At 34.6% G+C, this 57671-nt stretch carries 50 protein-coding genes, 1 tRNA gene, 1 other RNA gene and 1 pseudogene (1 of these 53 running past the window's edge); 19 read left to right on the top strand and 34 right to left on the bottom strand.

What is annotated here, in order from left to right; all coding sequences use genetic code 11:
* Positions 1-821, bottom strand: partial view of a CoA activase gene (locus tag GX308_06070; protein ID NLK21639.1) — the start only. The gene continues 3484 nt to the left of window position 1, outside the view; 821 of the gene's 4305 nt are visible here — the first part of the coding sequence; its start codon is at positions 819-821; its stop codon lies off the left edge, out of view.
* A 190-nt stretch (positions 822-1011) separates the two neighbouring features.
* Between GX308_06070 and GX308_06065 the strand changes: the two genes are divergently transcribed.
* Complete coding sequence (locus GX308_06065) at positions 1012-1632, top strand: undecaprenyl diphosphate synthase family protein (GenBank protein NLK21638.1); 621 nt, start codon at positions 1012-1014, stop codon at positions 1630-1632.
* Here GX308_06065 and GX308_06060 read toward each other — a convergent pair whose 3' ends face one another.
* The gene (locus tag GX308_06060; GenBank protein ID NLK21637.1) at positions 1633-3138 is read right to left on the bottom strand and encodes a hypothetical protein; all 1506 of its coding nucleotides are present in this window, start codon (positions 3136-3138) and stop codon (positions 1633-1635) included.
* Positions 3139-3331: 193 nt separating this feature from the next.
* On the opposite strand from GX308_06060, the gene GX308_06055 reads away from it, so the two are divergent.
* A complete protein-coding gene (locus GX308_06055; protein NLK21636.1) occupies positions 3332-5656 on the top strand; it encodes an ATP-dependent Clp protease ATP-binding subunit in 2325 nt (774 codons plus the stop codon).
* Here GX308_06055 and queG read toward each other — a convergent pair.
* Complete coding sequence (gene queG / locus GX308_06050) at positions 5653-6552, bottom strand: tRNA epoxyqueuosine(34) reductase QueG (protein NLK21635.1); 900 nt, start codon at positions 6550-6552, stop codon at positions 5653-5655. The genes GX308_06055 and queG overlap by 4 nt on opposite strands.
* A gap of 110 nt (positions 6553-6662) precedes the next feature.
* Here queG and GX308_06045 point away from each other — a divergent pair, with 110 nt between their 5' ends.
* On the top strand, positions 6663-7106 hold the full coding sequence (locus tag GX308_06045) for a hypothetical protein (GenBank protein NLK21634.1): 444 nt from the start codon (positions 6663-6665) through the stop codon (positions 7104-7106).
* 59 nt (positions 7107-7165) lie between these two features.
* Here GX308_06045 and GX308_06040 read toward each other — a convergent pair whose 3' ends face one another.
* From GX308_06040 to GX308_06030, 3 genes are all read right to left on the bottom strand, one after another.
* Complete coding sequence (locus tag GX308_06040) at positions 7166-8167, bottom strand: diaminopimelate dehydrogenase (GenBank protein NLK21633.1); 1002 nt, start codon at positions 8165-8167, stop codon at positions 7166-7168.
* 134 nt (positions 8168-8301) lie between these two features.
* On the bottom strand, positions 8302-8772 hold the full coding sequence (gene msrA / locus GX308_06035; GenBank protein ID NLK21632.1) for a peptide-methionine (S)-S-oxide reductase MsrA: 471 nt from the start codon (positions 8770-8772) through the stop codon (positions 8302-8304).
* Positions 8773-8850: 78 nt separating this feature from the next.
* On the bottom strand, positions 8851-9261 hold the full coding sequence (locus GX308_06030; GenBank protein ID NLK21631.1) for a hypothetical protein: 411 nt from the start codon (positions 9259-9261) through the stop codon (positions 8851-8853).
* Between the two features lie 135 nt (positions 9262-9396).
* On the opposite strand from GX308_06030, the gene GX308_06025 reads away from it, so the two are divergent.
* From GX308_06025 to GX308_06005, 5 genes are all read left to right on the top strand, one after another.
* Positions 9397-9774 carry a hypothetical protein gene (locus GX308_06025; GenBank protein ID NLK21630.1) on the top strand — a complete coding sequence of 126 codons (378 nt, stop codon included), beginning with the start codon at positions 9397-9399 and terminating at the stop codon, positions 9772-9774.
* Positions 9775-9966: 192 nt separating this feature from the next.
* Positions 9967-10692: an ABC transporter ATP-binding protein gene (locus GX308_06020; GenBank protein ID NLK21629.1), complete on the top strand. Its 726-nt coding sequence runs from the start codon at positions 9967-9969 to the stop codon at positions 10690-10692.
* Positions 10676-13114, top strand: a complete 2439-nt coding sequence (locus GX308_06015) for a hypothetical protein (protein ID NLK21628.1) — start codon at positions 10676-10678, stop codon at positions 13112-13114. The genes GX308_06020 and GX308_06015 overlap by 17 nt, the downstream gene beginning before the upstream one ends.
* Positions 13107-14480: an ABC transporter permease gene (locus GX308_06010; GenBank protein ID NLK21627.1), complete on the top strand. Its 1374-nt coding sequence runs from the start codon at positions 13107-13109 to the stop codon at positions 14478-14480. Before GX308_06015 ends, GX308_06010 begins: the two co-directional genes overlap by 8 nt.
* A 31-nt stretch (positions 14481-14511) precedes the next feature.
* The gene (locus GX308_06005) at positions 14512-15771 is read left to right on the top strand and encodes a hypothetical protein (GenBank protein NLK21626.1); all 1260 of its coding nucleotides are present in this window, start codon (positions 14512-14514) and stop codon (positions 15769-15771) included.
* Between the two features lie 1056 nt (positions 15772-16827).
* Here the strand turns inward: GX308_06005 and GX308_06000 are convergent.
* A complete protein-coding gene (locus GX308_06000) occupies positions 16828-18732 on the bottom strand; it encodes an ABC-F family ATP-binding cassette domain-containing protein (protein ID NLK21625.1) in 1905 nt (634 codons plus the stop codon).
* A 189-nt stretch (positions 18733-18921) separates the two neighbouring features.
* The gene (locus GX308_05995; protein NLK21624.1) at positions 18922-20160 is read right to left on the bottom strand and encodes an aminopeptidase; all 1239 of its coding nucleotides are present in this window, start codon (positions 20158-20160) and stop codon (positions 18922-18924) included.
* A gap of 468 nt (positions 20161-20628) precedes the next feature.
* Here GX308_05995 and GX308_05990 point away from each other — a divergent pair, with 468 nt between their 5' ends.
* The 6 genes from GX308_05990 (at position 20629) to GX308_05965 (ending at position 24336) form a co-directional block, all read left to right on the top strand.
* Positions 20629-20841 (top strand): DUF1657 domain-containing protein, encoded by a 213-nt coding sequence (locus GX308_05990; GenBank protein NLK21623.1) that lies wholly within the window; start codon positions 20629-20631, stop codon positions 20839-20841.
* Positions 20841-21746, top strand: a complete 906-nt coding sequence (locus GX308_05985) for a DUF421 domain-containing protein (GenBank protein NLK21622.1) — start codon at positions 20841-20843, stop codon at positions 21744-21746. The genes GX308_05990 and GX308_05985 overlap by 1 nt, the downstream gene beginning before the upstream one ends.
* Positions 21747-21882: 136 nt before the next feature.
* Complete coding sequence (locus tag GX308_05980) at positions 21883-23019, top strand: sodium ion-translocating decarboxylase subunit beta (protein ID NLK21621.1); 1137 nt, start codon at positions 21883-21885, stop codon at positions 23017-23019.
* Positions 23020-23049: 30 nt separating this feature from the next.
* On the top strand, positions 23050-23181 hold the full coding sequence (locus GX308_05975) for a sodium pump decarboxylase gamma subunit (protein ID NLK21620.1): 132 nt from the start codon (positions 23050-23052) through the stop codon (positions 23179-23181).
* A gap of 49 nt (positions 23182-23230) precedes the next feature.
* Entirely contained in the window at positions 23231-23773 is a 543-nt protein-coding gene (locus tag GX308_05970) for a chromate transporter (protein NLK21619.1), read from the top strand.
* Positions 23773-24336: a chromate transporter gene (locus GX308_05965; protein NLK21618.1), complete on the top strand. Its 564-nt coding sequence runs from the start codon at positions 23773-23775 to the stop codon at positions 24334-24336. Before GX308_05970 ends, GX308_05965 begins: the two co-directional genes overlap by 1 nt.
* 48 nt (positions 24337-24384) lie before the next feature.
* On the opposite strand, the gene GX308_05960 is transcribed toward GX308_05965, so the two are convergent.
* The 8 genes and pseudogenes from GX308_05960 to smpB form a co-directional block, all read right to left on the bottom strand.
* Complete coding sequence (locus tag GX308_05960) at positions 24385-25443, bottom strand: galactose mutarotase (protein NLK21617.1); 1059 nt, start codon at positions 25441-25443, stop codon at positions 24385-24387.
* Positions 25444-25509: 66 nt separating this feature from the next.
* Positions 25510-26805: a D-alanyl-D-alanine carboxypeptidase gene (locus GX308_05955; protein ID NLK21616.1), complete on the bottom strand. Its 1296-nt coding sequence runs from the start codon at positions 26803-26805 to the stop codon at positions 25510-25512.
* 168 nt (positions 26806-26973) lie between these two features.
* On the bottom strand, positions 26974-28146 hold the full coding sequence (locus tag GX308_05950; protein NLK21615.1) for an iron-containing alcohol dehydrogenase: 1173 nt from the start codon (positions 28144-28146) through the stop codon (positions 26974-26976).
* Between the two features lie 35 nt (positions 28147-28181).
* Positions 28182-30248: a methyl-accepting chemotaxis protein gene (locus GX308_05945; GenBank protein ID NLK21614.1), complete on the bottom strand. Its 2067-nt coding sequence runs from the start codon at positions 30246-30248 to the stop codon at positions 28182-28184.
* 147 nt (positions 30249-30395) lie between these two features.
* Positions 30396-31204 (bottom strand): annotated as a pseudogene (locus GX308_05940) (AAC(3) family N-acetyltransferase).
* A gap of 232 nt (positions 31205-31436) precedes the next feature.
* Positions 31437-32147 carry an HAD family hydrolase gene (locus GX308_05935; GenBank protein ID NLK21613.1) on the bottom strand — a complete coding sequence of 237 codons (711 nt, stop codon included), beginning with the start codon at positions 32145-32147 and terminating at the stop codon, positions 31437-31439.
* Between the two features lie 138 nt (positions 32148-32285).
* Positions 32286-32636: a transfer-messenger RNA gene (gene ssrA / locus GX308_05930) on the bottom strand.
* A 10-nt stretch (positions 32637-32646) separates the two neighbouring features.
* On the bottom strand, positions 32647-33120 hold the full coding sequence (smpB, locus tag GX308_05925) for an SsrA-binding protein SmpB (protein ID NLK21612.1): 474 nt from the start codon (positions 33118-33120) through the stop codon (positions 32647-32649).
* Between the two features lie 242 nt (positions 33121-33362).
* Here smpB and GX308_05920 point away from each other — a divergent pair, with 242 nt between their 5' ends.
* Positions 33363-34313 carry a hypothetical protein gene (locus GX308_05920; GenBank protein ID NLK21611.1) on the top strand — a complete coding sequence of 317 codons (951 nt, stop codon included), beginning with the start codon at positions 33363-33365 and terminating at the stop codon, positions 34311-34313.
* 59 nt (positions 34314-34372) lie between these two features.
* Here GX308_05920 and rnr read toward each other — a convergent pair whose 3' ends face one another.
* From rnr to GX308_05855, 13 genes are all read right to left on the bottom strand, one after another.
* Positions 34373-36514 (bottom strand): ribonuclease R, encoded by a 2142-nt coding sequence (gene rnr / locus GX308_05915; protein ID NLK21610.1) that lies wholly within the window; start codon positions 36512-36514, stop codon positions 34373-34375.
* A 115-nt stretch (positions 36515-36629) separates the two neighbouring features.
* Positions 36630-36869, bottom strand: a complete 240-nt coding sequence (gene secG / locus GX308_05910; GenBank protein ID NLK21609.1) for a preprotein translocase subunit SecG — start codon at positions 36867-36869, stop codon at positions 36630-36632.
* 121 nt (positions 36870-36990) lie between these two features.
* Positions 36991-38313, bottom strand: coding sequence for a phosphopyruvate hydratase (gene eno / locus GX308_05905; GenBank protein NLK21608.1), 1323 nt, complete (start codon positions 38311-38313; stop codon positions 36991-36993).
* Positions 38314-38363: 50 nt separating this feature from the next.
* Complete coding sequence (locus GX308_05900; protein NLK21607.1) at positions 38364-39908, bottom strand: 2,3-bisphosphoglycerate-independent phosphoglycerate mutase; 1545 nt, start codon at positions 39906-39908, stop codon at positions 38364-38366.
* A 26-nt stretch (positions 39909-39934) separates the two neighbouring features.
* A complete protein-coding gene (locus GX308_05895; GenBank protein ID NLK21606.1) occupies positions 39935-40684 on the bottom strand; it encodes a triose-phosphate isomerase in 750 nt (249 codons plus the stop codon).
* An 18-nt stretch (positions 40685-40702) separates the two neighbouring features.
* Positions 40703-41899, bottom strand: coding sequence for a phosphoglycerate kinase (locus tag GX308_05890; GenBank protein ID NLK21605.1), 1197 nt, complete (start codon positions 41897-41899; stop codon positions 40703-40705).
* Positions 41900-41992: 93 nt separating this feature from the next.
* The gene (gap, locus tag GX308_05885) at positions 41993-42979 is read right to left on the bottom strand and encodes a type I glyceraldehyde-3-phosphate dehydrogenase (GenBank protein NLK21604.1); all 987 of its coding nucleotides are present in this window, start codon (positions 42977-42979) and stop codon (positions 41993-41995) included.
* A gap of 85 nt (positions 42980-43064) precedes the next feature.
* Positions 43065-44093 carry a sugar-binding transcriptional regulator gene (locus GX308_05880; GenBank protein NLK21603.1) on the bottom strand — a complete coding sequence of 343 codons (1029 nt, stop codon included), beginning with the start codon at positions 44091-44093 and terminating at the stop codon, positions 43065-43067.
* 148 nt (positions 44094-44241) lie between these two features.
* Positions 44242-45921, bottom strand: a complete 1680-nt coding sequence (locus GX308_05875; GenBank protein ID NLK21602.1) for a Na/Pi cotransporter family protein — start codon at positions 45919-45921, stop codon at positions 44242-44244.
* Between the two features lie 181 nt (positions 45922-46102).
* On the bottom strand, positions 46103-47212 hold the full coding sequence (gene mnmA / locus GX308_05870; protein NLK21601.1) for a tRNA 2-thiouridine(34) synthase MnmA: 1110 nt from the start codon (positions 47210-47212) through the stop codon (positions 46103-46105).
* Between the two features lie 19 nt (positions 47213-47231).
* Complete coding sequence (nifU, locus tag GX308_05865) at positions 47232-47669, bottom strand: Fe-S cluster assembly scaffold protein NifU (GenBank protein NLK21600.1); 438 nt, start codon at positions 47667-47669, stop codon at positions 47232-47234.
* Between the two features lie 23 nt (positions 47670-47692).
* Positions 47693-48868, bottom strand: a complete 1176-nt coding sequence (nifS, locus tag GX308_05860; GenBank protein ID NLK21599.1) for a cysteine desulfurase NifS — start codon at positions 48866-48868, stop codon at positions 47693-47695.
* Between the two features lie 30 nt (positions 48869-48898).
* Positions 48899-49348 (bottom strand): Rrf2 family transcriptional regulator, encoded by a 450-nt coding sequence (locus GX308_05855; protein NLK21598.1) that lies wholly within the window; start codon positions 49346-49348, stop codon positions 48899-48901.
* A 265-nt stretch (positions 49349-49613) separates the two neighbouring features.
* Between GX308_05855 and GX308_05850 the strand changes: the two genes are divergently transcribed.
* Complete coding sequence (locus GX308_05850) at positions 49614-50750, top strand: class I SAM-dependent RNA methyltransferase (protein ID NLK21597.1); 1137 nt, start codon at positions 49614-49616, stop codon at positions 50748-50750.
* 63 nt (positions 50751-50813) lie between these two features.
* On the opposite strand, the gene GX308_05845 is transcribed toward GX308_05850, so the two are convergent.
* A complete protein-coding gene (locus GX308_05845; GenBank protein NLK21596.1) occupies positions 50814-51623 on the bottom strand; it encodes a GTP pyrophosphokinase family protein in 810 nt (269 codons plus the stop codon).
* 131 nt (positions 51624-51754) lie between these two features.
* Between GX308_05845 and GX308_05840 the strand changes: the two genes are divergently transcribed.
* Together GX308_05840 and spoVB are read left to right on the top strand one after the other, a co-directional pair.
* A complete protein-coding gene (locus GX308_05840; protein ID NLK21595.1) occupies positions 51755-52249 on the top strand; it encodes a methylated-DNA--[protein]-cysteine S-methyltransferase in 495 nt (164 codons plus the stop codon).
* A 64-nt stretch (positions 52250-52313) separates the two neighbouring features.
* Positions 52314-53849, top strand: coding sequence for a stage V sporulation protein B (gene spoVB / locus GX308_05835; GenBank protein NLK21594.1), 1536 nt, complete (start codon positions 52314-52316; stop codon positions 53847-53849).
* Positions 53850-54026: 177 nt separating this feature from the next.
* Here spoVB and GX308_05830 read toward each other — a convergent pair whose 3' ends face one another.
* From GX308_05830 to GX308_05820, 3 genes are all read right to left on the bottom strand, one after another.
* Positions 54027-54179 (bottom strand): hypothetical protein, encoded by a 153-nt coding sequence (locus tag GX308_05830; GenBank protein ID NLK21593.1) that lies wholly within the window; start codon positions 54177-54179, stop codon positions 54027-54029.
* Between the two features lie 155 nt (positions 54180-54334).
* Positions 54335-54535 (bottom strand): DUF1657 domain-containing protein, encoded by a 201-nt coding sequence (locus GX308_05825; GenBank protein ID NLK21592.1) that lies wholly within the window; start codon positions 54533-54535, stop codon positions 54335-54337.
* A gap of 127 nt (positions 54536-54662) precedes the next feature.
* Positions 54663-55985, bottom strand: a complete 1323-nt coding sequence (locus GX308_05820) for a replication-associated recombination protein A (GenBank protein NLK21591.1) — start codon at positions 55983-55985, stop codon at positions 54663-54665.
* Between the two features lie 219 nt (positions 55986-56204).
* On the opposite strand from GX308_05820, the gene lysA reads away from it, so the two are divergent.
* The gene (gene lysA, locus GX308_05815; GenBank protein NLK21590.1) at positions 56205-57461 is read left to right on the top strand and encodes a diaminopimelate decarboxylase; all 1257 of its coding nucleotides are present in this window, start codon (positions 56205-56207) and stop codon (positions 57459-57461) included.
* Positions 57462-57529: 68 nt separating this feature from the next.
* Here lysA and GX308_05810 read toward each other — a convergent pair.
* A tRNA-Gln gene (locus GX308_05810) sits at positions 57530-57604 on the bottom strand.
* Between the last annotated feature and the right edge of the window lie 67 nt (positions 57605-57671).

Genomic DNA, 57671 nt, shown 5'->3' with positions numbered 1-57671 from the left:
AAGGAGCTTTTGTGATAAGCACACCATTCCTTATCTATATCTATTTTTTTGGTTTCGTGGGTAAGTCCCCATAGGGATGCCCCAAGTGCTTCAAAGGTTCGAGCATAATCTGGTATAATAACTTGAGCTATTTTTTGCTTTAGATAATGGAGCATAACCGAATTTCTAGAGGTACCTCCTATTAAGATTACTTTATCATTGGAAGTTTTCTTTAGAAGTTCAACGATTTTATCAGCCATCATCTGACATAGACCAGCTACTACTTTTGATTTTTCTACTCCCTTATTTAAGGCATGGGTGCAATCGCTCTTACAAAAAACAGAGCATCTACCTGCCACCTTATAAGGATTATCCAAATCAGCCTTTGATATTGCATCATCTATTTTTATATCCATTCTTTTAAGCTGCTGCAAAAAAAATTCACCCGTGCCTGAAGCACATTTATTGCCAGTATAAACATTTATTATTTTCCCGTTTTTATCTAGCTCATAGGCTAAAAAGGTTTCCCCACCGCCACTTACGATAAGTTTGGCTTCCTTTAATCCTGAATTAATACCTGCCATATATTCATAGGCATATTCTATCGCCTCAGGCTCTGATATAGAGGAGGCATCAATCATATTTCTAAACTTTCTTCCGGTAATTGTAACCTTATCTATAGACTTGAATTTATCCAAATGTATTATTTCTTCAATAACCCGCCTTGGATTCCCCTCATGGGGTATCAATTTTTGTTCTAAAATATTAATGATTTCATAACCTTTTTCTAAAATAACATATCCTATACTAGAAGCTCCAACACATAAACCTAAAGATTTCAATGTTCTTCCTCCATTCTTTCGTTTTCAAATAAATTATATCCATTACTACCCCATTTAAAACATAAGGAAAAAAACATATCAATTTAATTGATATGTTTTCCTTTCTTATATGAATATATAACCCTTATCTTGGTAAAAATTCTAAATGGGCATTATCTTAATACATTTAATAAAAGAAAGAAGGTACATAATGGCAAATATCGAGTTTAAAAGAATTCCTAAACATATAGGGATTATTCCTGATGGAAACCGCAGATGGGCATTATCACATAATAAAGAAAAACATGAAGGTTATATCTATGGCATTGGACCCGGTTTCGAGCTTTACAATCTGTGTTTAGAGTATGGAGTCAGAGAAATAACATTTTATGGTTTTACCCAAGATAATACAAAACGCCCTGCTATTCAAACTGAATCTTTTCAAAAAGCCTGTGTTGATGCAGTAATAAAACTAGCTAATAAAGATGCTAATTTACTTGTTATTGGCAATGCAACCTCTCCCCTTTTCCCAAAGGAACTCCTTCCATTTGCTAATAAACGTATTCTATTTGGCAAAGGTCTTATAAATATTAATTTCCTAGTAAATTACGGATGGCAATGGGATTTATCCAATAATGCTTCTAATACCATTCCTCGAATGGATTTAATCATTCGTTGGGGTGGAAGACGCAGACTTAGTGGATTTTTACCTATTCAATCCGTTTACGCCGACTTTTACGTTATCGATGATTTTTGGCCTGATTTTAATAAGAATCATTTAATTAAAGCATTATCCTGGTATCAGGGTCAAGACATAACCCTAGGTGGATAATTAGTTTGCTATCTCTTCTAGAAATTTAATAGTAATATTCCTCAAACTCGTTGTACTGGGATTAAATCTATTTTCAACCAAGTAATTAAAGTACCTTTTGTCGTAGGGTCTTATAGATATTTTAGGATTGGGCTTTTTATCCCTTGCTTTGTAATCCAGATACATTGCAAAACCCTCTACTAAATTATCTTCGCACCATCCTTCCCAAGTATAGTAATCATTATAGTATCCGTTGTTCCAAGAATTATATAATACTGTATTGTTTTTTAACTTATCCGCTATTTTTTTGAATTCTTCTTCATGGGTAATCGTTTTAAAGATGCCATGACTATATTCATGATAGGGGATATAGAATAAATCTACATATTCACTTTCAGTGCACGGGATAAGAGATATGTAATGGTCTTTATGGGTAAAACCCCATGCATTTCCAGGCCGCATTGTGTAATAAAGTATGGGTTTGTATTTTTTATCGTATGTAATTCCTGAAGTTTCCTCAATAAACCCTAATATATCTGGCTTTTCTTGCTGGAGTTGATTATTTAATTCCAAAGCATATCTCTCATACTTATACCCATTGATCTTAATATATTCTTTCAAGTATTCCTCATAAAAATAAGGATAAAACTCCTCCGCTGCCTTCTTTTCTCTTAATTCGATATTGCTTGATTTTATGGTACGGATTATTTGATTTATATCCGCACCATCTTCTAAACCTGCTAACAAATAAATATATTTCCCTTCATTAGTCCCACTTTTATACAAAGTTGCCAAATGGCTTTTCATATCTTGAGACATATTACTATATGTGTTTTTTATCCATTTATAATGATTGTATACTTCGCTGCCATAGGATTTATAATAAAGGGATTGTTCCTCTTTTATCCTTTCATTAATGTCATAAATTTCACCGGCAGTTGAAATCAACATATATTTAAGAGTCAAACCCCTAACTTCTAGAATATATTTTGTATCCATGCCCATGGTCGGAATTCTATAATTAGGGAATATATTAATTGTAAGGATCACAGCAAAGATTACAATAAATATTGCTCCTAGATAGTGCTTTTTTTCCTTAGGATTTTTTATATCATCCTTTTTCTTATAATTTAATATCCATTCTAAACTTTGAGCATAGTAATAAAATTGATGGAGTACGCTGATTAGAAAATCACTGGAGACATTTAGTCTTATGCATAAATCCTTTATAATCCTCTCTCTTATAATCTCCCCGTCATACTGTTTTAAAATAGAAGCTCTAAAAGCCTTGGCGTATATCTGACATATCTTTTTCCCACTTATGATTTCTAATGCTCCGATGAATATCATCAATTCTATATCTAGATAATATATATGTCTAACATAATTATCAATATCTATTTTAAGCTCTTCCTTTAGGACAGCAATCCCTTCCCATACGGTATTATTACTGATTTTAGAAATATATTGAAGAATTTTTTTTTCGGGTTCACTACTCACAATAACTTCATTATAATTTATAACCATTATATCTCCCCAAGGTAATAGTGTTTTGGAAAACTTTGGAACATTATTATGATACAATATATATATTGAAAAATCTATACTATTTATGCATTAATTGCATAATTCATATGCATTTTTACTCCTACCTTTATTTCTTGAAAAATGCTATACTAATTAAATAAGTTTTTTAGTTAATAAATATGGAGTGATATTAATGATAAAATGTTCTATATGCAAGAAAAATATTGCTGTAGTTTTTATACCTAATATGATAAATGGTAAGCAGGAAATGACAGGTCTTTGTATGCCTTGTGCAAAAAAACAAGGTATTGGTCCCTTAAATCAGATTATACAACAAACTGGATTATCAGGAGAAGATTTAGAAAATCTTAATGAACAAATGGGGAGTATATTTGAAAACATAGATATAGGTGAATTAAATCTTGGTGATATGGAAGATACTCAAAACCCTTTTTTAGGTTTCCTTAATAATGCTTTTTCCGGATTAAGAAATCCCAAAGAAGAAGTACAACCATCAGATTCTCCTAAAGCGAATTCCTCAGCCAAAGATAATTCTAATACTGATGCAACTGCAGAAAAGAAGGTTAAAGAAAAAAAGAGAAAGAAAAGAAAATATTTAGATTCCTATGGTACTAACTTGACTGAAAAAGCAGAAAACAATGCTGTAGATAGAATCATAGGACGTCATAGAGAAATAGATAGGGTAATTCAAATCCTTAATCGGCGAGCCAAGAACAATCCTATCCTTATAGGGGAACCCGGGGTGGGTAAAACTGCTATTGCTGAGGGGCTGGCTGTGCGAATTAAGGAAAAACAAGTTCCACTAAAGCTATATGATACGGAGATATATCTTCTTGATTTAACCTCGATAATTGCCGGAACCCAATTCAGGGGGCAATTTGAGGGAAGAATGCAAGCTATTATTAAAGAGGCAAAGGAATCAGGAAATATTATTTTAGTTATTGATGAAATCCATAACATTATAGGGGCTGGTAACGCTGAAGGTGGGGCTATGAATGCTGCTAATATACTAAAACCTGCCCTTGCCAAGGGTGAAGTCCAGGTTATCGGCGCTACTACAATTGAAGAATATAGAAAATATATCGAAAAAGACACGGCCCTTGAAAGGCGTTTTCAACCGGTTTTAGTGGAAGAACCTACTGTAGAAGAAACCATAGAGATTATTAAGGGAATAAAAGATTACTATGAGAAGTATCACAATATATCTATATCTGATGAAGTAATTGAAACAGCTGCTAAACTGTCAAAGAGATATATCACTGATAGATTTCTCCCTGATAAAGCAATCGATATCATCGATGAAGCTGGTTCAAGAGCTAATCTTAAAAATCAGGGCTTGGTAGAGCTTGAGGCTTTAAAGAAAGAATTAAATTCTATCCAAATTAAAAAGGAAGATGCTGCATCAAGAGATGATTATGAAAAGGCCGCGGATTATAAAGTAGAAGAATGTAAACTTCAAAATAGGATATCAGAAATTGAAAAGGAAAGTAATGAGGTTTCCATCACAGTAGAAGACATAGCCTTTATCATAGAAGCTTGGACAAAAATTCCCGTACAAAAAATAACCCAAATGGAAGCAAAGAAACTTCTAAACTTAGAAGATAGACTCCACAAACGACTTATTGGCCAAAATGAAGCTGTTATAAACCTATCAAGGACAATACGTAGAAATCGTTCAGGGTTTTTAAAGCTCCAAAGACCTTCCTCTTTTATCTTTGTGGGGCCCACGGGTGTCGGAAAAACTGAATTGGTTAAAACCCTAGCAATAGAATTATTCGGAAGCAAAGAGGCCTTGATCAGAATTGATATGTCAGAGTATATGGAAAAACATACGGTATCTAAGCTTATTGGTTCTCCACCAGGATACATTGGATATGATGAAGGGGGACAATTAACTGAAAAAATAAGAAGACAGCCCTATTCCATAATACTCCTAGATGAAATTGAAAAAGCCCATCCCGATGTGTTTAATATGCTTCTTCAGATACTGGAGGATGGAAGGCTTACAGATAGCCAAGGACGTACTGTTCATTTTGAAAATGCGATTCTTATTATGACTTCTAATGCAGGTACCAGCTTAAAAGGGCACGGTATAGGTTTTGAGAAAAATAATTACTCGGCATTAGAGGAAAAAACTCATGATGCACTAAAAGAAATGTTTCGTCCTGAATTTTTAAATCGGATTGATGAGATTGTAATATTTACAGAATTAAGTAAAAAAGAGCTAAAACAAATTATTGACCTAATGTTAAAAGAAATTATAACTGAAGCAAGGCAAAAGGGTATAACAATTAAAATAGATGATGAAGTTAAGGATTATATTCTTAAAAAAGGTTATAATCCTAAGTATGGTGCAAGACCCCTTAGAAGAACGATTCAAAGGCTTATAGAAGATGAACTTGCCGAACTATATCTTAGAGAGACTATTACTGGAAACAGTTCAGTTTATATAAAAATGTCTGAGAATAAAGTGATATTTGAAACCCCCATAAATTAATGGGGGTTTCTATCTATAATTTCAAAGTTTCTAAGGATTGTTTTCTTTCCTCTCCAGCTAAAGGCTCTGTCTTTATATCTTCTCATGAATTCTTTATTTGATATGTTTGATATCTCGTCATAGCTAAGGAATGTTAATAAATTATCTTTAAACTCATCCATATTAGTCATGCTGATACTTTTATTATGGGGACAAACATCTTGGCAAATATCACAACCAAATAGTAGTTTGTCTTTTTTTAGGATTTCTTTATCCCGTTCTGATAGCTCCACCTTTTTTTGGGAAATATATGATCTACATTTAAAAGGGTTTATCGTAAAATCTCCAGGAATGGCTGAACCAGGACAGGCCTTAATGCACCTTCTGCATTGTATGCAGGTCTTTTCCATAGGTTCATCAGGTTTAAAAGGGTAATTGTTTATAATATATCCTATAAATACATAGGAGCCATATTTGTCTGTAATTAAATGTGAATTAACCCCATAAAAACCAAGACCTGCCTTATAGGCTAAATACCTATCAACCAAGGGCCCTGAATCCACATAAGCTTTGTATTCAAAATTCTCTATAATATTGTCTAGAAAAATTCCAATCTGCTTTAATTTTCCCTCTACAATTTTATGATAATCCAACCCATAAGTATATTTTGATATATTTGCATCTTCCCTATTCCCGACATAGTACGGGAACAAACAAACTATGACTGATTTTGCCCCTTCTAAAGTAAGAGATGGACATATCCTTTTTTGTAATTCCTTGTTTTCAAACTCTGTATTATATCCCACTTCTACTCTCTTTTCAAGAATCTTCTTTAAATCATAATAAGGGCCTGAAGAAGCAATCCCTACACACTCAATTCCTATGGATAAGCAAAATCTTTTAAGATTGTTTTTCATAAAAAAGTCCTCCATTATAATAACTTAAACAAACACACTTTTTATTTATTTGAATATGATATAAGGAAAATGTTCTATAAAATCTTAACGTAAAAAAGGAGGAAATACTTATGGCAGATGGTGTTGGTGCTGGAGTATTTGCAGGAGGAAACTTTGCGGCATTACTTACAAATTATATCGGAGAAACAGTAACAATTTTCACAAGCAGCGGTGGACAATCAGGTTCCGGTTTCACTGGAGTAATTCTTTCGGTTAATAATGTATTTGTTCGACTTATTACTAGAATCGGTCCGCCTCCGGGATGTGCTCTCGGAAATGCATGCACTGATTTTAATGTAGGTGGATGGAATTATGGTGTTGGTAATACTCCATATGGCGGTTGTGGCGGAGAATATGGGGGCGGAGATATGTATGGATTAGGTCCTGTTCTTTCTGCTAGTGAAAGTGGTGCTATTACTGCCGGTGGTTGGAATGGATATCCAGTATACACCGTAGGCTCCGTAACAGATATTCCTATTGCAAACATTGTATCCTTCGTTCATAATGCGGTATGATTTATTAAATAAAAATTTGGTATAATAATTACCCGCTTGATATTCAAGCGGGTAATTATTTAGAGCAGTTCCTCCCTTAACTCTTCTGCGGATTTTGGGGATAAGTATGAAAGTGGAATATCAAATACGGTCCTTGCCCCCTTTTGTCCTTCTTTGTTTAATTTATATACGGCACGGGCATATGCAACTAATACACTGGATGTAAATTCGGGGTTGCTATCTAATTTTATAGAAAACTCAATAATATGATTATTGTTGTTACTTCCAGTTTTTCCACTTCTAATCACAAAACCACCGTGGGGAATTTTAGAGTGCTTTTCCCTCAGTTCCTCCTCTGATATAAAATATACAACTGTATTATATTCTGCAAAATAATCAGGCATTGTTTTAATTGAATTCTCGATATCAATTTTATCTACGCCTTCTTCTATTACAACAAAACATTCTCTAAGATGCTTCTGTTTTGTTATCAAATTGGGGTTAGAGCCTGTCCTCACTTCCTCTAGGGCTTCTTCTACAGGGATAGTATATTGAACAGCATTTTTAACCCCAGGAATTCGCCTAATGGCATCTGAATGTCCCTGGCTTACTCCTCTTCCCCAAAAAGTATAGTTTTTGCCTTCCGGCAGTATTGCCTCTGCTAACATACGATTCATCGAAAACAAACCAGGATCCCATCCGATAGAAATCGCACTTACTTTATTTCCTTTTTTTGATGCTTTATCAACTATGTTAAAATGTTCCGGTATCTTACCATGGTTATCAAAACTATCCACTACATTAAATAAGCTGGCAAACATGGGTGTTTGTTTGGGTAAATCGGTGGCCGAGCCTCCGCAAAGTACCATAACATCAATTTTATCTTTATAATCTTTTGCGCTATCTATATGTAATACGGGTACATTGCAGTTCTCCAAAATAATACTCTTTGGATTTCTCCTTGTAAACACAGCCACTAATTCCATATCAGGGTTTTGACTTAAAGCTAATCTTACACCTTTTCCCAAATTACCATACCCTATAATACCAACCCTTATTTTATCCCTTATTTTATCCCTCATTTTATTCCTCCTTGCAATTTTCGTCTACGTTTCCATTACAATAAATGTTAATTAATTGAATGGCAGTCTTAAATTTTGTTTAATCTTAACACTCTCTTAAGAAAACTGCAAGTTGTATCATCTTGGCATTCATTCTACATTTTGATATGACAATACCCATTTGGATTTTTCTTCAAATACCTTTGATGATATTCCTCTGCCAAATAGAACTTTTTCAACGGTTCCACCTGAGTAACAATCGGCTTTAAATATTTTTCCTGTTCTTCCTCCTTAGATTTAAGTATCACCTTTTCATCTTTTTCATCGGTATAAAAAATGCCCGTCCTATACTGTGAACCTATATCAGGTCCTTGTCGGTTTTCAACTGTAGGATCTATTACACCCCAAAACCTTTCTAGGATGGTTTCGAGATTTACCTTTTCTTCGTCATATTGAATATGTACTACTTCTGCATATCCTGTCATTTGAGTTTTGACCTGTTCATAGGATGGGTTTTCCAATTCTCCGTTGGCATATCCTACCTTAGTTTCCTCTACCCCATCAATCCTTGAAAAAAATTCTTCAACTCCCCAAAAGCATCCACCTGCTAAAATGATTTCTTTCATAGTCACCCTCCATTTACGATATTCTATTTAAGTATTTTTAATTTTATATGGTTCAATATCCACTATTTAATATTTAAATCAAGTTTGAGGGTTGCTTAATTGGGTAAGCAAGTGATATAACCATTCAAAAATCAATCCAGCTGCAAACCACGCTGGAGCATAGTCCAACCTAATTAATCCCCTTACAGAAAAACGCCTTTTCCCATAATCCCAAGGACACACCCCTAATATTTTTTTAAGCAGCGAGCCTGTTGCAAATTCTACTACAAATATGCAAATAGTATATACACCTCCTCTAAATACAACATGCCGCTTTTTAATTCTTTTACATAGGGGTTCTAAAAATACCGTTAGGCCGTAAATCGGAAACATCCAAATAGATGTATTTCCAGTTAGCTTTATATCCTTTTTAATGAGGGATTTAAGCCCTGTCCAGATAATCTCCATAGACCATCCAATAAATCCATATACTACAAATCTCTTCTTCATATTAAGTATTATTTTCCATTTCCTATGTTAATATACATCTATTTTAATTCATGCCCTGGATATGCAAAAGATTACTTGTCGCATTTTTACATTATAGTGAATATAATACACTAAAACATATTAAGGAGTGATTTTATGTATTTTAACCAACCTCCATTTTGGGGGCAGCTTCCTTTTCCAGGGCAACCAGGAACACCGGGAAGTTCTCCCTATGGGCAACCCCTAGATTTTCCACCTCAAAGTAATCCTTCAGGTCCTCCGGCTGGAGCTCCTCCATCTTTTGTGCCTCAACAAATGCCCCAAAAATCTATTGAACTGTATAAAATTGACCCTGGGGCAATTCGTCCCTGTACCCATCAATTCGTATATATATGGCTGAATAATGGGCAAAGCTTTTGGGCATGGCTTGCCTTTGTTGGAAGAAATTCCGTAGCTGGCTGGCGATGGTCCGGATTCCGTTGGGTTTATTTTGGAACTGATTTAGATAACATTACAAGTTTTCAATGCTATTAGGAAAAAGGTCCCTCACCTACCTTGTGTGAGGGACCTTTTCAAAAGTTATTATTCTTTAATAAAGGCACTTCTACCTATACCAATATTAATGCTTATTAAGTTAATGTTAATAAAATTTAATATTTCTAAGGTTTTAATTTAAGGAAAACAATGTTAAAATCAATATATTATCTCTTAGAAAAGAGGATACTATTGGATTCCATTATTGAAGTACAAGGCATTAGGAAAGTGTACCGCATGGGTGAAGAAAAAATCATAGCCCTAAATCAAATTGATTTGCAAATACCTAAAGGAGAAATTTGCTGTCTTTTGGGTTCTTCGGGTTCTGGCAAATCAACGCTTTTGAACATGATGGCAGGACTTGAAAAACCAACTAAGGGAAGCGTAACAATAAAAGGACATCATATTGAAAAAATGAATGAGGCTAAACTTGCTAAGTTTAGGCAAAAATACATAGGGTTTATCTTCCAATCGTACAATTTAATACCTTCTCTTACAGCTTTAGAAAATGTATGCCTACCTCTAATCTTTCAAGGCATCCCAAGAAAAAAACGGGAAACTATGGCTAGCAAAATGTTAGAGTCAGTTGGCCTAGGTTCTCGCCTTAAACACAAGCCAAATGAAATGAGTGGTGGTCAGCAACAAAGGGTAAGTATAGCTAGGGCCTTTGTAAATCGCCCTGCCATAATATTTGCTGATGAGCCCACAGGAAATTTAGATACGAATACTACTATTGAAATTTTGGATTTGATGTGCCGTATGGCAAGAAAACATAATCAAACTATGGTTGTTGTTTCTCATGACACTGAAATCTCTGATTACGCTGATAGATTGATACATATGAGGGATGGGGAAATCATATCCATAGGAGAAAAATCAGATAAGGGGATGGAACTAATTTATGAAAAAGCTGAATAAATTTTTAACGATTATATATATTTTTGTGTTTTGTTTTAATTTTTTACCTTCTAATATCCTACATGCCGCTAATATAGAATTGAGTACTTGGGTTAAAGAAGTCATTGTGCCTAGCGGTAAATTAGATTCTGGGGATGTTCTGAACATAGAAATTACTGTTAACAATTCATCAAATAGCGAAAGAGAGGTTCGTTTACAATCAATCGAATTTATGGATGGGTATAAATGCCTAGGAAGTACTACTCTAGGTTTTGATTTGGCTCCCGGAGTTGAAGACATTTCTATCATAAGAAAATTAGAGTATAAAGGTGGCGGTAATAGAACAATCAGTTATAGTATAAAATATGCCGAAAAAACAGAAAGCGGCGCTGTCACAACCACGACAGGTACCATAGAAGGGAGTAAAACCCTTGATGATTCTATTATCGTTGTAGATACCAAGAAGTATCAGCCTCGTATTTCCCTTGTAAACGATGAAATAGTTGAGTTAGGGGCAGGGGAATATAAAAAAGTAAATCTCCCATTTGTAAACGCCGGAGGATTTACTGCTAAAAATCTAACAATTACGGTCGAAGCAAACAAAGAGGGAGTACAAATTCCAATTTTAATAAAAGACTTAGAAAAACTACACTTCTCTTCAATAAATAGAGAAGGTGTCAATCATTTAAGCTTTGGTATTCAAGTGGATAGAACTGCAAAACCAGGTCTATATCCTATTACTATAAAATATAAGTACACAAATTCCTCCGACGATGAATTTGAAAATAAAGATACGGTTTATGTAAAAGTTCTAAACACCCAAATGCCTGCTAGAATTCAATTTGGAGTTAAAAGTAACTCTCCAATTTCTCCAGGAAAACCAGCCTCTCTAGAGATAACTGCAACTAATAAAGGGCAATCTCCTGCCAGTAATGTAGAAATTTCTCTTTCAGGCTTAAAAAAGGATGGACTTACAGTAGTTGAAGGTAGTAATACTTCCTATATCCCTTCTATTAAAGTAGGGGAAACAAAAACTACGCAATTTAAGGTGCTAGCTTCGGGAACCTTGGAAGGAAATATTGAGCCCTTAACCATCGAATATACCTATTCCGATGGTACAACAGAAATTCAAAAAAGTACCCAGGAAATTTTCGTATCCTTAGACGGAAAAACCTTGGGCTTATCAGAATTATCTATAGAGAATATTGTTACTCCAGGCAATTCCGTGGGTACGGGGGAAGATTTTAATGTTAGCTTTTCCTTAATTAATAACTCAAAATACCCTGCTAAAAGTGTTAAAATTACATTGGATGGCGGAGAAATTCTAAAGCCTAAATCCCAGAGCATCTATGCCATTAATAATTTTAATGCAGGAGCTAAAAAGAACTTTTCTGCAGTTTTTTGGGCAGGCAGTGATGCTGAATATCGTAATTATCCAATAGAAATTAAGGTAGAATACATACCCTATCAAGGAGCAGGGGTGGCCACCTTTAGCCAATATGTCGGTATAAATGTGGCAGGAGATAAAAGTAATGCAAAGAGCAAACCTAGGATTATTATTGGAGAATATACTGTAGAACCACAAATCGTAAGGGCGGGTCAAGAATTTGATTTAAGTATAGGCTTTACAAATACCCATAGCAGCAAAACAGTGGAAAATATGAAAGCCGTATTAACCATAAATGAAAAAGGTGCAGACAACACAACTCAGGATACTGGCACTGTCTTTACCCCTGTTAGTGGACAAAGTAATATGTTTTATCTTGCAGAAATAAATCCGGGAGAAACTGTCTTGAAAAATGTTCGTATGTACACTGTTCCCGATGCCAATCCCAAAACTTACGAGGTAACAGTAGAAATGGAGTATGAGGACTCTATAGGAGAGCCCTACACGGAGGTAGCAAAAATTGGAATTCCCGTACAGCAAAGCACCCAAATAGATGTTGGGGAAGTTAGGATCGATGGAGAGGCAATGATTGGTAGGCCCATTAGTGTTATTTCGCAAATTTTTAATACTGGTAGAACCAATATAAAAAACCTCATGGTAACTGTTGAAGGCCCCTTTGAAAAAGAAGATGCCAATTTCTTTGTAGGTAATTTTGTACAAGGAAGCGAAGAGTATTATGAAGGAATCGTTATCCCAACACAGCCTGGAGAATGCAGCGGCGAATTGGTGGTGATTTATGAAGAAATTACAGGGGAAAAACAAGAACAAAGACTGTCCTTTACAATGCTGGTTATGGATGCCCCTTCTTTTGACGAAATGGAAATGGGACCTGATGGTATGGGTATGATGCCTCCAGAAATAGAAAATCAGCAAAAACCTTTTTATAAAAACCCCATTACATGGATAGGAGTTGTACTAGGACTTGCCTTAGCTGCTGCAACTATTATCATAATTATGAAAAAGCGCAAAAGAAATGAGATGAGCTTAGATGAATAATCTTGATCTGGTATTAATGAGTATAAGGAATCTATGGCGGCGAAAGCTGCGTACTTCTTTAACCATATTAGGAGTTATCATAGGGACTGGTTCTATTGTACTTATGCTTTCCTTAGGTTTTGCAATGAATCTAAACCTAGAAAATTCCATGAAACGTTGGGGTGATTTATCCATAATAAATGTTTGGCCTAATTGGGGCAATATGACTTCTCATACTACTGAACCTTCTATTTCCGAAGAAGATTTAAAACAAATGGAAACTATAACCAGTGTAGAGATGGTGATTCCCTCTGTCTCCCTATATATCCCCAGCATAATCGGAAAATATAAGGGGTATATTGAAATAGAAGGAATTACCCCCGAAGCAATGTCTAAGCTTGGATATAATGTAGACCGTGGAAGAACTTTTACCGCCGATGATCGCAATGTTATCATTGCGGGCACACAAGTTGCCATGAACTTTCGTAAAATAGGATATACTGATGGAAGATTTTACGGTGGATATGATGGAGGGCAAGAAGCTCCTTTTGATATGCTCAACCAAACAGTAAAAATCTCACCTGATCATAATTACGGAGAAAAGAATGCCCCAAAACCTATTGTTAAGCCTCCTAGACCTATTAAAGCAACTGTAGTAGGTATAATGGAAGAAAAAAATTATGAAACCAGTTATCGATGCTATATGCCTACCGATACCGTTAAGAAGCTTATTCTTGCCCAAAGGGATTATGAAGAAAAGTTACAGGCTGCCCAAGGACAAAAAATCCCGAAAAAAAAGGGTACTAAAGAATTTACCTATCAAAATGTCAAAGTTAAAGTTGAGAACGTTCATCAGGTTGATGGGGTTTTAGAAGAAATAAGGGCTATGGGTTTTGAAGCTTATAGTATGTCTGACGGTTTAAAAGAAGTTAAAAATATGTTTAAGGGAATCCAAATGGTACTAGGAGGTATTGGTGCAGTTTCCCTGCTGGTTGCTGCCTTAGGCATAACCAATACAATGATTATGTCGATATATGAAAGAACAAGAGAAATAGGTGTTATGAAAGTTATAGGTGCCCTGCTTACGGATATCAGAAAAATGTTTTTGATAGAAGCAGCAATGATAGGTTTTATTGGTGGATTATTAGGACTACTTATAAGCCTGCTTATCTCATTCTTACTTAATCGCTTTAGTTCCGGAGGATTATTAGGGGATATGTTTACAGGTCCCCCGGAAGAAGGAGTAAAAACTTATGTTTCCGTTATACCCTTTTGGCTCTTAGGTGCCTCCTTAATCTTTAGTAGTTTAATTGGAATGGTTGCAGGGTACTTTCCAGCTAGAAGGGCCATGAAGTTATCGGCTTTAAGTGCAATTAAAACAGAGTAATTTAACGTATTAATAAATGCTCGGATTGGTGATATATATGAAACAAAAATCAAAAACTTGGTATAGGCTAGATAATGCAGGGAAACTTTACCCTTCTATCACTTCTACTAGGGTGTCTACTGTATTTCGCGTTTCTGCTACCCTATACAAATTAATAAAACCAGATATCCTTCAAGAGGCATTAACAAATATAATAGATAGTTTCCCCTACTACAAGGTAAATCTTAAACGAGGTCTTTTTTGGTATTACTATGAACATACTGAGAATTATCCCACGGTTCAAAAGGAGACTTTCTATCCCTGTATGTTTATGTTATATAAAAGAAAGAAATCCTTTCCATTTAGGGTATTGTACTATAGAAATAAAATAAGCATTGAAATATCCCATAGTATTACAGATGGAACAGGAGTCATAACATTCCTCCAATCTCTCCTTATAGAGTACTTTGGGCTTCTTGGAGTTAAAACGGGATTAAAACATGTTTTAGATAAAGAAGAAGTGGAAGATGCCTTTCTTAGGTATTATAGGAAGGGCATACCACTTCCCCCCAAATTAAAAAAAGCCTTTCACTTTCCCTTTCCATTAAACTCCAAAGGAGAATACAATATCATAACCGGCATTATACCTGTGGACACTATAATTGCCATGGCTAAACATCATAATGCTTCACTAACTCAATTTTTACTAGCTTTGTATTTAGATACGATTCAAGAATATATCCATCAAAACAATATTAAAAAGTTATATCCAGTAGTTATGAATGTACCGGTAAACCTCAGAAAATTTTTTCCTTCCAAAACTATGAGAAACTTTTTTATAAGCATTACTCCCCAACTAGACTTTCGCCTAGGTATATATTCCTTTGATGAAATTTTAAATTATATTCGTGGTCATATGGAAATGAGTATAAATAAAAAACATTTTAATCAACATATTCATAAAAACATAAAGAACGAGAAATCATTTTTTATACGATTAACTCCCCTTTTTATTAAGAATATGTTGATGCCCACTCTTTATAATAAATATGCTGAGAGAAATTATACAACAAGTATTTCTAACCTTGGTCCCATAACTATGCCGAAATCAATTGAATCTTTAATAGAAAGATTCGAGTTTTATCCTCCTCCTAGCCGTGGAAACATAATAAAGGCGGGGGTAATAAGTTATAGAGATAAAATTTATATTTCCTTTGGAAGTTTAACCAAAGCTACCGAAATAGAAAAAATATTCTTTCGCAAAATTCGAAGAATGAATATCCCCGTTAAAATAGAAACAAATAGGGAGTGATACTATGCCTTACTGTCCAAAATGCGGTGTTGAGCTGGATTATAGAGTTAAAAATTGTCCTCTTTGCACTTTCCCTGTGCCTAAGACAACAGAAGAGAATGAATTTTTTTAGAAGAATCAAAATTCCCCGAGGCCGAAAATATATATTATGAAAAAATACTTAAAGTCAAAAATCAAATATTTTTTACTTTATCTATTTTAATATTTAGTGCAGTATTCATTTTAATGGCTATTAATTCATTCATTAATATAAGTCAATATGCAATAAAGTATAGCATTATAAGTGTTATTTCTTCCTGGTTTTATGTTTTTCTCCTTTTTGGCTACATAAAAAACCATTACTACTCCATACTAGGTATGGGTATTACCACTTTTTGTTTAACCTTTGGACTTGATTATGTAGATTATAATGTAACCTGGTGCTACTCACATGCTTTACCTATTATTATACTTTCTATAATCATTTCTTTTTTTCTTCTTTATCTATATAATAGAAGTAAATTTAAAAATCAATTTATTTTTATACCTTCTCATTTATGCGTAGGGATTTCCTTGTTTTCTATCGGCCTTGAGTACATTCTTAATCATCAGTCTAACAGGCCTATAAAATTTACTTGGTCACTAATTGTATCCATTGTCCTTATGTCTACTGCCCTTTTACTAATAAGTTTATATTATAGGCTGCCTGACAAACTTAAAGAAAAAATAAAAAGTAAGCTGCATATATAATTTCATCAACTTGTAATATCGTGTTCATACCTAATTCATATTTACCCCCTATAATAAATATATAAATCAAATTTGTTATACACCCCCCTTTAATTAATATATAAAAACAGCTGCCGTTAGAATTTACCTAATGGCAGCTGTTTTTATATATCTTTTAAATAATTTAAATTGATTGTTTTCACTTTCTTGTTATGTTACAATTATATAAAAACAGAGGAGCATATTATGGTTAGATCAAATCTTCTTATTGCGTTTGGCGGCATTTTTTGTCTTGGAATTATATTAGCTATCGTAATTGCGTTTGTTATAAATAGAAAACGTTGAGTTTTATTTAGTATTATTCATTTTTTCTGCTAATTCATTAAGATATTCCCATCGTTCCATTAGTTCTTCTAAATGTTTTCCTATTTCATTTTGCTCTTTATCTAGTTCCTGTAAGAGTATATAGTCACTTTTTGTATTATTTATCTTATTATGAATTTCATTTAACTCGTTTTCTGCCTTTTCAATCCACCCCTCTATTTGTTCAAACTCTTGCTTTTCTTTAAAGGTAAATTTAATTTTTGTATCTTTTTTCTTTTTCCTAGTATCCTTTTTTTCTTTTTCTCTATAAATAACCTTTTCCTCTGATATCTTATTTTGGATTCTATTTTGATAATCTTCGAAATTTCCAGGATAATTTTTTATTATTCCTTCTCCTTCGAAATTAAAAATCTTTTCCACTACTTTATCTAAAAAATACCTATCATGGGAAACTGTAATCACAGGGCCCATAAACTCCTCTAGGTATTCTTCTAATATTTCTAGGGTTTGAATATCTAGGTCATTGGTAGGCTCATCCAAAAGAAGTACATTCGGCGACCCCATAAGAACCCTAAGCAAATACAACCTTCTCTTTTCACCTCCGGAAAGTTTCCCAATAGGAGTCCATTGCATATTTAGAGGAAATAAAAATCTTTCAAGCATCATAGATGCCGTAATTTTAGTGCCGTTCCCACTTTCTATATACTCCGCCTCTTCTCTTATATATTCAATGACCCTAAGACTTTCATCCATATCTTTATTTTCCTGGGAGTAGTAGCCTATCTTTATGGTTTCTCCTATTTCCACACTCCCCTTATCAGGCCTTATTAGCCCGGCGATGATATTTAAAAGAGTTGATTTTCCACTACCATTGGGCCCGATAATCCCTACTCGATCTTCTTTTAAAAATATATAGGTAAAATCCTTTATAAGGATTTTATCCCCAAAAGCTTTGCTTATATTGCCTAGTTCTATTATCTTTTTTCCTAACCTTCTTGTGCCTACGGATATCTCCATGGTCTCAGAGTTTGTATTAACTTGTTCATTCTGTAATGCTTCAAATCTGTCTATTCTTGCTTTTTGCTTGGTTCCTCTAGCTCTTACGCCACTTCTTATCCATTCCAGTTCCTTTTTATAAAGTCTTTGCCTTTTTCCTTCGTCAATCTTATGCTGTTCTTCCCTTAAGGCTTTTGCTTCGATAAACCTTGTATAATTGCCTTTATATTCATAAAGGTTTCCACAATCTAGTTCGATAATTCTATTTGCTATTCTATCTAAAAAATATCTATCATGTGTAATCATAATAAGAGCACCTTTTCGCTTATTTAGATATTCCTCCAGCCAAAGAATAGTTCCGTTATCAATTTGGTTAGTTGGTTCATCTAGGACGAGTAAATCCGATGGACGAATAAGAGCCCCTGCTATGGCAATTCTCTTTCTTTGCCCTCCCGAAAGGGTTCCTACCTTTGCGTCAAAATTAGAAATGCCCAGTTTTGTTAGGATGGTTTTGGCTTCACTCTCCAGTTGCCAGGCATCCGCCTTATCCATTTTTTCATTTAGCTTAAGCAGTTTTTCTTGAAGGTTTTGATTTTGGCCATCTTTATTTAGCTTATCTAAAGTCTCTTCATATTCTTTAATAAGCTGGGTAGTTAGATTGTTGCCATTAAAAATCTGCTCTAGGACCGTGGAGTTATCGTCAAAACTGGGATTTTGGGAAAGATATTCAATCCTAATGCCATTAATAGTAGTAATACTGCCATAATCGGGAATCTCTTTCCCTATAAGTATCTTTAGGAAAGTACTCTTCCCTGTACCGTTAATACCTATTAAACCGATTTTATCCCCCTCGTTAATCCCAAAGGATATATCTTTAAATAATACTTTGTCACCATATATTTTAGTTATGTTTTCAACGGACAATAAATTCATATTGATACCCCTTCTTATGTTTTCATTGATACAATTATTATATCGTAAATACGCTTAATAGAAAAGTAGACAAGGTTTTCCTAATGCATTAAAATAATGCTGAATTAGTGCAAACCAAAAGACAGGAATAGAAATATAATAAATAGATTTGAATCATAAAAAGTCCTAGGAGATATCTCCTAGGACTTTTTATGATTCAAATGCGAAATTTCCTCCCTCAAATATAGGAATCTCTTTTCCGTCCACGGTAGTTCCCATAATTTCAAGATCCTTAGTACCTACCATAAAATCTACGTGAACCAGAGAATCGTTAGCACCTTCTTTAGCTAATTCCTCGGGACTCATTTTTTCTCCTCCCTTAATACAAGGGGAGTAAGCTCTGCCTATAGCTAAATGACAGGAAGCATTTTCATCAAATAAAGTGTTGTAAAATAAAGTCCTTAAATTAGAAATTGGGGAATCATAGGGTACCAATGCCACTTCTCCTAAGTAATGGGAACCTTCATCGGTATCTATAAGATGTTTTAGGCTTTCATATCCCTTTTCAGCGGTAGAGTCAACAATTCTTCCCTCTTTAAAGGTCAAGGAAAATTTGTCTATAAGGTTTCCATTATAATTTAGAGGTATAGAACTTACTACTTTGCCATTAACACCGTCTTTTTTAGGTAATGTAAATACTTCCTCTGTAGGCATATTGGCTATGAATTCTCTGCCTTCTTGTGTTTTATCAGCGCCTCCCGTCCAAATATGATTTGGGGGAAGCTCTATTTTAAGGTCAGTACCCAATTCATTTTTATAATGAAGGTATTGAAGCTTGCTAGCGTTTAAAACCTCCATTCTTTTTTCTAAATTCTTCTTATGCTCTTCCCATGAAGCTACCGGGTCTTTAGTATCTACTCGTACCGTCTTTAAGATAGCTTCCCATAGTTTATCAACAGCTTCTCCTTCCGATACATTAGGATATACCTTCCTAGCCCAAGCAGCAGTAGGTATGGATGCAATACACCAAGCATTTTGGTTAGTCATAGTTCTATCTCTATATTCTTTTAGCTCTGTATTGGTTACTTTCTGATATTTTGCAACCCTCTTTACATCGATATCCTTAAGGAGTTCTGGATCTTCAGCGAAAATATTCAAAATTGCTGCTCCAGCTCTAGCATAAGAAATATAAAAATCTTTCTGCCAGCTAGGGTATGTTTCAAACACTTCTTCAGGAGCATATAAATATTTTATCTTGGTAGATACTTCATCTTTCCAAAGGATTTGTACATCCTTTGCTCCTTCTTTATAAGCGATTTCCGAAACGATTCTTGTAAAGGGTGCTGCTTCTATAGGACTTATAATCATTAAGAGCTGATCCTTTTTGATGTTTACCCCTGTTTTTACAAGAAGCCTTGCATATTTTTTTAACAGTTCTACATTCATTATTGTTCTCCTTTCTGTTGTCCTTAGTAGTAACCTTTTAGGCATTTTAATGCTTCAATATAAATATATTACTTTTTTCTATGACAATCAAGTAGAAATGACGGCATAATACTAATAACGGCCGATCATCCTACGCAGTACAAAAAATTTTAGTTTCTTAACTAGGTACCTTATATATTAGTATCCTACCTATTATAAACAATATGATAAGACTTAATACACAGTAATTGCTTTTTCTATTTGATTTAATTTTATAAAATCTGCCACTTGCAATAAGGGGTGCCTACTAATATATTCAAAACCTAAGGTAAGAAGTACACCTAAGGAGATAACTATATTTCTTGGTTTTTTCTCCAGCTACTTTTACCCTTCCTAATTTTCTTAATTTATATCATATCATTTATGACTTCCTGAATACAATCATTTAATTTGTAAATACTAAATCTATTCATAGGTTAAAGGAGGGTAAATATGCCCGTTGATAAAAAACTAAGGGCAACCTTAGCCACCCTAGAAGGAATTGCTGCAGACTTCACAGTATCATACTTAGAAACTTCCGATGCCCAAACAAAACAAATGTTTGAGCAGCTATCTACCCAAACAAATTCAGTAATAAGAAAATTAAAAGGTAGAATAGAAGATATAGAAGAGGAAGAACCCCAGTATAGGGAGGGTAATAAATAATGTCCACTTACTTACAATTAGTAATGCAAATTGTTTTTACTTACATTTCTCTGCTTATTATAACCCGTCTAATGGGTAAGCGAGAAATATCTCAATTATCATTCTTTGATTATGTAATAGGTATTACCATAGGAAGTTCAGCTGCAACTTTATCAGTTGATACCTCTAATACTCTTGTAAAAATATTCATTGTCTTAGCTACCTTAGGACTACTTCAAATAATTACCTCATATCTATCCCTAAAAAGTATTTCTTTTAGAAAACTGACTATTGGCAGTAAAACAATGCTCATAAAAAATGGCAGAATCATCGAAGATAAACTTAAAAAGGAAAGATTAAATATTGATGAATTAACCACAAAACTCAGGGAAAAGAATGTCTTCAATTTATCAGATGTAGAATTTGCTTTTCTTGAAACGAATGGTGATATTAGTATACAACAAAAACCTAATAAGCAAGTCCTAACTCCTTCTCATCTTAAACTCCCCACGACTTATAGTGGAATCGGAAATCTAATAATAAGAGAAGGGCAAATTGATGAGGATGCCCTATATGAGTACGGTTTAACCCGTTCTTGGCTTATGAGTAAGCTTGGCGAAAAAGGAGTCTTTGATTTGGCTAAGATTTCATTTGCCCAAGTCGATAATAGTGGAAATTTATTTATAGACTCCTATGATTACTACGATAATCTTCCCTCTAATGATACTTCCAACCAAATACTCCTTGCCAAATTAAACAAGGTTCGTTCAGACTTACTAACATATCATAATGAAACTGATAATAAGCAAGCAAAGATTTTATATGAAAGTTGTGCTGAAAATATCGAACACATTATTCAATATTTCCACCATTACCTAAGGGATAAAGATAATAGCAATAAAATAATCAATCCTCCTAAACATTAAGATAAGACTGCCAAAATTATACTATTAATTATGGCAGTCTACTAATATGCATGTATGAAAAAATTGTGGTATAATGTCTTTAATTGCAAATCGCAGATTGTAAACTTTTGGATTAATAACAGGAGGATTATTTTTTATGGATTTTCTAATTTCAGGACTTATGTCAATTACACCTCAACAATTTATTATGTATTTAATAGGAATACTGCTTATATATTTGGCTGTATACAAAGACTTTGAACCTGCATTGCTCCTCCCTATGGGATTTGGTGCAATTTTAGTTAATTTGCCTGCCTCCGGAGTCTTAAATCAAACCCTTGCAGGTATTGGTGAAACGAAAGGAATTATAGAATGGTTATTTAATATGGGCATAGAAGCTTCTGAAGCACTACCTATTTTACTTTTTATCGGTATTGGTGCAATGATAGATTTTGGGCCCCTTCTTTCTAATCCTAAGATGCTCTTATTCGGTGCTGCTGCCCAGTTTGGCATATTTTTTACCATATCAGTAGCCACCCTACTTGGCTTTGATTTAAAGGATGCTGCATCTATCGGAATCATTGGGGCAGCAGATGGTCCTACATCAATTTTAGTATCACAAATCCTAGGTTCTAAATACATTGGTGCTATTGCCGTAGCAGCTTATTCCTATATGGCATTGGTACCGATGGTACAACCCCTGGCGATAAAACTTGTTACAACCAAAAAAGAAAGATTAATTAAAATGTCTTATAATCCAAAAGCTATTTCTAAAAAAACGAGGCTTATCTTTCCTATTGCTGTAACATTCATTGCTGGACTTGTAGCACCTATGTCCGTATCTCTAGTTGGATTTTTGATGTTTGGTAATCTTATTAGAGAGTGTGGTGTGCTAAATAGCTTATCCGAAACAGCCCAAAATACCTTAGCAAATCTAATAACTTTATTACTTGGCATCACCATATCCTTTAGCATGAAAGCTGAAGCATTTGTATCCATAAATACCCTATTAATCATGGGCTTAGGATTATTAGCCTTCATCTTTGATACCATAGGCGGTGTTTTGTTTGCAAAATTTCTTAATTTATTTCTAAAAGAAAAGGTTAATCCAATGATTGGTGCTGCAGGTATTTCTGCATTCCCTATGTCTGCCAGGGTTGTCCAAAAGATGGGACTTAAGGAAAATCCCACAAACCATCTTTTGATGCATGCAATAGGAGCAAATGTTTCCGGCCAAATTGGCTCGGTAGTAGCAGGAGGAATAATCCTTAATCTATTATCTCAGATGCTTTAAAATATATGGATATAGAAGGAGCTTAATATTATGTTTGATAATTTTATTCTTTCCCTAAATATAATGTGGAAAGGAATGCTTGGGATATTTGTAGTTATTTTATTAATTACCTTTGTCGTAATTATACTTTCCAAAATACCTGTGGATGATTCAAAAATTTAAATTGCTATCTTTTTTGAATCGTTTGCCCTAGATATAAGGAGTAAAATATATGAAAGAACTTATTGATTTATTTCTTGTTTTTGCCCGTATAGGTGGCTTTACCTTTGGGGGAGGATATGCAATGCTACCCATTATCCAAAAAGAAGTAGTAGAAGAAAGGAAATGGGCCACTGACGAAGAAGTCCTCGATTACTATGCCATTGGACAATGCACCCCCGGAATTATCGCTATTAATACAGCTACTTTTATAGGCTATAAAAGAAAAGGCATCCTTGGTTCTATCTTTGCTACGGCAGGAATGGTTGCCCCTTCCTTAGTAATCATAACAATTGTAGCAATGTTTTTTCAACATTTCCAGGACTATCCTATTGTGCAACATGCCTTGGGGGGGATAAGAGTATCTGTAGTTGCCTTAATCACCCATACAATCATTAAAATGTGGAATCAATCTGTTAAAGATTGGATTGGAATTGTACTGTTTACCTTATCTTTTCTTTTAATTGCATTTACAAATATTTCTCCTGTGTTTGTCATACTCCTTAGCGGTGCCTTGGGTACCTTAATAAATCTTCGTAAAAAGGTGGATTCATGATGATTTACTTATTATTATTTCTAGAGTTTTTTAAAATCGGTTTATTCTCCATTGGTGGTGGGCTTGCTACCCTCCCCTTCCTGCATCAAATGGTGGATAAATACAATTGGATAACTACTTATGATTTGTTAAATATGATTGCTGTTTCAGAATCCACCCCAGGACCTATAGGGATTAATACTGCCACCTTTGTAGGATATAAAGGGGGAGGTATCTTAGGTTCTCTTGTTGCTACTTTGGGGATAGTAGCCCCGTCGGTTATTATTATTATACTTATTGCCCATTATTATATGAGATTTAGTGAACATCCCTATGTAAGGGCCAGCCTAAACGGTATTCGTCCTGCTGTTGTGGGCCTTATATCGGCTGCAGGTTTTGAAGTAGCAAAACTCACCCTATTAAATACAGAACAACTTAAGGTGGGAAGTAATTTATTGAAAATCTTAAACTATAAAGCTATTATATTGTTCTTGATTATACTTTACCTAATCCAAAAATATAAAAAACATCCTATACTATTTATTATTATCTCTGGATTCATAGGGGTTCTCTTAAGATATTAGTCAAAAATCACCCAATATATCTATCAAAGGATGTACTGGGTGATTTTTTTATCTTATAGAGAATTTATAAATCGTGATATGTTTGTATTCCTCTCCTGCTCTAAGTATCGGTGAAGGAAAATGTTCATGGTTTAATGCATTGGGGAAGTACTGGGTTTCAAGACAGAGGCCAGCTCTTCTACCATACTCCACCCCGTCCTTACCCGTAGGACAGTCTTCAATAAAATTTCCAGAATAAAATTGAACCCCGGGTTTTGTTGTAAAAAATTCCATTAGTCGTCCGCTGCTAGGTTCAAATAATTCTCCTGCCTTTTCAGGGACTTTTCCATTTACATTTAACACCCAATTATGGTCATATCCTTTCCCACACTTAACTTGTTCATCCTCTGAAAATATTCCTTTTCTAATAGGGGTTAAGGAAGTAAAATCCATAGGGGTACCTTTTACATCCCTAAATTGACCTATTGGAATACATTCATCATTAATCACAGTAAACCTGTCAGAATTAATCATCAATTCATGGTCTAGAATATCTCCACTTCCATGGCCTTTTAAATTAAAATAAGCATGATTTGTGAGGTTAACTACTGTATCCTTATCACTAATAGCATAATAATCTATTTTTAGTTCATTCTCTTCATTAAGGGTGTATGTAACCCTCACCTTAAGATTTCCCGGGTAATTTTCTTCCCCATCCTTGCTTAGGTAAGTAAGTTCCAAACTTTCCCCGTTATCAATTTCGATAATCTTTGGTTCCCATATCTGTTTATCAAAACCTTTAACCCCACCGTGCAAATGATTATCTCCATCGTTTTTAACAACATAATAGGTTTTTTCATTAAGGGTAAATTTACCTTTTTCAATTCTATTAGCATGTCTACCAACCAACGCCCCAAAAAACGGGTTTTTGTTTAGGTAGCTATCAAGATTATCAAAACCGAGTGTTACATCATCTATCTTACCATTTTTATCGGGAACAAAAATAGAGACTATTATCCCCCCATAATTGGTGATTTCAACTTCCATTTTTTTAGAATTGGTAAGCCTAAAAAGAAATATTTCTTTCCCATCTTCATTTTTTCCAAAACTCCTTTTTATAATGCTCATAAAATTCCTCCTTTAGTAGAAACTGCTATAATTTTACCATAGCATCCAATTATGGTATAGATGATATTATCTAAGATGAAAACCTTTTTTTCTTTTTCTTTTCTTTAACATATTCATCACTCCGCATAAGATGATTATGCCACCTATAATCCCGCTCCAATACGGAATAGCTTCAATTGAAATCATGACATCCCATATTGTACGCTTTTCAATATCGTATTTTGCGTCCAACTTAATCTTAGAAAGTTCTTCCCCACCTAAGGTAAAGGTTACCTCTCCTACGGTTTCTCCCTGTACAATAGGTGCAATAAGAGTTTCAGTATTTAAAGTTATATTTTCCTTAATCTTTGAAATATCGTTTTTGTGAAATAGGTCCGTATACTCATCTTTTGATATTACTTCTAATTGTGCTGGCCCCTTAGGGGATGCCTTTTCTACATCAACTATACTTACAATCTCTCCCTTGTCTACTACCTTATGGAATTTGAAACTTTCAAAGCCATAGTCAAATAATGCCTTGGTTTCATTCCATCTTGTGTCCTTAGGGCTCTTTAAAATAACTGCAATCAAATTCATTCCATCCTTCGTTGCAGTTGCAACAAGGCATTCTCCCGCCTCGTCAGTAAATCCGGTTTTCCCACCTGTAGCATAGGGATAATATGTGTTGTTATCTCTTGAATCTAGAAGTAAGTTCCTATTTCTAAAGGTTAATGTTCTCTGGTTTTGTGCACCTTCACTTCCAATAGTGGATAAAGGCATTTTAATGATTTCTTTAAATTCAGGATTTTTTAAGGCTTCTCTTGTAATTAGAGCCAATTCATAAGCAGTAGTATAATGATTTTCATCATGATACCCATGGGGGTTAACAAAATTTGTATTGGTTACCTTTATTTCTTTAGCTCTTTCGTTCATTAAAATTGCAAATTCTGTAATCGCACTGTTGAAATCTAAGGTGTCATTACCCGTAGTTTTTTTTGCCACCTCTGTAGCAATAACAAATGCCGAATCATTACCAGATGGTAACAATAAAGATATCAATAAATCTTTTAGAGTAATCTCATCCCCAGGAATATGTCCAGCTTTACTTGCATCTAAAGGTACGGAGTATACTTCGTTACCTATTTTAATAATTTTATTTGCGTCTAAGTTTTCCAAAGCAATCAATGCTGTTAAAATTTTAGTTGTACTAGCCGGATACATTTTTTGGTAAGCATTCTTTTCAAAAAGTACTTTACCGGTACTTTCTTCAATGAGAATCACTGCTTCGGACTGTATAGAAAGAGAAACTTCCTCAGCTTTGATAGGAGAAATATTAATTAGTACTAAAATAAATATTAAAGCAATAAATAGTTTTCGTTTCACATTTAGGCTCCTTCCGCTGCATATTTTTATGTAAAATTGCATCGTACCCATTGTAACATAATTTTTTTAAAATTACACCCTTATGCATTAATTATTCCTTCCAATTTCTTCACGGAAATATAGTCCATAAAAAAATTAGTATCCTCATAGATACTAATTTTTTATTCGTTATTCTCTTGCTAATTTTAAAATATTGTAAACATCTTTTTTAGTTAGTTTTACAAAATTACCTAAAGTAGATTGGTCTGAATCTGTAGCTTTATCTGCCATCTCTTCTAATCTATCATCCTTAATCCCTAGTCCTTCTAAAGTAATAGGAAGACCGATGGACTTGAAAAACTCTTCAAGTTTCTTAATGCCCTTTAAAGCTGTTTCCTCAGGATTAAAATAATCTTGTTCTGTATTCCATACCCTAACGGCAAATTGAATGAATCTATCTAAATCATATTTGTAAACATATTTCATCCATGCAGGGAAAACAACAGCTAATCCCGCTCCATGGGCTACGTCATAAATGCCACTTAGCTCATGCTCTATATCATGGGAACCCCAGTCACCTACTCTCCCAGTACTAAGTATATTATTATGTGCTATTGTACCAGCCCACATGACCTGTGCCCATGCATCATAATTATCTGAATCCTTAATAACCAGAGGGACATTATTGATAATTGTTTTCATGGTGGATTCAATCAGGCGATCTATCAATTCAACGCTTTTAGTATTCGTAAAGTACCTTTCCATTAAATGTGCTAAGATATCAGCCGCCCCACAGGCAACTTGATATTTCGGAAGAGTGTAGGTCAATTCAGGATTTAGTATAGAAAATCTAGGGTAGATCAAATCGGACCCTACACCCCTTTTATACCATCCCTCTTCATTAGTTATAACGGAAGAACTGCTAGATTCACTACCTGCAGCGGGTATGGTTAAGACTGTGCCTAAAGGTAGAGCAGCCTTAGGTAATGCTTTGCCGGTATAAAAGTCCCAAACATCTCCCTCATAAACCGTTCCCATAGCAATTGCCTTGGAGGAATCAATAACACTGCCACCCCCAACTGCTAATATAAAATCGACATTGTTCTCACGACATATCCTTATTCCTTCCCTTACAAGGTTAAGTCTTGGATTAGGCTTAACCCCGGAAAGTTCTAAATATTCAACCCCTACACCCTTTAAAGATGTAGTCACCCGTTCATAGAGACCTGTTTTTTTAATGCTTCCACCACCATAATGAAGTAATATTTTCTTGCTATATTTACTAACTTCTTTTCCTACTTCATTCTCGGTCCCTTTCCCAAAAATAATCTTTGTAGGATTTTGAAATATAAAATTATCCATTATTCTCCTCCTAAATGTAGTGATATTTATGTCTGTTATATTTTAAATTGGTTTAGCGAATTTTTCAAGTTCTGAATTACACTGGTTAGGTTGTTTGCAAGTAGTGCCAGCTGATCTGCAGAACTCGTCTGTTCTTGGCTGGTTGCAGTTACTTCTTCAATTGATGCTGCGCTTTCTTGTACAATAGCTGAAATGTTAGTGATAGCATCTACTGACTGTTCCTTTTGCTGCTCTATATCCTCTATCTTTTCATTTATATCCTCTATCTGCTGTATCATGTTTTGCATGCATTGAGCCATATCATTAAAAGCATTGTTTGTTTCATAAACCATTACCTTTTGCTCTTCAAAAATCTTATCGGAAGTCTCAACAATTCCAACTGCCTTATCAGTCTTAGTCTGAATGTTAGAAATGATTTTATTAATCATACCTGTAGCATCCTTAGTTCCCATGGCCAGCTTACGGATTTCATCAGCAACCACTGCAAAACCCTTTCCTGCTTTTCCTGCCCTAGCTGCTTCTATTGCTGCGTTTAGGGCAAGTAGATTTGTCTGCTCACTAATTCCTGCTATTACCTTAACCACTTGAATAACTTCTTTTGTTTCTTCACTTAATTGCCTAATTTCTTCATATATTATATTAGATGATTCTACAGCACTTTTAGTTTTTTCATTTAATTGTTCCATCGTATTCACTGCATAATCCCTCGAAGTTTCTGTTTGCTCAATCATATCTATCATATCTTCTATTCTTTTTATAACATGGTTGATGTTATTTGCTAATTTATCCATGAGCTTATTTGTATTATCAACTTGTTTTGATTGCTCACTAGCTCCTTCTGCTAATTCGCTAATAGCTGTGGCTACTTGATTAGATGACGCTGCCGATTGCTCTGAAGAGCCTTTTATTACGTCTGTATCATTTTCTACCTGATCTGCCACATGTTGTGTCTGCATAATTAAATTACGAATATTATCTATCATTTTGTTAAAGCTATGGGATAATTTTCCTATTTCATTTTTACCAATAATAGGTGATGATACTGTTAGGTCCCCTTGCTCAATTCTACCCATTAAATTCATTATAAGTCTCAATGGCCTAGAAATACTAAAAGAAATGAACATCCCTACTAATATAGATACAACTATACAAAAAATGAGTATGCCTATAATACCTTGTTTTACTACTTTCATTTCCTTCATTAACTCAGAAATGGGCTCCTTAATAATTAACTTCCACCCGTTTTTTGTAGTGGAATAGCTTATTACCTCATTAGAATTTGTAAAATTATCAGAAGGTTCTTCTCCATATATTCTATCCAAATATTTCTCTGCAAATTCAGTGCCTATTACTTCATCATTAACTTCAAGTCCCTTAAGGCTTGTGATTATCCTTTTATCTTTGTCTATTAATGTCATACTGGCGCTACCAACAAGCCCTGCCTGTTCAATAACAGAATTTAGTTCGCTGCCATTAATTACAATAACCAATACTCCTAGATTATCTGCCGTTTTTACGCTTTTTATCTGTTTTAATAAAAGTACATATCTGTATGTATCATTAAAGCCTGTTGTCCATATCATATCGTCCCCTGTTTCTTTAGAAACTTCAAGTAAATCCTTTAAAACTTGTTCTTCACTTTCCCCGCCTAATTCCTTTCCCAGATTAATTCTACTACCTGCCTTGAATATTTCTCCATCATATCTATAAATATAGAGCGCTTCCATTGAACTATTTGAAAAGTTCATGGAGAACAATGCATTCTTTATATTTTCATCATTATTATTTTTTTCTGAAAGACTATCAAAATTTCGCTTCTCTATATTTTTCATTAATTCATCATTTCCAATAACCATTTTGGTTATTCTTTCAAATTCATCTATTTTAGAATTAATATTAATAGCCAATTGTTCAATCATCTTCTTTGAATAAAAACCAACCTTATCCTTGACTGTTTTTTCTGCATTAAAGTAGGAAAAACCCGCTATTATACTTAGCGGAACAACACTTAATATAATAAAGGTTATAATTAATCTTTGGGTAATTCCAATATTGCTAAATAGACCCCTCCTATAAGTATAAAAGCTTTTTCTGTCCTTCATGGTGTATCCTCCTGTCGATATAATTAGTCAATATATTAAACTAGTATTTATTATACACTAAAAACCTATATACCTCTATCAAAATATATAAATTTTCTATTGTCTTCACATGGGAAATGTTGGCCTTATTGCTATTCTAGTCTGGCATTACAAAGATATCCTGTTTTTTTCAATCCAATGGGTAGCCCAATCAACTAGGGGTCTTTGCTTTATATAGCGTACATTTGCATTTCCAACCTTATGTATCTTGGTGTTTTTTTCCTTGTCATATTCATCACCCATTCTTATAAAATCTGAATCATCTACTGCCTGAGTGGTATATGTTACCCATTCTCTCTTCCCATTTTTCCATATAGCACTGCTTTCATTTATAAAGCATTTCGTAGGAAAGTTTGCTCTGGTTTCTGCCAAATGAAAAGAAGTGTTTTTGTCATACCCTACACCAATTAATAAAATATATCCATCCAATTCATATAGCTTATCAACAGGTGAATTCTTCCCAAAGATATTGCTTAAATCATGTTCTTTTGTAAGGTATGCTGCATATTTTCCAACTGCAGCAACTGATCTTGCGGGGTGATCGCTTCTTTTTGCTCCTGGCCATTTTCTAAACATCTCAGCTACAACGCCCATCCCGATTGCAGGAGTAACTTCCTTATCATACGCTGGCCAATTTTTTCGTATAATAGGCCACCATTCCTCGGGTTCTTCCCAATGCACTCCAGTAGATGGATCAAGGTTCTTCCATGTCTGTGAAGGCATCATTATTGTACCTTCTGTTCCTACTATTTCTAAAAGTGCCCTTATTAAAGTTTCTGCCCCCCCACTACAAAACCTAAACTTTTTAAAGAAGTATGTACAAATACAGTATGGCCTTTGTCAATCCCGCAAGGCTTAAATTGACTGATCAAATCCTCCTTTGTTAATATAGCTCTTTCTTTATTTTTTTTAGGCATTTCCCTTCTCCTTATTGTAAACTTTCTATATTGTTTTGCTCCCATTCTCAATCCCCTATAGAAGGGACACTTACCCAACCCGCCAGGAACCTACTGCCCCTTGATTGAATGAGTTTAGGATTATGAAACCACCTTTCGCATACTTTTATTTATATACCTCTTCATAATCATCTACTAAATAGAGAGTCTCAGAAATGGATGTATATTAATAAAGTGGACAAACAGGCATCACTCATATTTGATGCCAAATATCTTTTAAATCTCCATCCATTATAGTATACTTACATTTTGGAGTACTTTCTAGTTCTTGGGAAAGGTTCGAGTGAATATATAGGCAGTCCATTCCAACTCCTGTAGCTACTCCTACATCTGCAATGTGATCATTTCCAATCATAATGCTTTCTTTCACTGATAGTTTCTCTCTTTTAATTAATTCGTTGATAAACTGTATATCAGGTTTACAAATCTCATAATCTGAAGAAATATAAATCCCATCAAAATATTTGGCTATTCCTAAATAATCTAATTCGGGTAATGTAAATTCACGTTGGGCATTTGATAGAACATATAGTTTCTTTCCTCTACCCTTTAGTATATCTAAAAACTTTATGACACCGTCATAAAGTTTAATGTATTCAGTAGACGTAATTCTAAAAAATTGAGTTGTATGGATTATTAATTCTAGGGAAGGTTTAATTCCTTTTTCCCAGTACATTTCAGTAATGACTTCAACTAGTTTTACCTCTGGATATTTTGTTTTTAAATTACCCTCTTTTTTTTCTCTTATTTTCTGTAAGTATATTAATTTTAATTCCAGGCCTTCGTATGGGGCACCATTAAAACTATAAAATTGTGCCAGTCCTTTCCAAAAACTTGACTTTTCCTCGTCTGTTTTGATATTAATTAGTGTTCCATATAAATCAAACAAATAATTCTTATACATAATAAAGTACCTCATCATTCAATCTTTATATTATATCATTTATAATTCTATTCTTATTATGATAGCCTTACTCCTAAAAGGCAAGAGTTTCTTGCTAAAGGGAAAATCCACGTCCCCAAAAGGTGACGTGGATATATTGAATGGAGGTGGGGGGAATCGAACCCCCGTCCGAAAATCCATATAGCGTGGTCTCTTCCATCAAAGTCGTTACTTTAGGTTTCCCTTGGTAAGACGCCTAACGACGGGCTTAATACCTTGGTAGCTTCATAGATACGATCAGCTCCGCAAAGCTTAGGAGTGAAAGTTGCCCGCTAGTCGATGCCTCTTCCTAGAACGCGGGTTATCTAAGAGAGACAGCTGCCTAATTAGGCAGCGAATGCAAAATTGTCTTCTGCGTTTACGTTTAAGTTCCAGATTGTTATCGCAGCTCCGGAGTCTGCGGATGGCTGCCCCACTATACATGACTCCCGTCGAAACCAGTACACCCCCGTGATATGGGTTAATACAGATTTTTGACTTTGAAATCTTTTTCTGCCTGTCGCCTTTGATCTTTCTTGGCAATCTCTTCTCGTTTATCGTATAATTTTTTACCCTTAGCAACACCAATGAGGACTTTGACCAAACTTCCTTTGATGTAAATTTTCAAAGGAACGATAGTATAACCCTTTTGCGTTACGGCACCCAAAATTTTTGAGATTTCACTTCTATGAAGGAGTAGTTTTCTTGTTCTTAAGGGGTCTTTATTGAAGATATTCCCTTTTTCATATGGATTTATATGCATATTATAGATGAATACTTCCCCATCCCTTACACGAACAAAACTTTCTTTTATACTAGCCTTACCCATACGAATTGATTTAACCTCAGTACCTGCAAGGACAACCCCTGCTTCGTAGGTATCTTCAATAAAATAATCGTGATTAGCCTTTTTATTTTGTGCTATTAATTTATAGTTCGATGGATTTTTTGCCATAATAGAAACTCTCCTATATCTGCTACTTTAAAAGGTGCAAAATTAATTATAACATATTCATTAGGATTTTCAAGTTTTTTTAGATACCTTTTTGTGTAAATTATGCATTTATATGTAATGTTTTTATGTATAATTTAAAATAATTATTGTATTTTGTCTAATTATAACATACACTAATATTAGGAAACACTAATATAACAATAATAATTATATTGAAATATTATTAATATTGGAGGGGTTATATGTTTGGAAGAAAAAAGCCCATGTTTATATCCATGGATTATCAATACAAAAGTCTAAAAAGAAAATTTTATACTCTTCTTACTATATTTATCCTTTTTTTATGTGGAGCCTCATATTATATTTACCTAAATTATGATTACTTTGTTTTCAAACATTTGATCAACCAAAATTATGTTTATACTGATTCCCTTGAAAAACTTTATGAAAAAGAATTAAATAGAACTGTTAATGGTGATTACTATAAATACTTTGATAATCTTGTAATGTCTATAGTAACTAGGGAAATACGTGCGATTAAAAATGATAGGTATACATATCAATACCTCCCAGAACAATATAAGAAAAGCAAGGAAATTACCATCAAGGAAGCTGAGCAAGCCTATTTAGAAGAACTTTCTGATGATATTGTATATCTTAAGCTCACCAATTTTTCTAAATATACCAAGAAATTTATAAAAGACCAATCTAAAGTCCTAAATGAATATCCAAATATCATTGTTGATTTAAGGGGTAACCCTGGGGGTGATGTTTTTGCCCTATATTATATCAGTGACTTATTTATTCCAAAGAATAGGGTTATCTCCTTTGACATTACCCGTTCAAAGTTATTTACACGAACTATAAAAAGTAAAAAGAATCAGATATTAGGTTTTAATAATGTTATTATTTTGCAAGATAGTAACACTGCCAGTTCTAGCGAGGGATTCATAGCTGCCTTAAAAGATAATCTAGATAATGTTACCCTAATAGGTGAGACTACTTTTGGAAAGGGAATTGGACAGTTCACAATGCCCCTTAAGGATGGTTTTGCCATAAAAGCAACCACTATGCTTTGGAACACTCCTAATAATATTAATATTCAAGGGGAAGGTATTAAACCTGATTTAGAATATACCAATGACGATATTATTAATTATGCTGTTCAATATATTGATAAAATGGGAAAATAGACGTTGGAAAAAATCCTCCGTCTATTTTTATTATATTGCCTTTCTCCCTCCGCTGCCTTCTATTCATCTTCCTCAGGTAATACCAATGAAAAATCAATTGTCCTTTGTATGGTATCTGCTTTTATAAGCTTTACCTTTACCTGATCTCCTAATCTATAAATCTTCTTTCTCTTTTCACCAATAAGTAAATAATGCTGTTCATCAAATATATAATAATCATCATCCATTTCCGTCACATGGACAAGACCTTCTACTGTATTGGATAATTCAACATACATTCCCCAAGAGGTAATCCCTGATATTATACCATCATACACTTCACCTATTTTGTCTTTCATAAATTCAACCTTTTTAAGCTGTTCTGTTTGCCTTTCTGCTTCTTCAGCAGTTCTTTCTCTGAGGGAACAATGCTTTGCCACATCGGCCATTTTCTTTTTAAGTATATTTTGATATTTATCATCCATTCTTCCCTGAAGATTTGCTTTAATAATTCTGTGAATCTGTAAGTCGGGATATCGCCTTATAGGAGATGTAAAATGACAGTAATATTTTGCAGCCAATCCAAAATGACCATCATTATTAGGAGTGTATCTTGCTTGCTGCATCGAACGAAGAACCAAACGGCTTATCACGTTTTCTTCGGGCTTACTTTTTATATCCATTAAGATTTTTTGTAAATCTTTTGGATGAACATTACTCGCTCCCTTTATGCGGTATCCAAAATTATGAATAAAAGTAGATAGCTTTAATATTTTTTCAGAATCAGGGTCTTGATGTGAACGATATAAAAAAGGAATGCCTTGCCAAAAGTAATCTTCAGCCACAGTTTCATTACATACCAACATAAACTCCTCTATAATTCTCGTAGCAATATTTCTTTCATGGGTTTTGATATCTATGGCACGACCTTCTTCGTCCAGTATTATCTTAGCCTCCTCAAAATCAAAATCTATTGCTCCTCTTTTATCCCTTTTATTTTTCAGAATTAAACATAACTTTTCCATTAGCTTGAAAAAGTCTATATAATCCTTGTATCTTTCCATTAATTTGGCATCTTTATCTACTAAGATTTTTTTAACATTGGTATATGTCATTCTTTCGTCTATATTGATTACTGTTTCTGCTATTTGATGGCTTTGCACATTACCGTTATAATCTATATCCATGATGCAACTAAGGGCCAGCCTATCCTCTCCTGCATTAAGGGAGCATATACCATTAGATAATTTATGGGGGAGCATGGGAATAACCCTATCTACTAAATATACGCTGGTACCTCTATCCAGGGCTTCTTTATCTAAAGGGGTGTTTTCCCTTACATAGTGGGTCACATCAGCTATATGTACCCCTAACCTATACAATCCGTTAGAAAGCTTTTCTAAGGAAATGGCATCGTCTAAATCCTTTGCATCTTCCCCATCAATGGTAACCATTCTGATATTTCGAAGGTCTTTCCTCCCCTCGATAGAATTTTCTAAAACTTCTTCCGGGATACCTTTCGTTTGACTCATTACCTCTTCCGGGAATTCCATAGACATGTCAAATTGTTTTATGATGGCTAGTATATCGGTTCTAGGATCATTTATATGTCCTAATATTTCGATGACTTCTCCTTCTGGATTTCTCCTATCCTTTCCCCAATCAGTAATTTTAATGACTACCTTATGCCCCGTAACTGCCCCTAAATTAGCACCCTTAGGTATAAAAATATCCTTAGCGAAATTTTTATCATCGGGAATTACAAAACCAAAATATCTACTTTGTTCATAAGTCCCCACAATCTTATCCGAGCCTCTTTCAAGTATCTCTACAATTTCCCCTTCTGTCCTTTTCCCATCTGCAGCAGGCCTTGTTATTTTACATAGTACCTTGTCTTTATGCATAGCCCCATTCACAGCCTCGGCAGGGATAAAGATGTCCTTTGAATCTGGATCATCCAATAATAAAAATCCAAAACCCTTACTGTTTCCTTGAAAAACACCTATAACCATATTCAAAGTTTCGGGGATAGCATATTTCCCCTTTTTAGTTTTAATTACTTTTCCTTCCTTAATCAATTCGCCTAGTAATTCTTCTAATAATACCTTTTCATTATTAGGGACTTGTAAAATTATACTAAGTTGTTTTATTTTCATGGGGGTATAATCCTTATGCTGCATAAAATCTAATATCAGTTGCTTTCTATCTTTATTTTCTTCCATTTGTACCACCTCTTCTTTCGCACTATACCTTTTATCCTTAGTATGTCTATAATCCTAAAGCCTAAACATAGAAATAAAAATTAAATTAAAAAACACACTTTTTAAAAAGTGTGTTTTATTTAATCAATACATTAAGTACAAGAGCCAATATAATAAAAAGCCCCGCCCCAATTTTCGTATACTTTTCAAAAGCACCTTCTAAAGAATGAGCTTTATTTTTACCCCAGTAGGTTTCTGCTGCTCCACCAATAGAACCAAGCCCCGCTGATTTTCCCTCTTGAAGTAGTACAACCGTGATAAGTCCTAAAGCCAATATTACATATACAACTGATATAATAATAGTAAGTATGTCCACATCTACACCTCCCATTCATCAACATTAGTATTTTATCATAAAGAATATTTTTTATCAACAAATTTAAAAAAATACTCAGCAAGTATCTACTGAGTATTTTTATCTTTAAATTGTATATCAACTAATTAAGATTAAACCATGCATCCAATCCTAAATATTGAGCCACATCATCTAACTCTTCTTCAATACGAAGTAATTGATTGTATTTTGCAACACGGTCAGAGCGGCAAGGTGCTCCTGTTTTAATTTGTCCTGCATTCACAGCTACAACAATATCCGCAATGGTTGCATCCTCTGTTTCCCCTGATCTATGGGAAATCACGGCAGTCATCCCTGCTCTATTTGCCATTTGGATGGCATTAAAGGTTTCTGTTAGAGTACCAATTTGATTTACCTTAATAAGAATAGAATTTGCAACCCCTTCTTCGATACCCCTTGATAATCTTTCGGTATTTGTTACAAACAAGTCGTCTCCAACTAATTGGATTCTACTTCCAAGCCTCTCAGTTAATAGCTTCCAGCCTTCCCAATCTTCTTCGTTTAATCCGTCTTCTAGGGAGATAATTGGGAATTTATTTGCTAGTTCTTCGTAGTAAGCAACCATTTCTTCAGAAGTCCTCACCACTTCTTGCCCCTTCATTTTACTTTCCCCAGGGAAATGATACTTATTTGTTTCTTCGTCATACAATTCGGAGGCTGCTGCATCAATAGCTATACGGATATCATCCCCAGGCTTATATCCTGCCTTTTCCACTGCATCAATAATTACTTGGATTGCTTCTTCTGAAGATGCTAAATCGGGGGCAAATCCTCCCTCGTCGCCTACTGCAGTAGACAATCCTTTATCGTGTAGTACTTTTTTAAGATTATGATAGATTTCGGCGCACATTTTTAGTGCTTCAGAAAATGTCTTAGCACCAACAGGCATAATCATGAACTCCTGAAGGTCCACAGTATTATCCGCATGTTCCCCTCCATTTAGGATATTCATCATAGGTACAGGAAGTACCTTGGCATTAAATCCTCCGAGGTATTGATATAATGGCATATCTAGAGCCTCAGCAGCTGCCTTTGCTACAGCCATAGATACCCCGAGAATTGCATTAGCTCCTAACTTAGCTTTATTAGGTGTACCATCCAATTCAATCATTCTTTCGTCAATTGCAACTTGGTCAAGGGCATTCATTCCTATGATTTCTTCTGCAATAATATTATTTACATTATCTACTGCATTTTGAACTCCTTTACCAACATATCTATCTCCACCATCTCTAAGTTCAACAGCTTCAAAAGCTCCAGTAGATGCTCCTGAAGGTACAGCAGCTCGACCTAAAACCTGTCTGCCTTCTGCATCTACAATTACTTCTACTTCAACAGTAGGATTTGCTCTGGAGTCGAGTACTTCCCTTGCAAATACATCTAAAATTTCTAAGTATCCTTTCATTTTAGTTCTCCTTTCGTATTTAAATTATTTATAATAAAATAGACTACTATCTATTTCCTAATAAGAAGTGAAGAACCGGTCATTTCTTCCGGTTTTTCAAGCCCCATCAGTTCAAGAAGAGTTGGTACAATATCTGCTAGTTTCCCACCCTCTTTTAATTTTATACCTTCCCCTGCATTCACTAGAATAAATGGCACTGGATTTGTTGTATGGGCTGTAAAAGGTTCTCCATTGTCATAATCAACCAATTGTTCAGAGTTACCATGATCGGCGCATATGAACATTTGGCCATCCACTTTAAGTATTGCATCTAAAACTTGCCCTACACAGGTGTCTACTGTTTCTACAGCTTTAACTGCAGCTTCCATAATTCCTGTATGCCCTACCATATCGGGATTGGCGTAATTTATAATAATGACATCATACTTTTTAGAGGTAATCGCTTCAACAAGGTAATTTGTAACTTCTACCGCACTCATTTCTGGTTGCAAATCATAAGTTGCAACCTTGGGGGATGGAACCAATATACGGTCTTCTCCCTGATTTGGCTTTTCTACTCCCCCATTGAAAAAGAATGTAACATGGGCATATTTTTCAGTTTCCGCAAGACGAAGCTGTTTTAGGCCTTTTTCTGCCAAATATTCACCAAAAGTTTTTGTAAGTCTTGTAGGTTTAAATGCTACAGATTTATTCTTTATTGTAATATCATACTCGGTAAATGATATGTATTTTACAGGAAAAAGTCCATTTACTCTTTCAAACCCTTGGAAATCCTCGTCACAGAAACATCTTGTGATTTCTCTAGCCCTGTCAGGTCTAAAGTTAAAGCAAATAACGGAGTCATTTGCCTTTATTTTCGCAACTGGGTCCTTTTCAGAGACAATAACTGTAGGCAGTACAAATTCATCAAATATCTCACTATCATAAGATAAATTTACGGCAGTTACTGCATTTTCACATTTATCTCCTTCCCCTAATACCATAGCATCATAGGCTAGCTTTACCCTTTCCCAACGATTATCCCTATCCATTGCATAGTACCTACCCATAACGGTAGCAATCTTCCCTATACCTATTTCATCCATTTTATCTTGAAGCTGCTGAACAAAGTCTTTGCCTGAGGCAGGGGGAGTATCTCTACCATCTAGGAAGGCATGTACATATACTTTAGATAAATTGAACTTTTTAGCTAATTCAAGTAGGGCATATAGGTGAGTATTATGACTATGAACCCCACCATCAGATAAAAGTCCAAATAAGTGAAGGGCTGAGTTATATTGTTTGCAGTTTTCTATAGCACTAAGTAATTCAGGATTTTCAAAAAAGTCCCTATCTTGGATTGATTTTGTGATTCTTGTCAGTTCTTGATATACAATTCGACCTGCTCCAATGTTTAGATGTCCTACTTCGGAGTTGCCCATTTGTCCCTCTGGGAGACCTACATCCATCCCACTGGCATAACCCTGGACAAAGGGGTAGTTTTTCATAATGCTGTCTAATACAGGGGTATTTCCTTTACATATAGCATTACCATCACAGCGGTCATTTAGTCCAAAACCGTCAAGCACCATTAATACGGTTGGTTTCTTACTCATTTTTATGCTCCTTCTATAGATAATCCTTAGTCATTATAATTTATGATTTTGCTAAACTCAGGTTTTAAGCTTGCTCCTCCAACTAACCCTCCATCAATGTTGCCCATGCCAAAAAGTTCTTTTGCATTCCCTGCATTGACACTACCACCGTACTGAACACGAACTTCCTCTGCAACAGAAGAATCATAAATTTCGCCTACTACCTGGCGAATAGCTGCACATACCTCCTCGGCTTGAGCTGATGTAGCAGTTTTACCTGTCCCTATTGCCCAAATTGGCTCATAGGCAATCACCACATTTTTAGCTTTGTCTCCTGGAACGTCCTTTAGGGCAATTTTGGTTTGGAGGCGGACCAAATCGATTGTAATACCTTGTTCTCTTTGCTCTAGAGTTTCTCCCACACAAATAATGGGGATTAAATTGTGTTCTATGGCCTTTAGAACTTTTTTATTTACAGTTTCATCGGTCTCTGCAAAATAAGCTCTTCTTTCAGAGTGCCCAATAATTACATATTTTACACCTAGTTCTGTTAACATATTAGGGGCAACTTCTCCAGTATAAGCACCACTTTCTTCGTAATACATGTTCTGAGCACCTACGGCAATGTTTGTTCCTTTAACTGCATCTAATACAGCAGGAAGACAAACAAATGGTGGGCAAAATACTACATCCACCTCGCTAGTATCTACCAGTGGTTTTAACTCTTCTACTAATTTTATCGCTTCTGCAGGAGTTTTATTCATTTTCCAATTACCTGCTACAATCTTTTTACGCATAAGAAACCTCCTATAAATTTATTTATTATTTGCCGCTGCTACTCCAGGTAATTCTTTACCTTCTAGGAATTCTAGGGATGCTCCTCCACCAGTTGAAATATGGGACATTTTATCTCCAAAGCCTAATTGGTTCACAGCTGCAGCCGAATCTCCGCCACCAATAATGGTTGTTGCATCTGTTGCTGCTAATGCCTCAGCTACTGCCATGGTTCCTTTGGCAAAGTTTTCAAATTCAAACACACCCATAGGTCCATTCCATACAACTGTTTTAGCATCTTTTACTGCATCTGCATAGGCTTTTCTAGTTTCTGGTCCTATATCTAAGCCTTCCCAATCAGGGTCAATTCCACCCCTTGGAACTATCTTAAATTCTGTATCATTTTTAAATTCTTGGGCTACCACATGGTCAACAGGAAGTAAGAAGTTTACCCCTTTTACCTTAGCCTTTTCAATCATTTCTTTAGCATATTCTACTTTGTCAGCTTCTAGTAAAGACATACCAACTTCATTTCCCATTGCTTTTAAGAAGGTATAGGCCATTCCTCCACCGATAATCAAAGTATCTACCTTATCAAGAAGATTATTGATTACATTAATTTTATCAGATACTTTTGCTCCACCAAGGATAGCCACAAAAGGTCTTACTGGGTTATCGACTGCATTTCCTAAGAATTCAATTTCTTTTTGCATTAGATATCCAACAGCACAATCTCCTTCAATAAAGTTAGTAACGCCTACATTAGAGCAGTGTGCCCTGTGAGCAGTTCCAAATGCATCGTTTATAAATACATCTGCAAGGGAAGCTAATTCCTTGCTAAAATCATCACCATTCTTAGTTTCCTCCTTGCGGTATCTAGTGTTTTCGAGAAGAACAATATCCCCATCTTTCATAGAAGCTACTATTCTTTTTGCATTATCACCAACAACATTATCATCCTTTGCAAACACTACATTTTTGTTTAATAACTCACTTAATCTTTGTCCCACCGGTGCTAAGGATAATTCTGGTTTAGCTTCTCCCTTTGGCTTTCCAAGGTGTGAGCAAAGAATCACTTTGGCACCGTCATTCACTAATTTTTTAATGGTTGGAAGTGCCGCAACCAATCTATTTTCATCGGTGATTTCCCCATCTTTTAGAGGCACATTAAAATCACATCTAACCAATACCCTTTTTCCTTTAACTTGTATATCATCTACTGATTTTTTGTTTAACATTTAGTTCCCTCCTCGGATAATCTATATAAAACAAGGCCCGGTCCTATAGTTACTACTACAAAACCGGACCTTCTGTTGGTCTACCTATTATTATTATAAACGTTCTGCAATATATTGTGTAAGGTCAACAATTCTATTGGAGTATCCCCATTCATTATCGTACCAAGAAACAACTTTAACCATATTTCCACCCATTACCATTGTGGATAATCCGTCAACGATAGAAGAACGAGAATCTTTTTTGAAATCGATAGATACTAATGGTTCATCGGTGTATCCTAATACCTTTTCATCAGCAGCAGCCTTAAGAGCAGCATTAACTTCTTCTACAGTTACATCTTTTCCTAATTCCACAGTTAAGTCAACAACAGATACTGTAGGAGTAGGTACACGCATAGCCATACCTGTTAATTTTCCTTTGAGAGATGGAATAACCTTTGCAACTGCTTCAGCAGCTCCTGTTGTTGTAGGGATGATTGACTCAGCAGCAGCACGAGCTCTTCTTAAATCTTCATGAGGTAAATCTAATATTCTTTGGTCATTTGTGTAAGAGTGAACAGTTGTCATAATTCCTCTTTTTACTTCGAAATTATCATTAAGAACTTTTGCAAATGGTGCTAAACAATTTGTTGTGCAGGAAGCATTATCAACAATATTATCTTCAGATGGGTTATAATCTCCTTCGTTAACACCCATAACGATGGATTTGGTTCCTTTACCAGGAGCAGAAATAATAACCTTTTTTGCACCTGCATTGATATGTAATTGCGCTTGGTCTTTACTTCTGAAAATACCTGTAGATTCGATTACTATATCTACTCCAAGTTCTTTCCAAGGAAGATTTTCTGGATTTCTTTCAGCTGTTACTTTGACTTCTTTTCCATTTACAACTAAAGCGCCTTCTTTAACTTCAACTGTACCTTCAAATTTACCAAAACAAGAATCGTATTTTAATAAGTGTGCTAATGTTTTTGGATCAGTTAAATCATTGATTGCAACTATATCCATTCCTCTTTCGATTGCTACCTTAAATGCGTTACGTCCAATACGTCCAAAACCGTTAATTGCAACTTTTGCCATTTTTCATTCCTCCTAAATATTTTTAATTTTATTTTAATTGTAAGAATATGTTAATCATATTCCTACAATATAATAACATATATTATTATTTTTTGCATCTAATAATTTCATCTGCGACACCCTCATCTATTACGATACATCCATTTTTAATAAGATGCCCTGTAGCCATAATAGCTTCTGCTTTTGAAGTTCCCCCTGCAACAGCAATCATATAAGGAATTCTTTTAATCTCTTCTAATTTTATACCCACTGAACGAGAATTATATACAATTTCTCCTGATGAATTAAAATAATATCCAAAAGCCTCTGCAACGGCTTTTTTTCTTTTTAGAAAATCTATAATTGGTTCTTGGAGTCCTCTTCGCTTTGCCATTTTGACTGCGTTACCAATACCAAAAATTAGAATATCAGTGTGAGAAATCCTTTGGAGGGTATCTTGAATTTCTGGCTCTTTACTGATGCTATCCAAAGACTTTTTACTTAGATGATCAGGTATATTAAGTAATTTATATTCTGCCCCTAACTTCTGTGCCAATAGCGAAGCTAAGGTATTTGATTGATATTCAACTCTTTTTCCTATGCTCCCCCTAGCAGGAAGAACAACAATATCTTTATAATTATTATTAAAAGTTTGAATCTCCTTAATCATCTGAGCTACAGTAGTTCCGCCAGTAACTGCTATAATGTTTCTTGGTTTAATGATGCTTTCAAAAATCGAGGCAGCTGCCTTACCAATGTCCTTCTTGATTGTTTCATTTTGATCGGAGTTGCCTGGTACAATAACAACTTTGTTAATATCTAAAAGCTTGGCAATCCGATTTTCAATTTCATTTAAACCTCTTATCTCATAAATCAACTTTTTTAAGTCCCGAACAATAGTGTATCCTTCTGAGGTAATTTCCATTCCTAAAGAAGTAACTCTTATAAAACCATTATGTTTTAGAAAGTCAATTTCAGATCTGATGATTCTTTCAGAGATATTAAGATTGGCTGATAGAACCCTTCTTCCTATGGGTTCGGAATACATTATAGCTTTTAAAATTCCATATCTTCTTTCTAAATCTAAAATACCTTCAGGAATAATCTTTCTTAGTACTATGGATAAATCTTTCATTGTACACGCCCTTCGGGAACATCTTTGTCCCACCGTACGATTTTAGTCCCACGTGGTCCGAAAAAAAAGATGCTTTGCATCTTCGTTTATATTGTAACGAATATCATACAAAATATCAAGGTTAATTTCTGAAAATATATAAAGGCTATCATAAATTTTTCTTCTTATTTGATGTACTACTTACTATACCATGCTCGTCTAAAATGGTTAATGAAATATTAGAAGCATGGTCGGATATTCTTTCTAGATTGCTTATTACATCTAAAAATACAATCCCAGATGTAGAATCACAAGCATTTTGTGAAAGTCTTTCTATATGTCTTGTCCTAAGTTCTTTTTCCATCTTATCTACCATTTCTTCCTGAGGTTCGACAGCTTTTGCAAGCTCAGGGCTATCTTGCTGCCTTGCTATTATTGCAGTTTCATAACATTCGATGCATTTTTCTGACATTGTTTTTAATTCTAAAATAGCGGATTCCGAAAGCTGCACCTTTTCATCTATAGCAAACTGTGCTAATTCTGCAATGTTTTCAGCATGGTCTCCTACTCTTTCTATATCATTTACAGTATGAAATAATCCTGTAACTATAGTATTTTGTTTTTCATTAAGGGGTGAATTAGATATTTTAACTAGATATGGGGTTATCGCTCTATTTAGCTTGTTTATATTTTTTTCTCTTTTTAATACCTGCTCTACTTTTTTGTCATCTCTTTCTAATAGGGCTTCCATGGCTACTCTTGTATTTTCCTTTGATAGATTAGCCATCCTTATTACTTCCTTAATAGCATTTTCTACTGCAAAACTAGGTGTTTCCAATATACGCTCATCTAAATGATGAAGACCACTTTCATCCTCTTCATCTTCACCTCTAACAAATTTACTCGATAAGTATACCAGCGTACCTGCAAAAGGGAAAAGCATAATAGTATTTGAGATATTAAAAATAGTATGTACTATACTAACTTCTGTCATATTAATTAATCCTAATCCAAACTCTGGATTAATAAAATAAAGATAAATCACACTTACTATCGAAAATATCAGCGTTCCTAGTATATTGAACAAAAGATGTATGTAGGCTGCCCGTTTGGCAGTTCTGGTTGCGCCAATACTGGAAAACATAGCCGTAACACAAGTTCCTATATTTTGTCCCATTATAATGTAAATTGCTGCATTCCATGGCACTAGAGAGGCTGCTGCTAAGGTTTGCAAAATACCTACTGAAGCCGAGCTACTTTGGATAATCGCTGTAACTGCAAAACCTGCCAAAACCCCTAAGATAGGATTATGACCTAAACTTATAAATAACCTCCCAAAGGCAGGAAGATCCCTAAGTGGTTTTACAGCTGTTGACATCATTTCTAATCCCAAAAATAAAATACCGAATCCTGCAATAATTTCACCGATTTGTTTTATATTCTTTTTCTTTGCAAACATAACCATGGCAACCCCTACTGCAATTGCAATAGGAGCTAATTCGGATGGGTTAAAAAATGTTGCCCATTCTGCACTAGAAACAATCCATCCTGTAACAGTTGTCCCTATATTAGCACCCATGATAACTCCTACCGCCTGGGCTAGATTCATCAGCCCTGCATTAACAAACCCTACTATCATAACTGTAGTTGCTGAGCTGCTTTGAATAATAGCTGTAACCCCGGCTCCAACCAATACACCCATTAGTCGATTGCTAGTAAGTACCTCTAATAATTTTTTCATTTTATTACCTGCAGATTTTTGAAGTCCATCCCCCATAATCTGCATACCATAAATAAACAAACCTAAGCCACCAATAAAAGCAAATAAAATCTTAGTATAATCTCCCATGGCTCTCCCCCTAATGTATTTTCCCATGCATTCCGTAATATTCTATCATGTTCAAAAAAATAAAATCAACCCTTTCTAATATTTTACCACTCCTTTATGATATATATCCAACTTTTTTAAATTTTAATCAGTTTTTTTGTTATTTTTTTTAGAAGGAAAAATCCCTGGCTATACCAAGGATTTACTTTATTTGTATGTATTCATTTTTCCCACATAAAATGGTACCTCCGCCTATTACTATATCATCATCATAAAATACTACAGCCTGTCCAGGGGTAATTGCTCTTTGGGATTCATCAAAGGTACATTTTAGCGTATTATCATCCTGCATCTCTATGGTACAGGTGGCAGCCCTATGGCTATAACGAATTTTTGCCATGGTTTTTATAGAACCCTCAATTTTTTCCATAGGAAAAAAATTAATCTTATGTGCATATAAGATTTTACTAAATACTTCTTCATGCTCTCCTAATATCACTTCATTGCTTTCAGGTCTTATACCTATAACGAACATTGGTTTCCCGAAAGAAACACCAAGGCCCTTTCTTTGTCCCACGGTATAATATATTATACCCCTATGTTTTCCTAAAATATTGCCCTTAATGTCTATAAAATTTCCAGGGGCAATAGGCTTTTTATAATTTTCTTCGATATATGCCCCATAATTATTATCGGGAATAAAACATATTTCTTGACTATCTGGTTTGGTCGCAACACCTAATCCTATATCTTGGGCTATTTTGCGAATTTCAGATTTATTATAATTCCCTAGGGGCATTAATGTATGTCTTAATTGTTCCTGAGTAAGATTATATAGGGCGTAGGTTTGATCTTTACCTGTATCCGTAGATACCTTAAGGGCATATCTATCCCTCTTAGGTAAATGCACAACTTTTGCATAGTGCCCTGTAGCAATATAATCTGCCCCCAATTGAAGAGCCTTAGATAACATTGATTCCCATTTAATGTAGCGATTGCATGCAATACACGGGTTGGGAGTTTTCCCTTTGGAATATTCATCTATAAAGTAATCTATTACTTTGTCCTTAAAATCACTTTTAAAGTTTACTACATAATGGGGAATGTTTAGTTTTTGACACACTCTTCTTGCATCATCAACGGCGGATAATCCGCAGCATCCACCGTTATCTCCTACTTCATCCCTTAATTCATCCTGCCAAATCTGCATTGTCATACCGATTACATCATAACCTTGTTCTTTTAAAATATATGCCGCTACAGAGCTATCAACTCCACCGGACATCCCAACAACAACCTTTTTCTTCGTCATTTAAGCTACCTCAGATACTTCATTGGTTGTCGTCAAGGATGGCATGATGATGTTCATTATCGACTGGTGGTTTTAATCCATCTATTATGATTTCATTTTTTTGAGCATAATCCCAAAGGGCAGCTTGCAAAGCTTCCTCTGCCAATATTGAGCAATGGACCTTTACTGGTGGAAGACCATCTAGGGATTCCATAACTGATTTGTTTGTTATTTTCATTGCCTCTTGTATTGTTTTTCCTTTAACTAGTTCTGTTGCCATGCTGCTAGTTGCAACAGCTGCCCCACAACCAAAGGTTTTAAACTTAACATCTTTAATAATTTCCCCTTCTATATCAAGATATATTTTCATAATATCTCCGCATTTTGCATTTCCAACTGTTCCTACCCCTGAAGCATTTTCAATCTCTCCAACGTTTCTCGGATTCATAAAATGGTCCATAACCTTTTCACTGTACATAATAAGCACCTCTTTTTAAATTATTACTTAGATTTTATATAAGCTTCGTATAAAGGAGACATATCCCTTAATCTTTGTACAATAGGAGGTAAAACCTCCAAAAAGTAGTCTACTTCTTCTTTGGTATTTTCACCCCCTATAGTAATTCTAAGGGAACCATGGGCCCTTTCGTGGGGAAGCCCAATGGCGAGTAATACATGGGATGGATCTAAGGAACCTGAAGTGCAAGCAGAACCACTAGAGCCGTATATACCCTTCATATCCAATAGAAGTAACAAAGATTCTCCCTCAATAAAGTCAAAGGTAAAATTTATATTATTAGGCAACCTATGAATCGGATGTCCGTTTAATTTCACATGGTCTACCTTTTCGGTAATCCCCTCAATTATGGTATCCCTAAGCTCCAACATTTTTTTATTGTTTTTTTCCATATCCTTAATTGATAATTCTAATGCCTTAGCTAGGCCTACTATCCCTGGAACATTTTCAGTTCCACCTCTTCGTCCCCTTTCTTGGGCACCTCCATGAAGAAGAGGTTTTATTTTTATTCCTTTTCTTATATATAATGCCCCAATACCCTTAGGACCATGGAATTTATGTCCTGAAAGAGATAATAAATCTACATTGGCTTCCTTAACATCAATAGGGATATGTCCTACCGCCTGAACCCCATCAGTATGGAAAATCACTCCTTTTTCCTTTGCCACACGACCTATTTCTTCTATAGGCTGAATAGTACCTATTTCATTATTGGCATACATTATAGTAATCAATATGGTTGTATCTTTGATTGCATTTCTTACATCTTCCGGATTAATCCTTCCGAATTCATCCACAGGAAGATAGGTTACTTCATATCCCTTGCTTTGAAGATATTCGCAAGTATGAAGTACCGCATGATGCTCAGTAGTAGAAGTAATTATATGATTACCTTTATCTTTATAACTTTCGGCTATTCCTTTTATAGCCCAATTATCTGCTTCCGTTCCTCCGCTGGTAAAAAAGATCTCCCTAGAATCAGCTCCTAAGAGTTTCGCAATCTTATCCCTAGATTCGTCTAGAGCCTTTTTATTTATTCTTGCAATTTCATATATACTTGAAGGATTACCAAAATTCTCGGTAAAATATGGAATCATAGCATCCACGACTTCTTGTCTTGTTGAAGTTGTAGCTGCATGATCAAAGTAAATTCTCTGCATTTTAAACCACTCCTCACCTAAACATAAGAGCTAGATGTAATACATATACTCCCTATCGACATTTAGCTTTTCATAATCTCTTAATAAATCTTCAAGGGTAATCGAATCAACAACCTCATTGATTTTATCCCTGATTTTTTTCCAGACAAGTCTCGTCACACAACAATCCCACTCTGTGCACTCAGCATTAATACCTTCACTAACGCAGTCAACAGGGGCTAGTGAGCCTTCTAAGGCTCTAAGAATATCTCCTACGGTTATTTGTCTAGGAGGCATCGCTAAACTATATCCTCCCTGGGCCCCTCTTATACTTTTAACTAGTCCTGATTTTCTAAGGACTGCAATTAATTGTTCTAGATAGTGATCGGATATTTCCTGCCTTTCTGCGATATGTCTTAATGCAATATGCCTATCCTGACTATGAACTGCTAAATCAAGCATTGCCTTTAATCCATATCTTCCCTTAGTAGATAATTTCATACTCTCACCTCAAGATTTAATTCCTACTTTTATAGTCGGTATTCCTGTTTAAGAATATCACTTTATAATTTTACTGTCAATATATTTTAAGTGTATCTTTTCCCCCTAAAAACATACTATTCACAGCAAATTTATATGATTATATATTTTTAATTGTATACTGCATTAAGTATACTAGTCAATAAGAATTTAATATGATTTTGTTATTATTTATGTTAAAATGGAGAAGATATTAATAATTCACTTTAATTTAAGGAGTAATTTTATGGAAAATCTAACTTTAATAGCTACAGCTCCTTTTGGATTAGAATCAGTAGTAAAGAACGAATTAGTTACTTTAGGATATAAAGATGTGCTTGCCTCAGATGGTAAAGTAACTTTTACAGGAGATATAGAATCCATCGTTCACACTAATTTATGGCTCCGTAGCGCAGATAGGGTTCTGCTTAAGATTGGAGAATTTAACGCATTTAGCTTTGAGGAACTGTTTGAAAAAACAAAAGCCCTTCCATGGGAGGAATGGATTACCCAAGATGCAAAGTTCACAGTACTAGGAAAATCGGTTAAGTCTAAACTATATAGCATTCCTGATTGTCAATCTATTGTTAAGAAGGCTATTGTTGAAAAGTTAAAGCAGAAATACCATATCGATTGGTTCCCCGAAACAGGTCCTGAATATACGGTACAAATATCTATTTTAAAAGATGTGGCAACTCTTACTATCGACACCAGTGGAATTGGTCTCCATAAAAGGGGATATAGAAATGAGGCGGTAGAGGCTCCACCTAAGGAAACATTAGCATCTGCTCTTATTCAAATTAGTTATTGGAACAAAAAGAGAGCCCTATATGACTTTTTTTGTGGCTCTGGCACTATTCCTATAGAGGCAGCCTTAATAGGAAAAAATATTGCCCCTGGATTAAATAGAAATTTTGCCTGTGAATCATGGCCCCAGATTGGGAAAGAAATATGGAAAATGGAAAGGACATCAGCATTTAGAAAAATTAATCATGATATTGTATTAAATATTAATGCATCGGATATTAATCCTAAAGCTATAGAAATAGCTAAAGAAAATGCCCTAGAGGCAGGAGTGGATGATTGTATTAATTTCGAAGTAAAAGACGTAAAAAAAATAATAATAGATAAACCCTATGGGATTTTGATTAGCAATCCCCCTTATGGTGAAAGACTTGGAGAAGAAAAAGAAGTAGCCAAGCTGTATAATACCCTCGGTCAAATTTTTAAAAACGAACCCACATGGTCTACATATATCCTTACTTCTGTTGAAGCATTCGAATCCCTATATGGCAAAAAAGCAAATAAAAGAAGAAAATTGTATAATGGAAGAATTAAGGTCGATTATTATCAGTATTTTGGACAAAAACCCAAAAATGCATAGTAGAAAAATTTAAAATCCTGTCGCTCCAAAGGGGGACAGGATTTTTTCTTGGATGTATATTAATTACATTAATCTTTGTGCACCATATACTTCTGCTAAAGTATCTAATTTTCTATTGAATTCCTCTAATTTTTGTAAGTCTCCTTCTTCCCATAGTTCCCAAAACTTTTGATATAGCTCCCCTGCCTCCTCTAATTCACTTATATTGTACAGGTTTTGGATACTTCTAAATATATCTGCCACAACATTCGATTTTGTCTGAAATAGCTCTTGGGCTTTTAAAACTTCTTGTCTTATTTCAGCCATTTCTTGGTCTAGGGTAAAAGCTGCTTCTGCCGCCTTTATCAATCGCTTATGTATATACTTAGGCATATCTTTATTGTATTTATACCTTAAGGAATGCTCTATAGTTGCCCAAAAATTCATTGCTAAGGTCCGAATCTGAATTTCCGTTAGTATCTTTTTTTCTCCTAGAGATGTTTGAACGGGATATAATATTATTATATGGTAACTCCTATATCCACTATCCTTAATATTTTTAACATAATCTCTTTCCTCTATTATCTTTAAATCCTTTCCATCCCTATTTCTTATTAATTCAACGACTTTATCGATATCCTTAACAAATTGGCACATTATTCGGATTCCAGCTATGTCTTCTATCCTTTCTTCTATTTCATTTATAGATATGTCTTTCTTTTTAGCCTTTTCTAAAATACTGGATATTTTCTTTACTCTTCCTGTAACAAATTCAATAGGGGAATATTCGTCTAATTTTCTATATTCATCTCTAAGACTTTTAAATTTAACCTTGAGCTCTTCTACCGCTTGTTTATATGGAATTAGTAGCCTTTTCCATTCATTAATATCCATCGTAGTTCACTTCCTTATTTTCTTAATGGCATATCTTTTGTAATTTCTACCCTTCATTATACAAAAAATACATGGGGTTCACAACTAAAACATCATAGTATATAATTACAATCTATAATCCAAATATTTATATGGAAGGAGCTGAAAATGTGAATGAATACTTTTTATATTATGATTCCCCCATTGGCTATATAAAAATATCCGGTTATGAAGAAGGTATTACATCCATAAGTTTTTGTGAAAAAACTGCTACTATTATTGAAGATAGCGTTCCTACTTGTTTAACCGAATGTATCACTCAATTAGATGAATATTTTAAAGGCAAAAGGAATTTATTCTCGATTCCTTTATTAATCAATGGAACTGACTTTCAAAAAAAGGTTTGGTCCGCCCTTGTGAGCATCCCCTATGGCAAAACCTCTACATACAAAGAAATAGCGGAAATGATTAAAAATCCTAAGGGCGCAAGGGCTGTGGGAAATGCAAATCATAACAACCCTATTGCAATTATTATTCCCTGTCATAGGGTTATAGGAGCCAATGGGAACCTAGTAGGTTATGCAGAAGGAGTATGGAGGAAGAAATATCTTTTGGATCTAGAAAAAAGACTTTACAATAAATATTAGTTGGTATAGTACAACCTTCCTTAGAATAAATTGTAGTACCATCCATATTGAAAGAGGGTATTACATGTCTAAAAAAAATGTGGTAACAGGGGCACTTATATTGACTGTTGCCAGTTTTATTACAAGAATTCTAGGTTTTATTTATAGAATCTATATGTCTAATTTAATCGGTGCAGAAGGTATGGGCTTATTTCAATTAATTTTTCCTATCTATATGCTTGCTTGGACACTCTCTGCCTCCGGCATATCCCTTAGTGTTTCAAAATTAATTGCCCAAGAAAATGCAAAAAGGGAGTATGGAAATATGCACCGAATACTAAAAATTTCTGTGGGTTTATCCATCGGTATTGGATGTGTTATTTCTGCAATTATTTATATTTTTGCTCCCTTTTTAGCTACTTTGGTAATCCGGGAACCCAGAACGATTCTAGCCCTGAAAATTCTTGCTTCCTGTGTTCCTTTTATGGCAGCTGCCTCCTCTATAAAGGGATACTTTTATGGAATGCAAAAAATGTCAAAACCAGCCATATCCCAAGTATTAGAACAAGTAACAAGGATGATGGTAATATATTTTTTAGCTGGTCTTTTTATACCTAAGGGATTGTCTTATGCCTGTGCCTTAGCCGTACTTGGAATGTGTATAGGGGAAATTGCCTCATTTCTTTATATCTTTATCTCTTACAAGAGAAATAAAAGCAAGAAAAAGCTTTCCAAAAAACCTTCTTTAACCCTATTTCAATCCTATGGTATTTTACTATCCATGGCAATACCCTTAACTGGCAGCAGATTTGTAACTTCAATACTTAGTTCCATTGAAAATATCTTGATTCCCATCCAGCTTCAACTTTTTGGCATGACCAATAGCGAGGCTATAGGAGTGTATGGAAAATTCAGTGGCATGGCAATGCCTTTAATATTTTTCCCCTCTATGCTTACAGGCTCTTTATCCATGGCATTAATCCCTGCTGTTTCTGAAGCCTCCGCAGTCAAAAATACCAAACAAATCCTCCGCACAGTATCAAAATCGATTCATTTTACCTGCCTAATAGGCATCGGAGCCACTTGTATCTTTTCTGTCTTTCCAAAAGAATTAGGGCTAGCAATTTATAAGCAAGCTGATGTTGGTAGTATGCTCTATTCCATGGCATGGATATGTCCATTTTTTTATCTCCAATCAACTTTAGGGGGTATATTAAATGGTTTAGGACAGCAAATGACTACATTTAAAAACAATGTTATTAATTCTATTATTTGTATATCTTTTGTGTATTTTTTAATTCCTAAGCTTGGACTTCTTGGATTTATATGGGGAGTTATTGTGAGCTCAATTGTTACCACCTTACTTCATTTAGGAAAGGTACTAAAATTTACTTCTATTACCCTTGAACTTAACAAATGGATTATAAAACCTGCTTTAGCTGCTACAGCCACTGGACTAACAACAAAATACTTAATGAATACTTATTTTTTAGCTAAATTTCCATTAAAGTTTAGTCTATTTTTAACACTTATTATTACTTGTATAACCTATATTGTTTTCCTGTTTTTACTACAAAGTATTTCAAAAGATGATGTTCGTATGTTAAAAGATAGCATATAAGATAGGGCAGGTTTTCATACCTGCCCTATCTTATACATCTTCACTTTTAGCCAGTTCGTATCCTGTTTCTTCTATCATGATTTTTTTAGTTTTTCATCTGGCACTTCTTCTTGATAGTTAATATTAATTCACAGCAAAAACCCCCATGATACAACCGTGGGGATTTTTTGTATTTAACTATCTTTCGTTATTTTTGTTATTTTTGTTATCTTTGTTATTCTTGTTATTGTCAGGAACAAGTTCGTTTGCAAAGTCTAAATTTGTGTTGTTGTTTCTGTTGTTGTTTTTGTTATTGTTGTTTTTGTTGTTTCTTTTGTTGTTTTTGTCCATTTATGAATCCTCCTCATAAGGTTTAATATTTATTTCAGAGTTAGTATGAGCAAAAAAATAAAACTTATTACTAAAAATCCTATTTTTTTATTGAATTTTTTACCAATCAAAAATTATCTTAGATAATAAATATCTTAATAGTAAATAAGATATTCTTATCTGTACTGTGGCTCTTGATCTTTTACAAAATCTAGCCTTGTTTGAATAGATTGAGCAATGTTTTGTGCTGTGCATGATAATTGGTCAAACATTTGTTTAGCAGCCTGATCATCCGTATCCTGAGAGAATGTTTTTAAATCTGCAGATAATCCTTGAGCGCCTGCTAAAGCTTTTTCTAACTTGGTATTTGTAGGCATTGAACTTCCTCCTTAAAATAAATTTTTTGTAGTTGGTTTCATAATTTAAGATGAAATCCTCTATTATTGTTTGCTAATTTTTCAAAAATATAATTATAAAATATTACTAATAAACAAAGCTGCTCTTTTATATAGAATTTTTTCTTGAATTTTGAAGCTTTTTAATAACAGCCTCATACCCATTATCCGTAGGATGGTAATATACTTTATCTATTAATTCATTCGGTAAATATTGCTGTTTAACATAGTTATTAGGATATTCATGGGTATATTTATACCCTTGTCCGTGACCCAAGTCTGATGCACCTATATAATGAGCATCCTTTAAATGGGCTGGGATGCCCTTTATTTGAATATTTTTCACATCTTTCATAGCAGAGTCAATAGCTATATAAGCCCCATTGCTTTTTGGCGCACATGCCACATAAATAGCCGCCTGGGATAATATTATCCTTCCTTCAGGCATTCCTATAAAATCGACGGCTTGAGCTGCTGAAACAGCAACCTGCAACGCATTAGGGTCTGCATTTCCTACATCTTCAGCTGCACAAATTATAATCCTTCTAGAAATAAACTTTGGATCTTCCCCTGCATACAACATCCGCCCTAGATAATACACCGCCCCATCCGGATTGGACCCTCGCATACTCTTTATAAAGGCCGATACTGTATCATAATGATTATCTCCATTTTTATCATAATTTAATGCTCGCTTTTGAATACATTCTTGTGCTACTTCTAAAGTAATATGTATTTTGCCATCCTCCAAAGGGTTGGTTGTAAGAACCCCTAACTCAATTGCATTCATAGCTGCTCTGGCATCCCCATTGGACACATCTGATAAAAATTCTAAAGCTTCTTCTGAAATCTCCGCTCCGTAACTTCCTAAACCCTTTTCCTCATTGGTTAATGCCCTTTTGATTAGATTTTTAATATTTTCTCTAGACAAGCTTTTTAATTGAAATATCCTAGACCTAGAAACAAGGGCCCTATTCACTTCAAAGTAGGGATTTTCTGTAGTAGCACCGATGAGAATGATGGTTCCGTCTTCTACAAAAGGGAGGAGTGCATCTTGTTGAGCTTTATTGAAACGATGAATTTCATCTATAAAGAGTATAGTCTTTTTTGATACCATCCCCAGTCTAGTTCTTGCCTCTTCTACCACCTGCATTATATCTTTCTTGCCTGATGTTGTAGCATTTAATTGTGTAAACTCAGACTTAGTAGTATTAGCAATGATTTTAGCCAAGGTAGTTTTCCCTGTTCCTGGAGGCCCATAAAGGATGATAGAACCTAATTTGTCGGCCTTTATAGCCCTATAAAGTAATTTATCTTCCCCTATTATATGCCCTTGCCCTTCGAATTCCTCTAATGTTCTTGGCCGCATCCTAGCTGCCAAAGGGGATTCGTTCTTCATGGTTCTTTGCCTGTTATATTCAAAAATATCCAATACTATCACCTCTATTGATACTTTTTTAAAAGAATTATATATTGTATTATATATCATAGGAAATAAATATGCCATGTGAAGGAGCCTAACCTCCTTAGAATTACATGAAAAGCCTACAAATTGCACTGAAAGACTTGACATCGATTCCTAAAGATAATATAGTCTAAAAATGTGGTGTTAATAATAAGCATCAGCTTTTTTGTAGAAGGGAGTTTGAATATGCAATATCTTTATGCAGATGTTACGCAAAAAAGTAATTTTTTCGGTAATACTAACCCAATAGAATTAATCAATGAATACGGTAGTCCCTTATATGTTTATAATGAAAATATATTTCGTGAAAGGTGTAAAGAAATGAAAAATCTCATTTCTTACCCTAATATTTCTGTTAATTATTCCGTAAAAGCAAATAGCAGCTTACAACTTCTAAGAATTATTCGCGAAGAAGGGTTAAATGTAGATGCCATGTCCCCCGGTGAAATTTATGTGGAACTTAAGGCGGGTTTCAAACCCGAACAAATATTATTTATTAGCAATAATGTCTCCGCAGAAGAAATGCAATTTGCCATTGATAGGAATATCACAATAAGTGTTGATTCTTTATCACAACTGGAACTACTAGGTAAATTAAACCCCGGTGGCCCAGTTGCAATAAGATTTAATCCCGGTGTTGGAGCAGGACATCATGAAAAGGTGGTAACAGGTGGGAAAGAAACAAAATTTGGGGTAGATCCTAATTTCGTTTCTGCGGTCAAGGATCTCCTTAAAAAGTATAATCTAAAATTAGTAGGTATCAATCAGCATATCGGCTCCTTATTTATGGATGGTGCCCCTTATGTCGAAGGAATAAAGTCTCTTTTATCTATTGCCAAAAATTTTGATAACCTAGAATTTGTGGACTTAGGTGGTGGTTTTGGCATCCCTTATCATAAGCAAGATAACGAACCCCGCTTGGATTTGTCTAAACTAGGAGAACAATTAAACCCTATACTAAATGATTGGGTAAGATCCTATGGAAAAGAAATTACTTTTAAAATTGAACCCGGTAGATATATATCTGCTGAATGTGGTATACTTTTAGGTACTGTCCATGCAGTTAAAACAAACTATGATAATAAATACATCGGAACTGACTTAGGTTTTAATGTGCTTCAAAGACCTATTATGTATGATTCTCATCACGATATTGAAGTATATAGAGCCACGGAAATTCCTTCTAATTCTAAGGAACCTGTTACCATTGTAGGAAACATCTGCGAAAGTGGTGATATTATCGCTAGGAATAGGATTCTTCCAAAAATTCTAGAGGGAGATATATTAGGAATATTAGATGCTGGAGCCTATGGTCATGTTATGAGTTCTAACTATAATAACCGCCTTCGTCCTGCAGAAGTATTAATCAAGGAAGATGGTAGGCCTGTGTTAATTCGTAGAAGAGATACCCTTGAGGATTTAATTCGTTATTATGATATTTAAACCCTCGCGAATCATTAAAATAAGTGATATCTATATCAAAAGGCACCCCTAGGGGTGCCTTAATTAATTGGCTGGGTAGGAAGGATTCGAACCTTCGCATGCAGGAGTCAAAGTCCTGTGCCTTACCGCTTGGCGACTACCCATCATTAATATGTAAAGTTATTATAACCAACTATCTTTCGTTTATACTTTTTAAATCATTGAAGCGCG

This window comes from Candidatus Epulonipiscium sp. (assembly GCA_012519205.1).
Taxonomy (GTDB): Bacteria; Bacillota; Clostridia; order Lachnospirales; family Defluviitaleaceae; genus JAAYQR01.
Note: the sequence above shows the minus strand (reverse complement) of the source record. Positions and strands in the feature narration are given on the sequence as shown.

Coding starts and splice junctions, on each gene's coding strand:
- GX308_06065 (NLK21638.1), top strand. CDS start 1,012: ATGGCAAATATCGAGTTTAAAAGAATTCCTAAACATATAGGGATTATT.
- GX308_06060 (NLK21637.1), bottom strand. CDS start 3,138: ATGGTTATAAATTATAATGAAGTTATTGTGAGTAGTGAACCCGAAAAA.
- GX308_06055 (NLK21636.1), top strand. CDS start 3,332: ATGATAAAATGTTCTATATGCAAGAAAAATATTGCTGTAGTTTTTATA.
- queG (NLK21635.1), bottom strand. CDS start 6,552: ATGAAAAACAATCTTAAAAGATTTTGCTTATCCATAGGAATTGAGTGT.
- GX308_06045 (NLK21634.1), top strand. CDS start 6,663: ATGGCAGATGGTGTTGGTGCTGGAGTATTTGCAGGAGGAAACTTTGCG.
- GX308_06040 (NLK21633.1), bottom strand. CDS start 8,167: ATGAGGGATAAAATAAGGGATAAAATAAGGGTTGGTATTATAGGGTAT.
- msrA (NLK21632.1), bottom strand. CDS start 8,772: ATGAAAGAAATCATTTTAGCAGGTGGATGCTTTTGGGGAGTTGAAGAA.
- GX308_06030 (NLK21631.1), bottom strand. CDS start 9,261: ATGAAGAAGAGATTTGTAGTATATGGATTTATTGGATGGTCTATGGAG.
- GX308_06025 (NLK21630.1), top strand. CDS start 9,397: ATGTATTTTAACCAACCTCCATTTTGGGGGCAGCTTCCTTTTCCAGGG.
- GX308_06015 (NLK21628.1), top strand. CDS start 10,676: ATGAAAAAGCTGAATAAATTTTTAACGATTATATATATTTTTGTGTTT.
- GX308_06010 (NLK21627.1), top strand. CDS start 13,107: ATGAATAATCTTGATCTGGTATTAATGAGTATAAGGAATCTATGGCGG.
- GX308_06000 (NLK21625.1), bottom strand. CDS start 18,732: ATGAATTTATTGTCCGTTGAAAACATAACTAAAATATATGGTGACAAA.
- GX308_05990 (NLK21623.1), top strand. CDS start 20,629: ATGCCCGTTGATAAAAAACTAAGGGCAACCTTAGCCACCCTAGAAGGA.
- GX308_05985 (NLK21622.1), top strand. CDS start 20,841: ATGTCCACTTACTTACAATTAGTAATGCAAATTGTTTTTACTTACATT.
- GX308_05980 (NLK21621.1), top strand. CDS start 21,883: ATGGATTTTCTAATTTCAGGACTTATGTCAATTACACCTCAACAATTT.
- GX308_05975 (NLK21620.1), top strand. CDS start 23,050: ATGTTTGATAATTTTATTCTTTCCCTAAATATAATGTGGAAAGGAATG.
- GX308_05970 (NLK21619.1), top strand. CDS start 23,231: ATGAAAGAACTTATTGATTTATTTCTTGTTTTTGCCCGTATAGGTGGC.
- GX308_05965 (NLK21618.1), top strand. CDS start 23,773: ATGATTTACTTATTATTATTTCTAGAGTTTTTTAAAATCGGTTTATTC.
- GX308_05960 (NLK21617.1), bottom strand. CDS start 25,443: ATGAGCATTATAAAAAGGAGTTTTGGAAAAAATGAAGATGGGAAAGAA.
- GX308_05950 (NLK21615.1), bottom strand. CDS start 28,146: ATGGATAATTTTATATTTCAAAATCCTACAAAGATTATTTTTGGGAAA.
- GX308_05945 (NLK21614.1), bottom strand. CDS start 30,248: ATGAAGGACAGAAAAAGCTTTTATACTTATAGGAGGGGTCTATTTAGC.
- GX308_05935 (NLK21613.1), bottom strand. CDS start 32,147: ATGTATAAGAATTATTTGTTTGATTTATATGGAACACTAATTAATATC.
- smpB (NLK21612.1), bottom strand. CDS start 33,120: ATGGCAAAAAATCCATCGAACTATAAATTAATAGCACAAAATAAAAAG.
- GX308_05920 (NLK21611.1), top strand. CDS start 33,363: ATGTTTGGAAGAAAAAAGCCCATGTTTATATCCATGGATTATCAATAC.
- rnr (NLK21610.1), bottom strand. CDS start 36,514: ATGGAAGAAAATAAAGATAGAAAGCAACTGATATTAGATTTTATGCAG.
- eno (NLK21608.1), bottom strand. CDS start 38,313: ATGAAAGGATACTTAGAAATTTTAGATGTATTTGCAAGGGAAGTACTC.
- GX308_05900 (NLK21607.1), bottom strand. CDS start 39,908: ATGAGTAAGAAACCAACCGTATTAATGGTGCTTGACGGTTTTGGACTA.
- GX308_05895 (NLK21606.1), bottom strand. CDS start 40,684: ATGCGTAAAAAGATTGTAGCAGGTAATTGGAAAATGAATAAAACTCCT.
- GX308_05890 (NLK21605.1), bottom strand. CDS start 41,899: ATGTTAAACAAAAAATCAGTAGATGATATACAAGTTAAAGGAAAAAGG.
- gap (NLK21604.1), bottom strand. CDS start 42,979: ATGGCAAAAGTTGCAATTAACGGTTTTGGACGTATTGGACGTAACGCA.
- GX308_05880 (NLK21603.1), bottom strand. CDS start 44,093: ATGAAAGATTTATCCATAGTACTAAGAAAGATTATTCCTGAAGGTATT.
- GX308_05875 (NLK21602.1), bottom strand. CDS start 45,921: ATGGGAGATTATACTAAGATTTTATTTGCTTTTATTGGTGGCTTAGGT.
- mnmA (NLK21601.1), bottom strand. CDS start 47,212: ATGACGAAGAAAAAGGTTGTTGTTGGGATGTCCGGTGGAGTTGATAGC.
- nifU (NLK21600.1), bottom strand. CDS start 47,669: ATGTACAGTGAAAAGGTTATGGACCATTTTATGAATCCGAGAAACGTT.
- nifS (NLK21599.1), bottom strand. CDS start 48,868: ATGCAGAGAATTTACTTTGATCATGCAGCTACAACTTCAACAAGACAA.
- GX308_05855 (NLK21598.1), bottom strand. CDS start 49,348: ATGAAATTATCTACTAAGGGAAGATATGGATTAAAGGCAATGCTTGAT.
- GX308_05850 (NLK21597.1), top strand. CDS start 49,614: ATGGAAAATCTAACTTTAATAGCTACAGCTCCTTTTGGATTAGAATCA.
- GX308_05845 (NLK21596.1), bottom strand. CDS start 51,623: ATGGATATTAATGAATGGAAAAGGCTACTAATTCCATATAAACAAGCG.
- GX308_05840 (NLK21595.1), top strand. CDS start 51,755: ATGGAAGGAGCTGAAAATGTGAATGAATACTTTTTATATTATGATTCC.
- spoVB (NLK21594.1), top strand. CDS start 52,314: ATGTCTAAAAAAAATGTGGTAACAGGGGCACTTATATTGACTGTTGCC.
- GX308_05830 (NLK21593.1), bottom strand. CDS start 54,179: ATGGACAAAAACAACAAAAGAAACAACAAAAACAACAATAACAAAAAC.
- GX308_05825 (NLK21592.1), bottom strand. CDS start 54,535: ATGCCTACAAATACCAAGTTAGAAAAAGCTTTAGCAGGCGCTCAAGGA.
- lysA (NLK21590.1), top strand. CDS start 56,205: ATGCAATATCTTTATGCAGATGTTACGCAAAAAAGTAATTTTTTCGGT.